Below are 57,671 nucleotides of genomic sequence, written 5' to 3' on the forward strand. Positions count from 1 at the left end.
GAATCTGGCGGTGAGGGAGGGATTCGAACCCTCGATACGGCTACAAACCGTATACTCCCTTAGCAGGGGAGCGCCTTCAGCCTCTCGGCCACCTCACCGCATGTGCAATCAATACTACTGTTCGCGCCTTGGAATGCAAGCTTTTTCTTCTTACTTACGACCAGAGACTTTTATAAAGGCTCCAAAGTTTGTCACCTTGCCGACGAACACATTTTCGATTGCTTAATCGAGATATTTTTTATAGATAAAAAAATACCCGGGCTGTTAGCCGGGTATTTTTTAACTGACTTCGGTGTTTAAACCAGATACTCAGTATGGCTCGGAGGTGGATGGAACCCCCCCGTGCTCTTTTTCTTTCTGAATTCTCTGGTAGATCTCTTCACGATGAACGGCAACTTCTTTTGGCGCATTGACTCCAATACGCACCTGGTTACCTTTAACGCCCAGCACAGTGACAGTGACCTCGTCCCCGACCATCAGGGTCTCTCCTACGCGGCGAGTCAGAATCAGCATTACAATCTCCTTATTTACATCTCTGTAAGTCAACGACCGTCAATCCTGAGCACGGCGATGCTTTGCTTGATTGACCTTTAGCCCCAAATACGGGAACACTTTCTCAGCAAGGCAGCTACTGCCAGATCACCGTTTCATGCTTGAGAAGCTCTCAGCCAACAGAGTCTAGCCACCGAACCCAACATTTCCATGCGTATTTTTACTAGCAGAGAAATGTAGTCATCAAAAAAATCACATTTTGTAAGTTTTTAACAGGCACAACCCATTCTAGTTGAAGAATCCATGCCTGACGGGAATGACGGTGTATTTGTCCGATATTCCTCCTGACTGTTGATCAAACCAGCCACAAAGCCACTCGGGTTTAGCACGTTGAAACTGCACCATACCCTTTTCAAGACACCCTACTCAACCTTAGACTTCGCTACTCTCCACAGGTTCCCTATCCAGCTCAAATACAGAGTGAAGAGCCCTTACGGCCAGCTCAAGATACTTCTCTGCAATAATAACGGAAACTTTGATTTCAGAAGTTGAGATGATCTGGATATTGATGCCTTCGGCAGCCAGAGCCTCAAACATCCGGGTGGCGACACCTGCGTGGGACCTCATACCCACACCGACGATAGAAACTTTAGCGATTTTTTCATCACCGTCATACTCGCGTGCGCCCAATTCTTTGCAGACTTTGGCACAAACATCAAGAGTGTTCTGATAATCATTACGGTGCACAGTAAAAGTAAAATCAGTGGTACGATCATCAGACACGTTCTGAACAATCATATCCACTTCAATGTTGGCCTGACTGACAGGGCCCAATATTCGGGATGCGACGCCTGGAATGTCAGGTACACCTTTAATAGTAACTTTCGCTTCATCCCTGTTAAAGGCAATACCAGATACCACCGGTGATTCCATAGCTACATCCTCATCGTCGATCGTAATTAGAGTTCCGGGGCCTTCCTGCATGGAATGCAGTACCCTCAATTTGACATTATATTTTCCAGCGAACTCAACCGCCCGAATCTGCAATACTTTTGAACCCAGACTGGCCATTTCCAGCATCTCTTCAAAAGTAATCTTGTCCAGTCTTCTTGCCCCCTCCACAACTCGTGGATCGGTTGTATAAACACCGTCGACGTCTGTATAAATCTGGCACTCATCTGCCTCAAGAGCAGCTGCCAAAGCAACAGCTGTGGTATCGGACCCCCCTCTTCCAAGGGTTGTAATATTGCCTTCAGCGTCACGGCCCTGAAAGCCAGCAACGATCACTACACGACCCTGATCAAGGTCAGTCCGCACCTTCTCTGTATCTATATGCTGTATACGAGCTTTTGTGTGAGCCTGATCCGTAACAATGGAAACCTGACTCCCGTTATAAGAGCGGGCAGGACAGTTACGCTCATTAAGAGCCATTGCCAGAAGGGCTATTGTAACCTGCTCACCGGTGGAAAGCAGAACATCCATCTCTCTGGGTGTGGGTTGTTTTTGAATACTGGATGCAAGATCAGTCAGTCGATTGGTCTCGCCACTCATTGCTGAGACAACGACAACGACATCATGCCCCTTATCCCTGAACCTCTTCACCTTGTCGGCTACTCCCTGGATACGATCCAGGTCCCCAACAGAGGTGCCGCCAAATTTTTGTACTAACAGCGCCATGTTTATATCGTTCTACGTCAATCAGCCAACGCCGGAATTTAACACGAATAGCTTTATTAAAAAAAGCTTACGATAAAAAAACGAGCCGTATAGCTCGTTTTTTTATGGGGGGGTATAACGATCACATTACAGACGCTCTTGTAACCATGGTACTATAGATTCAAGCGCTTCTTTGATTTTGGAAGCATCTGAACCACCACCCTGAGCAAAGTCGGGACGACCTCCACCACGACCATTAACCTGCCCGGCAACCATTTTCAACAAGTCACCCGCCTTCACCTTATCGGTAAGATCTTTGGTTACTCCCGCTACCAAAGGAAACTTAGAGTGGCCGGGCACAGCCAAAAATACGATACCCGTCTGGAGCTTACCTTTCAGCTGATCCACCATATCACGGAGAGACTTAGGGTCCACTCCCTCTAACTCAGTAGCCAGCACCTTCACACCATCGACATCAATTGCTTTACACAGAAGGTCGGCACTGCCGGCAGAAGCCAGCTTTTGTTGAAGTTTATGAAGCTCTTTCTCAAGTTCTTTATTCCGATCAAGAAGAGAAGAAACTTTATCTTGTACATTATCCTGGGAACCTTTCACCAGGCTTGCAACGGATTTCAGGGTATCTTCCAGTTTCTCCTGATAATCAACCGCAGCACCACCTGTCACAGCCTCAATGCGTCGCACACCCGCTGCAATACCGGACTCAGAAATAATTCTGAATGAACCAATATCACCCGTACGATTAACGTGAGTACCACCACAGAGCTCAACAGAGAAGCCTTCAGAACCCATAGAAAGCACGCGAACCTCTTCACCGTACTTTTCACCAAACAGGGCCATTGCGCCTTTAGCCTGAGCAGCTTCCATATCCAACAGCTCGGTTTCAACCTGACTATTATTACGGATCTGCTGATTAACCAGTCTCTCTATAGCCCGGAGCTCTTCAGGCTTAACCCCTTCAAAGTGGGAAAAATCAAAGCGAAGTTTGTCATAATCTACAAGAGAGCCTTTTTGAGTAACATGCTCACCCAGAACCTTGCGCAGTGCAGCATGTAGCAAATGGGTGGCAGAGTGATTCTGCTCCGTTGCCTTCCGGGCTTCAACATCAACATAGGCACTCACAATATCACCAACTTTTAATTTACCTTGGGATACTTCTGAGATATGAAGATGACTGTCGCCCTGTTTCTGAGTGTCCAGCACTTTAACCTTACCACCCTCAAACTTGAGCAAGCCGCTATCACCCACCTGACCACCAGACTCTGCATAAAATGGTGTTGACTGCAGAACGACCGTTGCCAGTTGACCTTCAGAAATAAAATCAACTGACTGTCCATTAACAAACAGAGCAGTAACTTCAGCTCCGTCTTGAAGATTTTCATAGCCCGTGAAATCAGTAGTTCCTTCTATGACCAACTGTTCACTGTAGTCCACACCAAATTTACTGGCTGCACGGGCCCTTTCTCGCTGAGCCTCAAGTAACTGCTCGAAACCTTCTTCATCCACCGCCAGCTCACGCTCTCTGGCAATGTCACAGGTCAGATCAACAGGGAAACCATAGGTATCGTAAAGCGTGAACACTACATCACCAGGAATAACACTACCCTCAAGCCCCTGGAGCTTATCTTCCAGCAGTTTCATTCCCTTATCGAGCGTTTTAGTAAACTGCTCTTCTTCCTGTAGCAATATTCTCTCTATCTGCGCCTGATTTTTTGCAAGATCAGGATAAGCATCACCCATCTCACGCACCAGAGAAGCTACCAGCCTATAGAAGAACGACTCAGTGGCTCCCAATTTGTGTCCGTGGCGACATGCGCGACGGATGATACGCCTGAGTGTGTATCCGCGACTTTCGTTAGACGGCACGACGCCATCGGAAATGATAAATGAGCTTGAACGGATATGATCGGCAATAACGCGCAGTGAAGCCTCTGTTGTTGGTACACCACCCAGAATTCCGGAAGCATCATTCAACAGGTTCTGGAATATATCAATATCATAGTTACTGTGCCCTCCCTGCATAATCGCAGAAATCCTTTCCAGCCCCATGCCTGTATCCACCGATGGCTTGGGCAAAGGTTCCATCAATCCATCCACCTGACGGTTGTATTGCATGAAGACGATGTTCCAGATTTCAATAAAACGATCGCCATCTTCGTCCGGGGTTCCGGGTCGACCACCCCAGATATGATCACCGTGATCATAGAAGACTTCTGTGCAAGGCCCGCAAGGACCGGTATCTCCCATCTGCCAGAAGTTGTCAGAAGCGTATGGAGCTCCTTTGTTGTCACCAATACGAATGATATTTTCAGCAGCAACACCGACCTCATTAAGCCAGATATTATAAGCCTCATCGTCTGACTCATAAACCGTAACACAGAGACGCTCAACGGGCAGTTGCAGTTTTTCAGTCAGGAAAGTCCAGGCAAAACGAATGGCGTCCTGCTTGAAATAGTCGCCAAAGCTGAAGTTACCCAGCATTTCAAAAAAGGTGTGATGACGGGCAGTGTAGCCCACATTTTCAAGATCATTGTGCTTACCACCAGCACGAACACACTTCTGGGACGAGGTTGCTCGTGTATATGCTCGCTGCTCCCTGCCAAGGAATGTTTCCTTAAACTGGTTCATACCTGCATTGGCAAACAGCAGGGTTGGATCGTCGTGAGGCACCAGAGAACTACTGGGTACGACTTCATGCCCATTTTCTCTGAAGTATTCAAGAAAAGCAGAGCGAATCTCAGCACTTTTCATATATTTCACACGAGTCATACAAGTCTTCCAAACGGGAGATTAAACAGCAATCTATAAAAAACGGACATTATATAGAAGGGAAAGAAAAACAGCCATGCAGGCTCTGTTTAAGTTAAATGTTGTTCATATGGGCTAAGTTGAAGAACACTGTATTAAACAATTTGAAATCTGAAGACTGGTAAAGCCTCTCTGTGCCAGAAACCGATACTGCTTACATCTTTCCCCGGCTTCAACAGGCAAGTTATTGCCAAATTTGCGACACCTCCGGGATCTTGCAATCTCCAGCCAGACATCATCGTCCTCAAACAGAAAAGATGAGATTACTTGATCAGTCAGGCCTTTCCTGCGCAAATCAGAGCGTATTCTGACAGGGCCGTATCCTTTTTCAGTTTTCGAACGAACATAACTTTCGATAAAGCGCTCATCACTTTGGAGACCTTCGTCTTGCAATCTCTCAAGTGCAGGAATCACATCAAAATCAGGGTAACGCCGACTGAGCTTTTCCTGAAGCTCCTGAAAACTGTGTTCACGACGCGCCAGCAAGCCCATGCCAGCACGTCGAATATCTTTTTCAGAGATTTCCAAAACTTATTCCGTCAGGAGTTCATCCTGAAGCTTTGCATCTGATTTTGCAGAGGCATCAGACTCAGGATCTGCAGAACCCAGCAATTCAGCTCGAATCTGTGTTTCTATCTCCTGAGCAATCTTTGGATTGTCGGTCAGATATTGAGCTGCATTGGCCTTACCCTGACCAATTTTCGTACCTTTGTAGGAGTACCAGGCACCGGATTTCTCGACCAGCTTCTGTTTAACGCCCAAGTCAATCACTTCACCCATGTGATAAATGCCCTGACCGTAAAGAATCTGGAATTCAGCCTGACGAAAAGGAGGAGAGACCTTGTTCTTGACCACCTTGACCCGGGTTTCATTACCAGTGATTTCATCACCCTGCTTCACTGCACCGGTTCTGCGAATATCCAGACGAACAGAAGAGTAAAACTTGAGAGCATTACCACCCGTGGTAGTCTCAGGGTTACCAAACATTACACCAATCTTCATACGAATCTGATTGATGAAAATAACCAAACAGTTTGCCTGTTTGATAGAACCCGTGATTTTTCGCAGAGCCTGAGACATCAAGCGTGCCTGAAGGCCGACATGAGAGTCACCCATATCCCCCTCGATTTCAGCTTTGGGAACCAGAGCCGCAACGGAGTCTACAACAATGACATCAACCGCACCGGAACGAACCAACATGTCCGTAATTTCCAGTGCCTGTTCTCCGGTATCAGGCTGCGAAACATAGAGATCATCAACATCCACACCCAGCTTGCCAGCGTACTGAGGATCCAGAGCGTGCTCAGCATCTACGAAAGCACAGGTAGCACCCTGCTTCTGAGCTTCTGCAATTACACTGAGCGTCAGTGTGGTCTTGCCAGAAGATTCAGGACCAAAAATCTCAACCACACGCCCCTTTGGTAATCCCCCTATACCCAACGCTATATCCAGTTGTAATGAGCCTGTAGAGATAGCTGGAATGGCTTCCTGCTTCTGATCACCCATGCGCATGACCGTTCCTTTACCAAACTGCCGGTCAATCTGGCCCAGAGCCGCCGTTAGTGCTTTCTTTCTGTTCTCATCCATTATTCAGATCCACCTTTTAGTGCAGGCCACTATTCTTTAAGTATTCAAATCTTTAGATACTGTATATTTAAACACTATCTGTATATTTGTCCAGCATTTATCTGGAAATTCTATCCGCCAGTTTAATCAGGCCGTCCAGAGCGACATCAACGGCCTGTCTTCTCACTTGCTCCCTATCACCGGAAAAGTGAAAGACCTCAGTCGTTACCTGATCATTAAAACACCAGCCAATCCATACTGTACCCACCGGCTTTTCATCAGTCCCACCTTCAGGGCCAGCAACGCCTGAAACGGAAACACTCAAGGGCACAGAAAGGTGCTTGACGGCACCCAATGCCATGCTTTCAACTACAGGCTGACTGACAGCACCGTAACGATCAATCAGTGCAACAGGCACACCCAGAAACTTGTGTTTCATGGCATTGGAGTAACTGACAATGGCACCTTCAAACCAGGATGAGCTACCGGCAAGAGAGGTAAAAACCTGACTGAGCCAGCCACCAGTACAGGATTCAGCAGCAGCCACTTTCAAGTTTCCAGCCTGAAGTTTTCCAGCCAGCAGCAGCAGCTTTTTGTCAAAATCTCCGGACATCAATTTAGCCTCAGGGTCAAACAGGAAGAGTTTGTTGGCTCGGGTCAGAGATACATTCAACTGCCCGCAGCCACCAATGGCTAAAGATAAACCATTGTTACCATGAAAACAGCCAGCTTTTCATAGTAAAATGACAGATTGTTTGTCAGCAACCTGAATTCAAGGCTTACCCTCATCTATGAGCCAGCGCAAAGACACCCAGAATCAGCATACACCAATGATGCAGCAATACCTGCGAATCAAACAGCAGCACCGGGAACACCTGGTATTCTACCGCATGGGAGATTTTTACGAGCTCTTCTATGACGATGCCCGTAGAGCCGCCGAGTTACTGGATATCACCCTGACAACCCGTGGACAGTCTGCCGGTGAGCCCATCCCCATGTCAGGCATCCCTCATCATGCTGTAGAGGGTTACCTGGCTCGCCTGGTCAGACTGCGCGTTTCTGTCGCCATTTGCGAGCAAGTTGGCGACCCGGCTTCATCAAAAGGCCCTGTTGAAAGAAAAGTAGTCCGGATCCTGACTCCTGGTACAGTGAGTGACGAAGCACTGCTGGACGAACAGCAGGACAATCTTCTGACCGCACTGACCCGATCAGAAAATCAATATGGAATAGCCTCTCTGGATATCAGCAGTGGTCAATTTACAGCCGTAGAAGTCGAAGGTGAAGAAGCGCTGATGGCAGAAGTTGAGCGTATTAACCCTGCCGAAATGCTCATCAATGACAGTTTTGAATGGCCTGTCCGGATTGTTGAACGCCCGGGAACAATCAAACGCCCCCCCTGGGACTTTGATCGTGACAGCGCCTACGAAGGATTAACCCGTCAGTTTCAGACCAAAAACTTGCAAGGATTCGACTGCGAATCATTAACAGTCGGTCTGGAGGCGGCAGGCTCTCTGTTGCAATACGCCAAGGAAACACAGAGAACTGCCCTGCCCCACATTCGAAGCATCCGGCAGGAAGTTCGCGAAGAAAGCGTAGTTCTTGACGCAGCCAGCCGAAAAAACCTGGAACTAACCCGGAACCTCAATGGCGGTCGGGATCACACACTCTTGTCAGTACTCGATAAAACAGCGACCGCCATGGGTAGTCGATTACTTTCAAGATGGCTGAATCGCCCCCTGAGAAATCTTAATAAGTTACAAAAACGCCAATCCATTCTCTCAACAATAAAATCTGGCTATTACTTCGAGCAGATTCAACCCTTGCTTCGAGGTATTGGCGATATTGAACGCATTCTTGCCAGAGTAGCATTAAAATCAGCTCGTCCAAGAGATTTGGCTCGTCTGAGAGATGCTCTAAATCAGCTGCCTGAGCTGCAATCCATTCTCAAAACGATCGACAGTGAGGACATTTATAAACTGGCTGAAGCCATCAGTGAACACCCTCAGGTTACAGACCTACTGAGCCGGGCCATTGTCGAAAATCCGCCCGTCATCATCAGAGACGGCGGCGTCATTGCGGAGGGCTTTGACACAGAACTGGATGAGTTTCGTGCTCTCAGTCAGAACGCAGGCGATTATCTTGTTGAACTGGAAAAAAGAGAGAAGGAGAAAACAGGACTACCTAGCCTGAAGGTCGGCTTTAACAGGGTTCATGGCTATTACATTGAGCTCAGCCGCAGAGAGTCTGAAGACGCTCCAGTAGACTACATACGTCGCCAGACACTGAAAAATACAGAACGTTTCATCACACCGGAATTAAAAGAGTTCGAAGATAAGGCTCTGTCCAGCAAAAGCAGAGCGCTTTCCAGGGAGAAAGCACTTTACGACGAATTACTGGATAATCTTTTGGAAGCACTGGGCCCTCTTCAGGAAACAGCCATGAACATCTCCGAGCTGGACGTTCTGAACAACCTGTCAGAAAGAGCTGAGACGCTGAACTTCTGCCAGCCAGAACTGAGCCCGGACCCTGGCATTCATATTGAAGATGGTCGCCACCCGGTTGTCGAACAGGTGTTGACTGAGCCCTTTGTCGCCAACAATGTTGACCTGCATACAGCAAAAAGAATGCTGGTTATCACTGGTCCAAACATGGGTGGTAAATCGACCTATATGAGGCAAACGGCACTGATCGTCTTATTAGCCCACGTGGGAAGTTTTGTTCCTGCCAATCACGCAAAAATTGGTCTGGTAGACAGAATATTCACCCGAATAGGCTCATCCGATGACCTGGCCGGGGGACGATCCACCTTTATGGTGGAAATGACTGAAACAGCCAATATTCTTCATAACGCCACAGCAAGCAGTCTGGTTTTGATGGATGAAGTGGGTCGGGGAACCAGCACATTCGATGGATTGTCACTGGCCTGGGCCTGCGCTCATCACCTGGCCGATACCGTTGAGGCATTCACACTATTTGCCACTCACTATTTTGAGCTAACTCAACTACCAGACGAGTGCAGCTCAGTTGCCAACGTTCATCTGAATGCTACAGAACACGACGATAAAATTGTATTTTTGCACTCGGTTCAGGATGGCCCTGCCAGTCAGAGTTACGGTTTACAAGTGGCTCAGCTAGCTGGCGTCCCGAGAAATGTAGTCTCTCAGGCGCGATCCAGGTTGCAACAATTGGAAGAAGGCTCGACTGATCAGACTATGCGACAACCCCCAAAACAGGCCAAAAAAGTTTGTAATGAGAACCCGGCTCAGGCAGATATGTTTGCAGCTTCACAGCCACATCCGGCCGTCGAAGCACTCAAAGATCTCAACCCTGACAACCTGTCACCCCGTCAGGCTCTCGGGTTGCTATACGATCTCAAGTCACTGATTGCGCAAAACTGACTATGCTCATAACTGGTTGAACTACTACCTTAGAAACAATACTGGTAGACTGGTCGCCTCGACTGGTTAGGCCTTGCATCAAACCAGTCAGGGATATGCGATTGGAAATGTCATTCCTGATGGTGACATTTCATGAATGTATTGTGACTGACTTATCATCAGCCTGAACAAACGGAGTGTAAACATCATGACTTTCGTAGTGGGTGAAAACTGCATAAAGTGCAAATACACCGATTGCGTGGAAGTTTGTCCCGTAGATTGTTTTTACGAAGGACCCAACTTTCTTGTCATCCACCCGGACGAATGTATCGACTGTGCCCTCTGTGAGCCCGAGTGTCCAGCCAATGCGATCTTCTCCGAGGATGAGGTACCAGAAGATCAGCAGGAGTTTATTGAACTCAACGCCGTACTTGCTGACGTCTGGGATAACATTACAGAAAAAACAGATGCACTCCCCGACGCGGAAAAATGGGATGGTGTTAAGGGTAAGCTTGAACATCTGGAACGATAGAGCCCAGAAGACCCCTATGGGAAAAGAGCTGTGCAGAACAGCCTTGATAACTGCTTTCAATGGTTCGGGCATTGAATCTTTCCCAAACAAAAAGCCATGACCCCAAGATCATGGCTTTTTTATTTTCAAGGCAATGCTATCAGCTGAAAAGAGACTCTCCGGACAAGCCCTGTTTCTCAAGAATCGAGCGCAAGCGCTTAAGAGCCTCAACCTGTATTTGCCTGACTCGCTCTCTTGTCAGGCCAATTTCCTTGCCCACTTCTTCAAGGGTACTGGTTTCGTAGCCCCTCAAACCAAACCTTCTGGCTACCACTTCACGCTGCTTTTCAGAAAGTTCTCCCAGCCACTTGTCCAAACTGTCATTAAGATCAAGATCCTGAAGCAACTCCGCTGGATCAGACTCCTTCTCATCAGAGATAGTATCAAGGATGGACTTATCAGAATCCGGACCCAATGGAGTGTCAACTGAAGTGACACGCTCATTAAGCCCCAACATCCTTTTAACATCATCGACTGGTTTATCCAGCAGTTGCGCAATTTCTTCCGGGGTAGGATCATGATCCAGCTTTTGAGTCAGCTCACGAGCCGCCCTGAGGTAAACATTGAGTTCCTTGACCACATGAATCGGCAGACGAATGGTACGCGTCTGATTCATAATGGCCCGCTCAATTGTCTGACGGATCCACCAGGTGGCGTATGTTGAAAAACGGAACCCACGCTCAGGATCAAATTTTTCAACCGCCCTGATGAGACCCAGATTTCCTTCTTCAATAAGATCCAGTAGTGTCAGTCCACGATTCACATACCGCCTTGAGATCTTTACAACCAGTCGCAGGTTACTTTCAATCATACGACGCCTGCCGGCTTCAACACCTCGACGGGCAAGACGTGCATAGTGCACCTCTTCCTCTGGCGTTAGCAGAGGCGAAAAGCCAATCTCGTTGAGGTAAAGCTGTGTGGCATCAATGGATTTATAGAAACCGTCATCATCACGACGGGCCCTACTGTAATCTGACGCGCTGGGTGTAAATGTCTGCGGCGCAGGCTCTTTCTCTTCAACTTCTTCATTTTCATTGAGATCAGAGTCCAACACGTTATCAATTTCACTCTTTCCCTGGGTAAAATCCTCAGCAAAATTATTTTGCTCTGAGTCTTCCCTCTTTGCTGCCATAAGAGTCAGTCCTATCCGAAAGCCCCACTGTCTGTCGAACAACCAACTGAGAGTTGAGTCGACACCCGTGAGATCCCTCTACCGACACCGCAGAATGAAATCAGCGTTCAGGCAGGAATCGCATCGGGTCGACCGGTTTGCCATTATGCCGAATTTCAAAATGCAGCTTAGGCTCTGTCGTTCCTGTAGAACCTATTTCGGCTATCTTTTGGCCTGCTTTAACTGAGTCTCCTTCACGCACAAGCAACTCCTTATTGTGAGCGTAAGCGCTCAGATAGCTGTTGTTATGTTTCATAATGATCAGCTTGCCATAGCCAGCGAGCTCACTACCCGCGTAAACCACCTCACCAGCGGCAGCTGCACTTACAGGCTCTCCCAATTTGCCTCTGATATCAATCCCTTTATTTAGCCCATTGCCGTTGTGGTATCCCTGTACCACTTTTCCATTGGCCGGCCAGTGCCAACTTGAAATACTGGATGATCGTTTTACTTTCACAGGCATTTTTGCTGTTGTTTTTTTAACCGCAGCAGACTTAGATGAGGTTGTTGTACTCTTTTTTACAGGACTTGAAGAATGAAATGCATAGCTTGAGGGAGTCAAATTAATATGCTGGCCCGGAAAGATCGTGTAAGGCGGGCGTATTCCATTGACATCAGCTAACTCTTTGTAATCTCTACTATAAAGCCAAGCTATGGAAAAAAGAGTTTCGCCGCCACGAACAATATGACTACCACTAACCACTTTGGGGGGTAGCCTGAGCTCTTTAACCTGAACTGAGGAAGGATCATGAGAACATCCTGACAGTAATAGAGTCAATACTATCCAACCGAATATTCTTGAGCAAACACTCAAATTAATTTCCTGCCCAAGACGATCACCTGCCATCAACTCTGCTCCATATTTAGCCTGTGAGGCACGTCCCACAATATAATAAATTAGGATATATTTAAATTTTCTTAATCTAAAAAAATATATCAAAACAAGTGATACCGCCTATATTCCAGCGCAGTTTACCTACAAAAGATCATGAGTACCGAAACATTCTTTTCATATCAGCCTCCTTCCGCGCTGTCAGGAATGTATTCAAGTTCGTGAGATCGGGACAACAACACAATGACGGAAAGGATCTATAGAACAGCCAGGAGCAGCAACGAACTCTTCATAACTATTAAGAATTAATTGCTCACCTGTACAGGAAGAGAGCCCAATAGTTAATCTTCAGTAAAACGATTACTGAATTTCTCAAGCAGAACAACCAGCAAAATACCTGACAACATCAAAGTAATGGATGGCAACAGGTAGGCCGACTGACCAGAAAGCGTTTCATACGTCCAGGGGGAAATATTTCTTTCCAGTAAAGGAACTTCCTGCCCCGAACTGTTTATTCTCGTTTCCAGGGTTTCTTTCCACGGCCATACTTTTCCCAAGGCACCGAGCATCAGCCCTGTCAGATATGACAGAGTCAGATCACGATACTGCTTTAACAGCCAGGAAAGGATATGAGAAAATGTCAGCAACCCGACAATGCATCCAAATCCAAAAATCATCAGTACCAGAATATCCAGATCTTTCACGGCAGCCAAAACAGCAGGATATAATCCCATCAATAACAGGATAAAACTGCCAGAAATGCCCGGCAAAATCATCGCAGAAATAGCGATGCAACCAGCAAAGAACAACATCAGGTAAGAAGGAGTCAGAGATATAGGCGTCAGTATCCCGATAAAATAGGAGACACCACAGCCAAGTACAAGAAGTATCATAGAAGCGACAGTCCAATGCTTTATCTGTTTGAGCATATGAACCCCTGAAATCAATATCAGGCCAAAGAGGAAAGACCATATGAGTTCCGGGTAACTTTCCAGCAGGTACGTAATAAGATGCGAAAAGCTCACTATGCTAATCAATATTCCGCCAAACAGCAGAACCAGAAAATTCCCATCTATATGCTTCCAGCATTCAGCAAGCCCTCCGGATTTGAGCTTGAACAGCAAACCGGGATTGATACTCTTCAAAGCGCTTAACAGGCGATCATAGACACCAGTTATAAAAGCAATAGTACCTCCTGAAACCCCGGGAACAACATCGGCAGCCCCCATCGCCATCCCCCTGAGCAGAATGCCCAGACTTTCTTTCATTTTTGACATAATCCAACCTGTCTTATTCTGTAATGCATAAATCAGCAAGAGACCCGTTTATCTTTTCAGAGTTACCCAACTGGTTTTCATTCTTGAGATACAAAGGAATGTATTACTTCTGAACCCCATCCAGCAATGGCACAAACCGCACAGCTTCAAGCATTTCTCTCTTGAAGGTATCTCCCTGGCGGGTGATCAGTAATAAATCCTGCACACTGCGACCTCCAACAGGAATGACGAGACGACCATTATCTTCGGACAACTGCTGCAATAGCTCTTCAGGTATCTGATCCGGGGCGGCTGTTACAATGATTCCATCAAAGGGACTCATGACTGACCAACCCATACCACCGTCGCTAAGTTTAAACTGAGCATTGTGAATAGAAAGTGCTCTAAGCAATTTCTTCGCTCGTTCATGAAGGGGTTTGATACGCTCAACAGAGTATATTTTTTTTACCAGCGCCGATAGGACCGCTGTCTGATAACCTGACCCTGTGCCTATTTCAAGCACTCTGTTGAGTGGACCTGCTGCCATGAGAGCCTCTGTCATTCTGGCGACAATATACGGCTGCGACAATGTCTGCCCGAAACCAATGGGCAAGGCAGTATCTTCATAAGCTCTGTGAGATAAAGCTTCATCCACAAACAGATGTCTCGGTGTATTCCGAATGACCTCCAGAACCTCGATAGAGTCAATCCCCTGGCCTGCGAGTCGATGGATAAGACGCTCCCGGGTTCTCCGGGAGGTCATTCCTATACCATGAATATCAACCTCTTTCATATCATCTGCCCAGCCATTCACTGAGCTGAGAAAGCGTTGCATGATGAGTCTGGTCGTACTGAAGGGGTGTTACCGAGACTAAACCTTCAGCAATGGCATGGAAATCAGTACCCTCACCCGCATCCTGCTCTTTACCAACTGGAGCAATCCAATAGACGTGCTTTCCCCTGGGATCCAATACTTTAACAGGCTTTTCTGGCCTTTCCCTGTGCCCCAAACGAGTCACTGCCAGCCCCTTGAGCTTTTCATAAGGCCTATCGGGCACATTAACATTTAAAATGGTTCCTTCTGGCAGAGATAATTGTTCAAGTTTGGAGATCAATTCTCTGATCACCCTTCCTGCTGTGATGAAGCCCTCTTCACCTTTACCACAGGCAGACACAGCAATGGCAGGTAAGTCCATGAAACGACCTTCCATAGCAGCACCTATTGTCCCTGAATAAAGAACATCATCACCCAGGTTGGGGCCATGATTGATGCCTGAAACGACAATATCCGGCTCTTGCTCCAACAGCGCATTGACCGCCAAATGAACACAATCAGCCGGAGTTCCATCGACACTGTTGAAACCATTGGAATGCTCAGTCACCCTCAGGGGACGACCCAGAGTCAATGAACTGCTCAAGCCCGAACTGTTCCTGTCAGGAGCAAAGACAATTCTCTCACCCACGCCATCGAGCGAACTGAAAAGGGTGGACAACCCAGCGGCTGCAACACCATCATCGTTACTGAGCAGTATTCTCATTAAAACGTCCTTCCATACACTCTAAAGCTTCCCTCAATACTGCTGTTGCAAAGCAGCCTTTTGGCAGAGAAAATTCAAGTTGAACACAATCATCTGATAACCATTTCCAGCTCATGGCTTCAGGCATCAGACGGATGGCCCTTCTTTCCTGCTTCAAACCTGCTTGCTCCAGACCTTCACACAACAACAGGTTGCGTCCAGAAATCTCTTCTTCCATCTTTCTGCAATCCGATCCGGAAAGCAACTCCCCTCGACCCCAAAGTGGAGCGGTCAACGAGACTTCTCCCGATTCAATTCTTGCCATCAGATTCTGGTCATGATCCCGCAGAATTAAGCTACCACTGTCCTGGAAACCGGGTACATCTCCTTCGAGGTAGCGGGTCCAGTTTTTCTGACTGACACGCTCAGAAACGATCTGATTAAATATCCAGGAACGTGCTGAAGACAAATACATTGAGCGTTTGTTTCTATGAGGCTTGTAACTGCCGGAAAACATCAGCAATGCCCGATCAACATTAGCACCCTCATGACCAAAGCGTTGCTCTCCGAAATAATTAGGCACACCTTGACTGGCGATCAACTTCAAGCGTTCTTCCAGCAGCGCCTGCGACACATTCACATGCCTTAAAGTGATGATAAAGCGGTTACCTTTCAATGCTCCGGTCTTGAGCTTTTTACCATGTCGGGTGGCGGCAATTATAAGCAAGGATTCACTATTCAGCTGCGACCATTCTGGAGAATCCTGCCCGGGCAGCCAGACACTAAACCACTGACGCGTAACACCATAGCGATCCTTTCGTCCTGCATAGCTGACTGCAGAGCGTTTAACGCCAGCGAATCTGGAAAGCTGCCCTGCTACCCAATCGGTATTTTCTCCGGTTTTCTGAACATTGACATAGGCATGCTCCCCTTCACCTTCCGGTAGAAAGGGCAGCTCTTCCTCAACGATGAAATCCTCAGGCAGGGACTTGAAAGCGCACTGCCCCAAAGCCCCCCCCCAGCAATAAGCCCAGGTTGGTGTATAAGAAACTTGATTCATTAAACAATAATCTTTCAGGTGTAGCGCAAACGGATCAAGACAAACGGCCTTTGCTGTGAGTCAAAAGCACCACCGCATGAACTGCAATACCTTCCTTTCGCCCGGTATAGCCCAACTTCTCAGTTGTCGTTGCTTTTACATTGACTGCTTCAGTTTCAACCTGAAGATCTCTGGAGAGATTTTCTTTCATGGCAGGAATATGAGCAGCCATTTTTGGTGTCTGGGCAACAATGGTGCTATCGACGTTGACCACCTGGTAGCCATTCTCATGAATCAGTGTCACCACGTGCCTGAGAAGCTGTCGGCTGTCAACTCCCTTATACCTTGGATCTGTATCCGGAAAATGCTGACCGATATCACCCAGAGCAGCCGCTCCCAGTAATGCATCACAAACGGCGTGAAGGAGAACATCGCCATCTGAATGGGCTAAAAGCTTGTGACTGTGTTCAATACCGACCCCGCCCAACACAATGTTGGCATCAGCCGCTGCTTCATCGGAAAAGCGGTGCACATCAAAACCGTGACCAATTCGCATCATACTGTCTCAATCAGTTTGTCTTGCTGTTGAATGTAAAGGGCTGCAAGTGTCAAATCAGCACTACGGGTCACCTTGATATTATCGCTGTGCCCTTCGACCATCAGCGGCTTGAATCCAGCGTATTCAATAGCACTGGCTTCATCCGTGACCGGCATTCCGTCATCCAGCGCTTTTTTGAGTGCATCGTAAAGCAGCTTCATCCGAAACATCTGTGGGGTCAGGGCGTGCCACAGCTCATCCCGATCCACGGTCTCAATCACTTCACCAGAAGAAGAAGTGCGTTTCATAGTATCTCTCACAGGCATTCCCAGCAAACCGCCGGTGGTATGGCCAGTTAACTGTTTCACAAGCCACTCCAGATCAGAGTGACGAATACAAGGTCTGGCCACATCATGCACCATCACCCAATCCTCGGCATCTGCCAACTCGGACAAAGCCTTCAGCCCATTCAAGACGGAATGGTAACGCTCATCCCCTCCCTGCACCAACATAATTCGCGAATCCCTCAACATCTCAATATCCTTGTAGTACTCATCTTCAGCACCAATCACAACAATCAGTTTCTCTAAGACAGAAAAACCCAGAAGACGTTCAACCGTGTGCTCTATTAAGGTGCGGCCATGAATCTCAAGATACTGTTTGGGGATTGCACTCTGCATTCGGCGCCCCACCCCGGCGGCAGGAACAACTGCCCAAAAACGGGGTTCATGAGGGATACTCGTACTCACATTGTCACCTACGAAAGGTCAGAAGGAACCTTTTGCAAACAGGGTATGTTTCAGTCTGTTATAAATCTGAAACGCCACTCAAGCACCTGATCAGGCACCTATCCCGATCTATAAAATAGCTGCAATGATCAGCGTTGTGGAATTTTTTGCCCGGTATTGAGCCAGTATTGAAGTAGCGAGGAGACTCAGTCATATATCAGATAAAACGTTTCATCTTTCTTGATCATCCCCAGATCAAGACGGGCTTGCTCTTCCAGGGTTTGCAAACCGTTCTGCAACTCAATAACTTCGGTAGCCAGCAAACGGTTTCGCCGATACAAGCGCTCGTTTTCTCGTTCCTGCTGCGCAATCTGTTTTTTGATCGCTACCATTTCGGCCACACTTCCCTCTCCCATCCAGAGTTGTATCTGAAGGACCACCAGCGCCAGAAGGAGTAATGTATGCACCAGCTTTAGCATCTGAATCTCTCATTGTTTTCAGCCATTGAGTCTATCAAAGACTGAAAAATGTGCCCACGGTGAAAACAGAAAAAACTGGAATACCCAAAATGTGAACCAGAGCAACAAAAGCAGAGGATCGTTACACAGAACAAAGGGAGACATTAAAAGCCTCCCTTTATTGACACGCTAATCAAACAACCTGTCAGGCACGCTTGAATTCAGCAAGACCACGATATGGAGCTTTAGTACCCAGCTCTTCTTCAATACGGAGCAGCTGGTTGTACTTGGAAACACGGTCAGAACGGCACAGAGAACCGGTCTTGATCTGTCCTGCAGCAGTACCCACAGCCAGATCTGCAATAGTAGCATCTTCTGTTTCACCAGAACGGTGAGAGATCACTGCAGTGTATCCAGCATCTTTGGCCATCTTGATGGCCTCCAGAGTTTCGGTCAGTGAACCAATCTGGTTGAACTTGATCAGGATAGAGTTAGCGATACCTTTCTCGATACCTTCCTTGAGAATCCTGGTGTTGGTTACAAACAGGTCATCACCAACAATCTGGATCTTGTCGCCCAGAATTTCAGTCTGATATTTGAAACCGTCCCAGTCAGACTCGTCCAGACCATCCTCGATAGAGATAATCGGGTACTCTTCACACAGATTGGCCAGATAGTCAGAAAACTCATTGGAAGAGAAAATCTTGCCTTCACCCTTCATGTTGTACTGACCGTCAACGTAGAATTCCGATGCCGCACAGTCCATCGCCAAAGTAATATCAGTACCCAGCTTGTAGCCAGCGGCTTCAACTGCTTCTTTGATGACAGCCAGCGCGTCAGCGTTAGAAGCCAGATTGGGCGCGAAACCACCTTCATCACCTACCGCAGTATTCAAGCCTTTGGCAGACAGTACTTTCTTCAGGGCATGAAATACCTCAGCCCCCATACGCAGACCTTCAGCAAAAGTTCCGGCAGCGACTGGCTGGACCATGAACTCCTGAATATCGACGTTGTTGTCAGCGTGCTCACCACCGTTGAGAATGTTCATCATAGGAACCGGCATTGTGAACTGGCCAGAAGTGCCGTTCAAATCAGCAATATGCTGGTAGAGAGGTATTTTCTTATCTGCAGCGGCGGCTTTCGCCGCAGCCAGGGATACTGCCAGAATGGCATTGGCGCCCAGAACACTCTTGTTCTCGGTACCATCCAGCTCGATCATGGCCAGATCCAGTCCACGTTGATCAGCGGCATCGCGCCCCAGCAGAGCTTCACGGATAGGTCCGTTTATGTTGCCCACTGCCTTCAGGACGCCCTTACCCAGGTAGCGAGACTTGTCTCCATCACGCAGCTCCAGAGCTTCACGGGAACCGGTAGAGGCTCCGGATGGTGCAGCAGCACGACCCATGGCACCCGATTCCAGAATGACATCGGCTTCTACGGTCGGGTTACCGCGAGAATCCATGATTTCGCGGCCTTTGATTTCAACAATTTTTGCCATAATAGCTTTCTCTCTACACAAATGCCGATAGACGATGAAAAGTACGTTGCTTCAGTCTCGTTGCACAGAAAGACAAAAATACTTTTCACAACACCCTGTCTACGAAGGGAAATATACCTGACTTGACCGGGCAGTGAGGAATCATCCTGAAGACTGTTGAACTCTGAGATTCACACCCTCCCAACCCAACCGTCTCAGCCTGATTAGATAATAGAACTGATTCAACCTCCCAGCGCCATTATCCAATGGGACTGTTTTTAGCTTCCCAGACGTTGCAGTGCGGACACTATACCAACTCCCTGCGGGTTATCAACTATTGCACATAGCAACACCGAAGGCGCAAGGATAAACATCTGAATTCAATGGAAGCCCTTGATATCACAGTGATGAAAAACGTATAACAATCAGACAATGAAGCTTGATAAAAAAACGAGCCCCAACCTCTTAAAGACAGAACCCTTTATCGCCATCAAACAGGTTATTTTTTCAAAAAAAAACCGCCGGAATTCGGCGGTTTTCTTATATCAAACGAAACACTCAATGGGTATCCAGCTCAGGCATGGACTTAACGAGATCGTCAATAGCCTTCACCTGTGTAAGAAAGCCTTCCAACTGAGTGAGGCGCAGCGCTGAGGGACCATCACAACGAGCTGCATCCGGATCAGGATGCGCTTCCAGGAAAAGACCTGCCAGACGGGTCGACATACCGGCCAGAGAAAGCTCTGCCACCTGATGACGACGGCCACCGGAAGCCGCTCCCATAGGGTCTCTGCACTGGAGTGCATGTGTTGCATCAAAAATAACGGGAGACTGGCCACTCACCTCTTTCATGGTACGAAAGCCCAGCATATCAACCACCAGGTTGTCATAACCATAAGAAGATCCACGTTCGCAGAGAATAACCTGCTCATTTCCCGCTTCAGCAAACTTGTCGACAATATTGCCCATCTGCGAAGGACTCAGGAACTGAGGCTTCTTGATGTTGATCACAGCACCGGTTTTGGCCATGGCAAACACGAGATCGGTTTGACGCGCCAGAAAAGCTGGCAACTGAATAACATCAACCACTTCGGCTACCGGTTGGCACTGATGAACTTCATGAACATCGGTGATCAGCGGCACTCCGAACGTCTCCTTCAGCTCCTGAAAGATCTTCAGACCTTCTTCCATGCCTGGCCCACGATAGGAGTAGATGGAAGAACGGTTCGCCTTGTCAAAGGAAGCCTTGAAAATATAAGGAATACCCAGCTTCTCTGTAACAGCGACATAGTGCTCTGCTATTTTCATGGCCATGTCACGAGACTCGAGCACATTCATGCCACCAAACAACACGAACGGCTTGTCGTTAGCTACCTGAATAGAGCCTACAGAGACTGATTTCTGTTCAGACATACGCGCCCTTAATCCTGTTTAGCCTGATAGTTTAAAGCCGCTTCAATGAATGACTTGAAGAGTGGATGCCCATCCCTTGGCGTAGAAGTAAATTCGGGATGAAACTGGCAGGCTACAAACCAGGGGTGCTCCTTGACTTCTACCATTTCAACCAGAGCATTGTCTTCAGAGCGCCCGGAAATAACCAGACCAGCATCCTGAAGAGTTTCGAGGTAATTGTTATTGACCTCATAACGATGACGGTGCCGCTCAGTAACAATGTCTTTACCGTAAGCAGAGTGAGCCTGAGTACCAGAGATAAGGTTACACTTTTGGGCACCCAATCTCATGGTCCCCCCCAGATCGGAAGCCTCGGTACGAGTCTCCAGAGCACCATCGGAAGACAGCCACTCAGTAATCAGACCTATCACCGGATGCTCGGAGTTTTGATCAAACTCGGAGCTGTTGGCCCCTTCCAGACCTGCTTTGTTACGAGCGTACTCAATAACAGCGACCTGCATGCCCAGACAGATACCCAAATAGGGAATCTTGTTCTCACGAGCATGACGAACCGCCTGAACCTTGCCTTCCACACCACGGTGACCAAATCCACCAGGTACCAGAATCGCACTGACGCCTTCCAGACGACTCAGTCCCTCCTGCTCAAGCAGTTCGGAATCAACATAACGGATATTAACCTTGGTACGGGTTTTCAATCCGGCATGGCGAACCGCTTCAATCAGGGATTTATAGGCATCGAGAAGTTCCATATATTTGCCCACCATGGCAATAGTCACTTCCTTTTCCGGGTGGGTGTCACGATCCACAACATCAGCCCACTCAGACAGATCTGCAGCCGGAGTATCCAGACTAAATTTGTCGACAACAATCTGATCCAGTCCCTGCTCATGGAGCATCTGGGGAATTCGGTATATGGTATCGGCATCTTCCAGAGAGATAACCGCACGCTCTTCAACGTTAGTAAACAGGGAAATCTTGCGACGGGCAGAGGCTTCAATAAACTGTTCGCTGCGGCAAACCAGAATGTCTGGCTGAAGACCAATGGATCGTAGCTCTTTAACAGAGTGTTGGGTAGGCTTGGTCTTGGTTTCGCCCGCAGTCTTGATATAGGGCACCAGGGTCAGGTGCATCAGCAAAGCGCGGGAAGAACCCAGCTCAACTTTCAACTGGCGAATCGCCTCCAGAAATGGCTGAGACTCAATATCACCCACAGTACCACCAATTTCAACCATAGCTATATCAGCATCGCCGGCTCCCTGAACAACGCGACGCTTGATTTCATCGGTAATGTGGGGAATAACCTGAACCGTACCGCCCAAATAATCGCCACGACGCTCTTTGCGAAGAACATCCTGATAGACTCGACCCGTGGTAAAGTTATTGCCCTGCTTCATAGTGGTGCGCACAAAACGCTCATAATGACCCAGGTCGAGGTCGGTCTCCGCACCATCTTCAGTAACAAACACTTCACCATGTTGGAACGGGCTCATGGTGCCCGGATCAACGTTGATATAAGGATCCAGTTTGAGCATCGTCACCTTAAGGCCGCGTGCCTCAAGGATAGCTGCGAGGGAAGCTGAAGCGATGCCTTTGCCCAATGAGGAAACAACACCACCCGTGACGAAAATATAACGCGTCATTGTTATCTGCTGACTCTTAAATGCGGGAAAAAAATGAATACTCAAGATGGGAGATCAGGATACCAAAATCGCTTCTAAACGTAAAACACATACTGAGAAAATGCGTAGAAAGTTTGGTTTAAGTCCTGCTACCCAGACTCAGACATCGGGACACCAAGACAAAGATATGCCAGCGCCCGGGTCACAGGCGTATGTGTCTGTGACAAAAAAACCTGGTAACGCCACCAGCTGATCCCCATGAAAAACAAATGGAACTGACTCCCTGACCCAAGGGGGGACTTTGTAGTCCTGCAACCAACGTTTGATCGTTTTACGGCCTTCACGACCTTTCACAGCAACTTTCAGCCCAGCAGGCAGCTCAGAACGAAACAATATGCGCAATGTCGTTTCCGGGAGCCGGACATCACCTCCCTCTTCCAGCGATAAACGCCCCCCTGAAAAAGGCAGTTTGATCACTCGATCCGCACGCCACTGCCAGTCAAAACCTTCTCTCTCAATAGGCTCAGGTTTACGAAGCAACACCAGCTTTCCGATAAAGCGGCGTAACTGAAAAGCACCTATAAGGACAACAGGCTCAGCATCCTCTACCGCTTCAATCAAATCTGTGAACAGAGCATTCAGTCGGACTCTGTCCGGCATTTGGACTTGATGTGAGGCCAGCCAATAGCGAACCAGTCTTCGGGCTGCAAGACCATTAATAAGCTTGAGCGCCTCCAGATCTAAAACGCTGCGCTCACCCCAAAGCCGGGAAGGCGGGGCTTGAATAATAGACCGGGCGTACTGCTCTGTTTGCTCAAGGAGCATCTGATTCACTTCAGAAACATCCTCGGAAAACTGCGCCAGTCGAACTGCAACACCCGGCCAGACAGCCTCAATCTGCGGCATCAGATTTTGCCTAAGGAAATTACGCCGAAACCTCTGATCCTGGTTGGATTCATCTTCAACAAAACCCAAACCATAATTTTCAGCATAGTTTTCAATGGTTTGTCTGGAAATATTAAGCAGAGGTCTTAGCAAGACTCCACCACCTAACCCTCTCGAAGCAGGCATACCGGCTACACCATCCAACCCGCTGCCTCGCAGCAATCGAAAAAGCACTGTTTCCGCCTGATCATCCTGATGATGCCCCATCAACAGACAACCATCTTCAGGCAGACGGTCTTCAAAAACGGCATAGCGTGCTTCACGGGCTTGTCGTTCAATATCTGAGGATGACTCAATAGCAACTCTGACCACCTCTAGAGGAACTTGCCATTGTTCACAGAGGGACAGGCAATGTTCTGCCCATGAATCAGCGTTCTCGCTGAGCCCATGATGAATATGAACCGCAGAGAGAGACTTGATCTTCCCCTGTTCACGCAGCCCCACCGATAAATGAAGAAGAACGGTAGAATCCACACCACCGCTAAACGCCACTAAAACAGGCTTCCCTGCAACGCTTCTGATTTGCTCAGAAAGATGCTCTATTAACGAGAAAAACCTTTCGTCCCTGGATGGAATGAAAGACTTTCTCAATCGTCGATTCTTTTCGAAGGGCCGATCCGTCATCAGACAGCGCCGTAATCCCTGATGCGCTGATAACGACTTTCTATCAATTCATCAGCATCCATTTTCTCCAGTTTCCGGAGTTCTTCCTCCAGGGCAACACCCAGTGCAGAAGCCATCACTTCTGGCTGACTGTGAGCACCACCCAGAGGCTCCATGACCAGACGATCTACGAGCCCCAACTCCATCAGCCGGGATGCAGTTACACCCATGGCTTGCGCAGCTGTGGAAGCATATTCAGATTTTTTCCAGAGAATCGATGCACAGCCTTCCGGAGAGATCACCGAGTAGATCGAGTTCTGCAACATCAGCAGCTGATCACAGACACCAATGGCCAGCGCGCCACCGGACCCTCCCTCTCCAATAACAGTAGAGATAATGGGTACTTTCAGGCGAGACATAACAGCCAGATTGTAGGCAATGGCCTCACTCTGCCCACGCTCTTCTGCACCAATTCCCGGATAAGCGCCCGGTGTATCGATAAAAGTCATGATGGGCATTTTGAAACGCTCGGCCATCTCCATGAGCCGACAGGCCTTCCGGTAGCCTTCGGGCTTGGGCATACCAAAATTACGAAGTACTTTATCCTTGATTTCACGGCCTTTCTGATGACCAATAACCATCACCGGACGACCATTGAATCGGGCAATACCACCGATAAGTGAAGGATCATCTGCAAAGTGTCGATCACCATGCAGCTCATCAAACTCGGTAAAGAGATGCTGAATATAATCCAGAGTGTAAGGACGACGCGGGTGTCTTGAAAGCTGAGCTACCTGCCAGGCAGACAGATCAGAAAAAATCTGCTCAGTCAGAGTCTTACACTTGTCTTGCAGGCGGCTGACTTCATCAGTAATGTTCAGTTCTGCATCGCTGCTGACCAGTCTTAGCTCTTCGATCTTGGCTTCCAACTCAGCAATCGGCTGTTCAAAATCCAGATAATTCGGGTTCATAGATTCCACTTCAAGAATTCAGCATCACCTGAAAAATACGTAAAAGCGATCAATATGTCGAGTTAATAAGAGTAAGCGTCTGTTACTGATACTCCACTTTGGCGGACTCTTTGCCCAGCCATTGCCTCAAGCCCATTACCAGATCATCACTTGGACTAACATTCCATTTTTCGCCCAGCTGGATACTGGCCGAAGCATCGTCACGGGTATAGTTGACCTGCACCGGGAGCTGACCCGGATGCTGTCCGAGCAAGCCGGACATTTTGGCGTGAAATGCACTGTCCACCTGCCCACTGCTCAAGTCCACCAGCAGCCTGCGGGCGTAGTAACTTCGGGCATCAATCAGGTTGAGAGCTTTCTTGGCTCTGACCTTAAGGCTACCGGAGTAATCATCAAAGCTGACCTCCCCTTCGAAGACAATCACCGTATCCATTTTGATAAGTGCCTGACACTGCTCATAAACATCGGCAAAGATAGATACTTCGATCCGGCCAGTACGATCATCCAATGTCACAAAACACATTTTGTCGCCGCGTTTATTTTTCATGGTCCTCATGGCCACCACCAGGCCAGCTATGTTTTGACTTTCGCCTCTGGCTGGCTGAAGATCCCGGATACGGTTGCGAATAAAGTGTTTAATCTCCTGCTCATATTCATCAATGGGATGACCGGTCAAGTAAAGACCCAGAGTGTCTTTTTCGCCACTCAGCCGAACTTTATCGGCCCACTCTTCAACATTACCGTACTTATCGTAGACATCCTCTTCACCGGCGGGCACCAGTGCACCGAACAGATCACCATGGCCAGAATCTAAACTCTTGGCGGCCTGATCTGCCGCTTTCATGGCTTCAGGTTGACTGGACTCCAATACCGCGCGGTTAAAATTGTATCGGGCCTTTTTACCCGGTGCAGGCCCCAGCAGATCCAGGGCACCGGAACGAATCAAAGCCTCAAGAACCCGCTTATTGATACTCCTGGCATCAACACGCTCACAGAAATCAAAGAGATCCTTGAATGGACCGCCTGACTTTCTGGCTTCAACAATGGATTCGATAGGCCCCTCACCAACGCCCTTGATGGCACCCAGACCATAAACAATATGCCCGTCGTCATTGACACCAAACATATAGTCACCACTGTTTACATCCGGTGGCAGCAGGGTAAGTTCCATCTCACGACATTCTTCAATAAACGTCACAACCTTGTCGGTATTCTGCATATCCGAACTCATGACCGCTGCCATAAATTCTGCCGGATAATGGGCTTTCAGCCATAGCGTCTGATAAGAGACAAGAGCATAGGCAGCCGAATGAGATTTGTTAAAACCGTAACCGGCAAATTTCTCCACAAGGTCGAAGATTTTCATCGCCAGCTCGCCGTCGATGCCCTGCTTGATAGCCCCCTCTTCAAAGACGGCTCTTTGCTTGGCCATCTCTTCGGGTTTTTTCTTACCCATGGCCCGACGAAGCATATCCGCACCACCCAGGGTATAACCTGCCAGCACCTGGGCGATCTGCATGACCTGCTCCTGATACAGGATGATGCCATAGGTAGGCTGCAGAATCGGCTGAAGCCACTCGTGTTGATATTGAGCATCCGGATAGGACAGCTCTTCCCGGCCATGCTTGCGATTAATAAAGTTATCAACCATGCCAGATTGCAGAGGCCCCGGTCGGAACAGGGCCACGAGAGCGATGATATCCTCAAAACAATCGGGCTGAAGACGCTTGATCAGATCCTTCATACCCCGGGATTCAAGCTGGAAAACCGCAGTGGTCTCAGCTCTCTTGAGCATGTCGTAAGAGAACTTGTCCTCCAGATCGATCATCATGATGTCAAGCTCATCCTCGCCACGATGCTGGCGGCGGGGATTGATCATTTTCAATGCCCAGTCAATGATGGTCAGAGTTCTCAGCCCCAGAAAGTCAAACTTCACCAGACCGGCTGACTCAACATCATTTTTATCAAACTGGGTAACAACACTGCCACCAGCTTCATCGCAATAAAGCGGTGCAAAATCGGTTAGTTTGGTCGGCGCTATGACGACACCACCAGCGTGCTTACCGACATTCCGGGTAACCCCTTCGAGCTTGAGCGCCATATCCCAGATTTCCTTGCCATCTTCATCGATATCAAGAAAATCCCTGATCGTGGCCTCCTGCTCATAAGCTTTGGCGAGGGTCATACCGATCTCGAAGGGAATCATTTTCGAGAGCCGGTCTGCAAGACCGTAGGATTTGCCCTGCACCCTGGCTACATCCCTGACCACCGCCTTAGCGGCCATGGTACCGAAAGTGATGATCTGGGAGACCGCATCTCGACCATAGGTTCTGGCGACATAGTCAATCACCCGGTCTCTGCCATCCATACAGAAGTCGACGTCAAAGTCAGGCATGGACACCCGTTCCGGATTCAGGAATCGCTCAAACAGCAGGTCATACTGAATAGGGTCAAGGTCGGTAATTTTTTGCGCATAGGCCACCAGTGAACCAGCACCGGAACCACGACCCGGCCCGACCGGTATATCGTTATTTTTAGACCACTGGATAAAGTCCATTACGATCAGGAAATAGCCAGGGAATCCCATCTGGAGAATAATATCCAGCTCGAAATCGAGACGATCCCGATACACTTTTTCTTTGCTGCCATAGTCAGGATCAGCAGGGTCCAGAATGGTTTGCAAACGTTCAGTCAAACCATCATGAGAAAACTTCCTGAAAAAGGCATCCATCGTCATCCCGTCAGGGATGGGAAATTCTGGCAGAAAGTACTCGCCCAGATGCACATAAACCGAGCAGCGTCGGGCAATTTCCACTGAATTTTCAAGTGCTTCAGGGATGTCGGAGAAAAGCTCACACATCTCTTCTTCCGTTTTCAGATACTGCTCTTCGCTGTATCTTTTGACCCTGCGCGGGTCGTCCAACGTTGAACTTTCACCAATACAAACCCGAGCTTCGTGGGCCTCGAAGTCTTCTCTATTGATGAACATAACATCGTTGGTGGCCACTACCGGGCAATCGTATTTTTCAGCCAGCGCAACGGATCCATGCAGGCACTCCTCATCACCTGCCCGGGATGTTCTGTGAAGCTCAAGATAGTAACGCCCCGGAAAAACTTCCATCCATTCAGTCAAAAGCTCACCCGCCAGCGCTTCATTGCCATTAAGAATGGCCTGACCAACATCCCCCTCTCTGGCACCTGATAGCGCTATCAGGCCTTCAGATTTCTCCTGAATCCATTCTCTTTTAACAATGGCTTTGCCATGCTGCTGATTCTCCAGAAAAGACCGGGAAATAAGCTCTGTGAGGTTTCTATAGCCCTTCTCATTCATAGAAAGCAATACAAGTCTCACAGGCTCAAGAGCCGGATCAGAATGCGTAACCCAAAGGTCAGCGCCGCTGATCGGTTTAATACCCGCCCCCTGGGCACTGTTATAATACTTTACCAGCGAGCAAAGGTTCGACTGATCAGTAACGGCTACTGCAGGAAAACCCTGCTCTGCGGCAGCCTTGATCAGGGGCTTGATACGAACCAGGCCATCGCTCAGGGAAAATTCTGTATGAAGTCTCAGATGTATGAAACGTGCAGGCATGAGAGAAGGTAAACCGACTGATGGTGATTTTTAATTCTAACAACGGAGCTATGTTAACTGCCAGCTCTGTTATAACCCCGATGCTTCCAATGCCTCACGGACGGGCTTGAACGAACGACGATGGATTGGCGTCGCCCCCAGCTTTTTCAGAGCATCCATATGAACCTTGGTTGGATAGCCTTTGTGACCGGCAATCCCGTAACCGGGATAGTGCTTTTCCAACTCAACCATTTCACGATCACGTGTTACTTTTGCGAGGATAGAAGCTGCCCCAATCTCCGGAACAGAACCATCACCTTTCACTACAGCCTCGGCAGGACAAGGCAGATCAGGACAACGATTACCATCGATCAGGGCCAGTTCCGGCTTCACTGAAAGGCCTGCAACCGCTCTCTGCATCGCTAGCATAGTGGCATGAAGAATGTTCAGTTCATCTATCTCATGAACTTCAGCCCTTCCGATGGACCAGGCCAGTGCTTTCTCTTTGATTTCTTCAAAGAGCGCATCACGTTTCTTTTCAGGCAGCTTCTTGGAATCATTAAGTCCGGCTATGGGATTATCAGGGTCCAGAATGACGGCAGCGGTCACCACCGGACCGCACAGCGGGCCCCGGCCCACTTCATCGACACCACAAACCTTTGTAACAGACTCGGGGACGGCAAAAAAACCCAACTCATTTTGTTGCATCATATTTTCCTACTACCGACATCACCGCCTCATAGGCCAGAGCACTGGCATCACGCTTGAGGGTTTTATGAATCGCTGTAAACTCCTGAACCAGATGACTTCGCCACTCCTGATCGTCTAATGCCCTGATCATGGCTTCATGAAGCTTTTCAGAGGTCGCATCGTCTTGCAGCAGCTCAGGTACACAGGGCCCGCTCGCCAACAAATTCGGCAGGCCAACATGTTCAACTTTTACTAACCGGCTGAGAATCGCAAAACTCAGTGACGCCATACGATAGCTGATCACCATAGGCCTCTTGTGTAAAGCGGCTTCCAGAGTAGCTGTTCCTGAAGCGATCAAAATAGCATTGGCTGCCGCCATCATCTCGGAAGTTTTACCGACAGCAACCGTGACATTCAGATCCGGAAAAGCTTCCAGTATGGGTAGCAGCTGCAACTTTCTCTTTTCATTAGCGCAGGGAATGACGAAGCGAATATCGGGATGGTCTTTATTTAACAGGCGTGCAGTGTTTAAAAAAAGTTTCCCCAAACGGGATACTTCAGCTTTTCGACTGCCTGGCAATAAGGCTACCACAAGCCCTTCTTCATCCATTCCCAGGGAGCGCCGAGCTGCAACCGTGTCCGGCTCCCAGGCCACTTGATCGGCCAGCGGATGACCAACAAAAGTGACCGGGACCCCATGCCCCTGATAGTAATCTGCCTCAAACGGGAGAAGCGCAAGCATATGATCAACGGCAAGCCTGATTTTTTTCAAACGGCCTTCTCGCCATGCCCATACCTGAGGACTTACATAATGAACGGTAGGTATCCCATTGGATTTAAGGAACTTTTCCAAAGCCAGGTTAAAGTCAGGCGCATCAATCCCGATAAAAACGTCTGGTTTTTCTGCTACGAAAGTTGCTTTCAGCTGCCTGCGAATACCTAATAGCTCTCTCAGCCGTCCCAGCACCTCAACAAGCCCCATCACTGAAAGCCTCTCCATGGGGAAAAGACTCTCAAACCCTTCAGCAATCATCATTGGGCCACCGATCCCGTAGCATCGGGCATCGGGGTGATGGCATTTGATCTTTCTGATCAGGGCTGCTCCCAGCAGATCACCCGAGGCCTCCCCGGCCACCAGAGCAAATGACAGTGTTCTGGACATTCCTATTTACCGTGAAAAAATATGTGGCTGGCAGGAAAGACTGATTCCGGGAATCAGCGTGTAATACCTCGGGTTGATGCTTTCAAAGAGTCAATCAGCAACTGGATTTGGGGTTGTCTTTTCATGGATTCAAGCCTGTCCAGTGCCTCATTAGTCCGCAGACCCTGCCGGTAGATCAGCTTGTAACATTGACGCAATTCACGAATCAGTTCTGGACTGTAACCACGACGCCTCATCCCCTCAAAGTTCATGCCATGAGCCTTGGCCGGGTTACCACTGACCATCACGAAGGCAGGAACATCCTTGAAGAGAGCGGTATGAGCAGCACTCATACTGAAATCACCAATAACACAAAACTGATGCACGGTGGTAAACCCTCCCAGGATTACCCCGTCACCAATCCTGACATGACCGGCCAGCGTAGCGTTATTGGCAAGGATAATGTTATTACCAACGATGCAGTCATGGGCTACATGAACATAGGCCATCAACAGGTTGTTGCTGCCAATCCGGGTAATCGAATTATCCTGGGTAGTCCCCCGATGAATAGTACAACCTTCACGGATCACATTATTGTCACCAATTTCCAGCCAGGTCGTCTCGCCTGCGTACTTCAGATCCTGACAATCTTCACCAACACTGGCGAACTGGAAAATGCGGTTATTTCTGCCAATTCTGGTATGCCCCTTGACGACAGCATGGGCATGAATTTCTGTTCCAGAGTCAATTTCAACGTTAGCACCAACAATGGCAAAGGGTCCGACTTTTACGTCCGGTGCCAGAACAGCACTCGAATCAATAATGGCAGTCGGATGGATCAATTCATCTAGAACAGTATTTGATTCTTGGCTGGAACGGGAATCAATCAAGACTATAGTTCCTTTCTTGCACAGGTTATTTCAGCAGAGCAGACCATCTTACCATTAACCTCCCCATGACAGGAGAACTTCCAGATATTTCTTTTCATGGCCACAAATTTGGCCCTGAGCAATACCTGATCACTGGGCACAACAGGATGACGAAAACGAACCTTATCAGCCCCTGCAAAATAGTAAATACTGCGATCTTCTTTCTCTCTGACTTTCATCTGGAATCCCAGAATACCGGCTGCCTGTGCCATGGACTCAATCAATAGCACGCCCGGCATAACAGGATGATCAGGAAAGTGGCCGGTAAATTGAGGTTCATTGACGGAAATATTTTTGAGGCATTCAATGACATTTCTCTCCAGATCCACAGAAATCACTCTATCGACCAAAAGAAAAGGATAGCGGTGAGCCAGTATGGACTGAACTTCCTGAACATTGATCATGCAATTGAACTCATCAGCTTTGTCAGCAAAGACTATGGAACGCCTGCCTCCAGCAGTCCAGATGATATTGAATACCCTACTCACTGCAACAAGAGGCTGGTAAACAAGACGCTTGGCAATAGATGGCGACCGCGTGGCAAATCAAACGGGTTTCACTCTTCGAGTCGTCGTTCACACCGTTTCAGACGTTTGGCCATATCATCTAGCCTCCGGAAGCGGACCGCGTTCTTTCTCCACTCCCCCGCATCCATGATGCCTGTCCCGGATGCATAGGCACCTGAACGGGATATGGACTTGGTGACCATCGCCATTCCAGACAGATGAACATGATCAGCAATAGTGATATGACCCGCAAGACCCGAAGCACCAGCAATGGTGCAATATTCACCAACCCTGGTGCTACCGGAAATGCCAACATTAGCAGCAATAGCAGTGTGCTTTCCTATCACTACGTTATGAGCGATCTGTACAAGATTGTCGATCCTGACTCCGTCATGTATTACCGTATCCCCCAGCGCGCCACGATCAATACAGGTGCAGGAACCAATCTCTACATCGTTACCGATAACCACCCCACCGATCTGGGCAATTTTATGCCACTGCCCGTCCAATCGGGCGTTGCCAAAGCCGTCAGCCCCGATAACCGCATTAGCATGAATAATACTGCGCTCACCAATAAAGACACCGTGACAGACTGAAACATTCCGACAGATATGACTGTTCTTACCGATTACAGTGTCATGACCAATCACAGCACCGGCATCAATGCGAACACCCTCAGAGATCTGAACTCCGGACTCAATTACTACTTTTGGGCCGATTGCGGCCGTTGGATGAATCCCGGCGTCTGAAGCAATAACTGCGGAGGGATGGATACCTTCAGGCAACCCCTTATCGGTATCAAACAGGTGAGAGAGAGAAGCATACCCCAGATAAGGATTATCCAGAATCAATGCATTCCCGGCCCAGGCTTCAGCCTGATCCGGAGCCAGAATAACGGCACTGGCCCCTGTAGTCTCAAGATAGCGAGCGTAGGCGGGGTTCGCTAAAAAGGCCAGCTCCCCAGCAACAGCATCCTGAAGCGTATTCAGGCCAGAGATACACCCCTCACGATCACCCTTGAGTTCAGCACCCAATCTGTCAGCCAACTCAGACAAGGTAAAGGAAAAAGACTGTTTCATGAATCACTTCAACTTATTCATACGCTCAATCACCTTACGGGTGATGTCAAAACCGGGCTTAACGAAACGTGCAGCACCACGCTCCAGAACCAGATCATAGTCCTGCTCTTTCGACACTTCCTCAATCGCTTTATCAAGCTTCGGTCTCAGCTTACCCAGTTCGGTCTGGTCAGAACGGGCTTTTTCGCTTCGCAGCTGCCGATCTTGCAGTTGCAGATCTTCAAACTTACGCTTGATCTGGACCTGACGATTCTCACGCTGGCCCTCGGTTAAAGTAGGACCGTCTTTCTGCAGTTTTTGCTCCATTACTCTGATTTCTTCCTGCAGTGCTTTGAGCTGCTTGATTTTAGGAGCAAACATCTTTTCAGCTTCTTTGGCATATTTTTTGGCAGCGTCTGACTCCAGAACAGCCATCTCAGAATCCACAACAGCGATTTTTTGTGCCTGAGCTAATGGAGATAGCAGCAGCAGAGCAACAAACGCCAATTTGATCGATTTCAAGTTCTTTCTCCTGAATAAAAACGCAAAGTCCAAAACAGAGTATACCTTTGTATACCAGAAACTCTCTAAAGCCTGAAACAATCGCCTGATAAATTCTGAAACAGCTTCAAAGCTTTCCTAAAGCGACGTGCGAGAACACTCTAATTATAATGAAATGGTATTATATCGCATCTATTTATACTGCTCTGCTTGTATAGAATCAGTAAAAACTAATTCTTTCTCTTGGCAAAAAAAGTGTGCATTAATGGTATATAAAATCTTCGTTCGATGTTATCGGCTCACAGGAATAAGCAGGTGGTAATTACAGCCGAAAACTGCTGAGGAAGCACTCGATCAACCTGTGTTTGTATTGGCTTTTGAAAACTATTGAGAGCTGCAAATGCCAAGAGCAGCCCTCAATAAAATCACGAACAGGCTTTTAGAAAGGCGTACCCAGAGAGAACGCAAATACCTGAGTCTCGTCCTCTCCCTCGGGATTAAGTGCTTTGGCCAGACTAAAGGTCAGCGGCCCAAGTGGGGTAATCCAGGTCAAGCCCACGCCCACACTGTAACGAAGTGAACCAAAATCTGGCTGCGAGCAATCCTTGATGTTACCGCTGGGACAATTGGTATCAAAGACATTACCGTAATCAAAGAACAGACTGGTTCTGAGCGAACGCTGATCTTTCACAAAAGGCAGAGGGAAGAGCACTTCGGCGGTACCCTCGAAGACAAAATCACCACCGATGGCGTTGTAATCATTGTCATTCTGCTCTTTCGCCTTAGGACCCAGGGAGTTATCTTTATAACCACGAACAGAGCCAAAGCCACCTGCATAGAAATGCTCGAAGAAAGGTATGTCGGTGGTATCACCATAGGCACCGATATAACCGATTCTGGTAGAGACGCGCCCTGTCAGTGAGTCGGTAAATGGATAGAAGTACTGGCCACGATAAACCAGCTTGTAAAAGCTGACATCCGACCCCGGAATAGTGACCTGAGCCGATGCACTTTGAGAGTAACCCCGTGTCGGCAACAAGCCCCGATTCAATTCATTTTCAGACCAGCTCAGCGTCGTCTTGATGTTTGTGAAACTATCACCATTCTCCTTCAGATAATTGAGAATGTAATCCGGCGTTTCTGAACCTGTTGTAATACTGGTGGCATCGACACCCAATCCCATACTGATCGTCTGAGTTTCAGAAATCGGGTAACCAAAATTAACATTTGCACCGGTTGTGTCTGCGGCGTAGTTAGAGATATCAGTATCACTGTAATCATAAGAACGGTGGTACAAGTTGAAACCACGACTGACACCATCAACGGTGAAATACGGATCAGTAAAACTGAAGTTATAGAGCTGACTGACATCACTTTTGTTCAGACCCACAGACACCTTGTTACCGGTTCCCAGGAAGTTGTTCTGGCTGATAGAGCCGCCCAACAGCAGACCATCAGACTGAGAGAAACCCACACTGGCTGATATGCTGCCTGAAGGCTGTTCTTCAACGGTGTAGTTCACATCAATCAGGTCACTGGTGCCGGGAACCGGAGGTGTTTCAACATTGACTGACTTGAAGAAGCCCAGTCGTTCCAGACGCACCTTGGATTGCTCAATCTTCTGAGTGTTCGCAGAAGCGCCCTCCATCTGACGCATCTCACGACGCAGAACTTCATCTTCGGTTTTGGTGTTTCCGGTGAAGTTGATCCTGCGAACATAAGCACGTTTACCGGGATCAACAAAAAATGTGAGGGAAACGGTTTTCTTTTCGTGATCCGGAGTCGGTATACCTGTCACATTGGCGAAGGTATAACCTTCATTACCCAGACGCCTGCTCAGAATCTCTTCTGTCGTGGTAATCACCCGACGGGAAAACACCTGCTCCGGCTTGGCCAACAACAGGCTTTTGGCTTCGTCTTCAGGGATAATCAAGTCACCCGCCAGCTTGACATCACTGATTGAGTATTTATCACCCTCATCAATATTAACTGTGATAAAGACACTCTGTTTGTCTGGACTGATCGACACCTGAGTAGAGCGAATATTAAAGTTGATGTAACCCCGGTCAAGGTAATACGAGCGCAGTCGCTCCAGATCACCCGAAAGTTTTTCCCGGGAATACTTGTCACTGGAGCCAAAGAATGAGAGCCAGTGTGACTCTCTGAGTTCAAATAAATCCAGCACATCTTCCTGGGGGAAAACCGTATTACCAACGACATTAATATGTCGAATGGTCGCCACCTTACCTTCTTTGACATTAATAGTCAGCTTGACCCGGTTACGGGGCTGAGCTTCAACATCAGCGGTAATACTGGCACCGTAGCGACCCTGAGCAACATATTGACGCTCCAGTTCAAGTCGAATAGCCTCCAGGGTAGCCTGCTGAAAAATCTCACCCTCAGCAAGACCTGACTTGCTCAGCCCCTGCTTGAGATCATCCGTTTTGATGGCTTTGTTACCCTTAATGACAATTTCACTGATTGAAGGTCGCTCAATAACCGAAATGACCAGAATATCACCGTCTCTGGCCATTTGAATATCTTTGAAATACCCCGTGCGGAACAGGGATTTAGCTGCACTGGAAATCTGCACAGATTCAATATCATCCCCAACTTCTATGGGCAATGCATTAAATACTGTACCGGCTGAAACCCTCTGAAGGCCATCAATCCGGATATCAGACACTACAAAAGCGTTAGCGCCTGACGCATAGGCCATTGAGCCAATCAGCAGAGACAACAGTGATCGCTTCATGGAATCCGTTCTTAGTCCGTGTTCATTTTTCACTCTGGGTAGTTGCATCAGAAAAGCCGACTTATGTCATTATAAAGAGCCAGCATCATTACACTGACCACCAGAGTCACCCCAATTTTCAACCCAACCATCTGAGTTTTTTCAGACAGGGGCTTCCCTCTGACCCACTCCACCAGATAAAACAACAGGTGTCCTCCATCCAGTACAGGAATAGGCAGTAAATTCAAAACCCCGAGACTGACACTCAACATGGACAAGAAATAGAGAAAATTCTCCAGTCCTGATTGCAGGGATGCGCCAGCCACTTTAGCAATGGTGATAGGGCCGCTCAAGTTTTTTACCGAAACCAGCCCGACAACCATCTTCCACAGCGACTCAAGAGTCATTCCTGTCAAAGCTGATGTTGCCTGAATGGCTTTAGGCACTGCAGAGAGCAGGTTAAACTGCAAGGTCCTGACCATATCGTCAGGCCAGGAGACCGACTGCACACCGGCACCGATATAACCCACACGTTGACCATCCACCTCTTTCTCACCAGGCACGATGGTAAGGCTCTGGAGACTGCCGTTACGCTCAATATCTAACTGCAGTGTTTTACCAGAGTGACTACGAATCAGGTTAACCCATGCCAACCAATCCTGTACAGGTTCACCATTGGTTTTAAGGATTTTATCTCCGGGCTGAAGGCCCGCTTGCTCGGCAGCACCGCCCGCAACAACCTGACCGATAACGGCAGGTATTTGTGGTGAGTAAGGTAGAATCCCCAGCGCCTTGACGGGATTAAGATCCTCTTGGCCCACCAGCCAGTTACTCAGGGGCACCTGCCTGATAACTTCACTGCCTTCAGGCTTTTGACCAAGAATTCCGGGCCTGACGACGACTTCAACAGAGCGATTGTCGCCAATAAACGACAAAAGCTCCATATTAACCTGTTGCCATCCGGGTGTATCTGTTGAGTCGATTCTTAAAATCTCATCACCGGGCTGAATGCCAGCTATCGCTGCAGGAGAATCAGGCAATACTTTTTCAACCTGCGGCAGCACAGTCTTTACACCCAAAACATACATTAACCAGAGTGCCGCTATTGCCAGCAGGAAATTAGCGATCGGACCCGCAGCCACAATCGCTATCCGAGACAGGACAGGCTTATTGTTAAAAGCGAAGGCTCTTTCTGATTCAGATACAGGCCCCTCCCGCTCATCCAGCATCTTGACATAACCGCCAAGGGGGATCGCTGCAATTACGTATTCAGTACCCTGGCGATCGGTTCGCTTCCAGAGCGGCTTACCAAAACCTACCGAAAAGCGAAGAACCTTGACACCACAACGACGGGCCACCCAGAAGTGGCCAAACTCATGGATACTGACAAGAATTCCTAACGTTATGACAAAAGCCAAAAACGTCTGCAAAGTTCCAAATATCATTTCGCGCTACCCAACCTCCGGTACGCCTGCCTGCCTGCTTTGACCTTGAACTCCCAGACAGCAGTGGTTGACAGAGTTTTATGATTCAATGTACGACTGTAAATAGAATATCGCCAGAAAGACAGTAAATATATGTATTTAAGCCATGACAGCATCAAGCTGTCTTGTGCCATTGTTCAATCTGGGTTCTGGCCTGCAACCTGGCCTTTCGGTCAGCATCCAGCACCTGTTCAATATCATCTGCGCTGAAAACCTGAAGCGCCTGAAGCGTAGCATCAATGACTTCCGGGATACGATCAAAACGCAGATGATCACCCAAAAAAGCTTCCACAGCCGTCTCATTGGCGGCATTCAACACAGCGGCTGCTGTCCCGCCGGTAGTTGCAGCATCCTGAGCCAGCTGCAAACACCTGAAACGCTGCATACAGGGTTTCTGAAAGTCCAGCCTGCCAATATCCGCCAAAGAAAGTGGCTCAACACCGGACTGGACGCGTTCAGGCCAGGCCATTGCATGAGCAATCGGTGTGCGCATATCCGGATTTCCCATTTGTGCCAGAACTGAGCCATCCTCATAATCCACCAGAGAATGAATAATACTTTGCGGATGAATCAACACCTCGACCTGGGAGGGACGGGCACCAAAGAGCCAGCAAGCTTCAATAAACTCCAACCCCTTGTTCATCATGGTGGCCGAGTCTACTGAAATCTTTCGCCCCATGTTCCAGTTCGGATGAGCACACGCCTGGGCTGGCGTAACAGCAGGCAGAGTGTCTACCGGTGCATCCCTGAAAGGCCCACCCGAAGCGGTCAATAGAATTCTGCGAACCCCAACCCTTTGAAGACCTTCACGATAGCCATGGGGAAGACACTGAAAGATAGCATTGTGCTCACTATCGATAGGCAACAGCTCGGCACCAGACTCTTTTACCGAATCCATAAAGAGCGACCCGGTCATTACCAGCGCCTCTTTGTTTGCCAGCAAGACTTTCTTACCTGCCTTGACAGCAGCCAGAGTGGGCAGCAGGCCTGCGGCTCCGACAATAGCAGCCATGACGATATCGATGTCTGAATCAGCCGCTGCCAGAGCGACTGACCGACTACCACCGAGAACCTCTGTCTTAATCCCTTCAGCTTTTACCGACGCTCGCAACTGATCGGCAACAGCAGGATCTGACATGACAGCAAAGTCCGGCTTAAACGCCCTCACCTGCTCCAACATCGCGTCATGACTTCGACATGCGACCAGCGACCTGACTCTGTAGCGATCATTGTTTCGAGCAATGACATCCAAGGTGCTTTTTCCGATAGACCCGGTTGAACCCAGGACACAAATCTGTTGCATGCTCAACCCCCTCCGACAATCAAAGCCAGAGTAAAGACCGGCACAGCCGCTGTCAGGCTGTCTATTCGATCCAGCACCCCACCATGACCTGGCAGTAAATTACTGCTGTCCTTTATACCGCGCTCACGTTTGAGCATGCTTTCAAAAAGATCACCCAATACGGAAACCAGAACAACAACAACTGAAAGCACCAAAAGACCCAGCCCACGAGCTATAGAAAGGTCAAAATACAAGCCCACACAGGCCGCCACCAGTAACGACATCAGCAGCCCACCGACCAAACCTTCAACCGTTTTCTTGGGGCTCACCCGCTCTGCCAGCTTGTGACGCCCAAGATTCTTACCGGCAAAGTAGGCACCTATATCGGCTGCCCAGACAAGCAAAAACACCAGAATAATGGTCCAGCCATGCTGATCATGGAGTTTGAGTTTTGAAAGTGCAAACCAGGCTGGAACCAACGTCAACACACCCATCACCAGCCTGAGCAATCGACTGTGACAGAAACGGGCAGAAGCCGGGTAACTCTTCACCAGGGCAAATGCCAGCAGCCACCAGATAACAGATACTGTCAGCAGTGCATGAGCTGACATATCGTTAACAAACCAGCAGACCCCACCGGTCAGCAACACATAACCCACCCGGGCAAAAATATCTTTAAAGCCGGACAAATTAGCCCATTCCCAGGCTCCCAGCATGATAACCAGAGCAATCAGAACTGAAAAAGCGGCGGGAGGAAGAAAAATGACACTGCTCAGGGCCAGTACTGCCAGAACCACGGCAGTGAGAATTCTCTGTTTTAACACGTAGCCTCAGCCTCCACCTGCTCACTGGTCTTGCCAAATCGTCTCTGGCGATTGACATAAGCCAGGAGCGCACGCTCAAACTCCCTGCGATCGAAATCCGGCCACAAGGTTTTGGTAAAATAAAATTCGCTGTAGGCACACTGCCATAAAAGAAAGTTACTGATACGCTGTTCACCACTGGTTCTGATGAGTAGATCAGGCTCGGGTATACCTACTGTACTCAAATGCTGACCAATCAACGATTCATCAACCTGGTCAGCGGTTATCTCCCCTTGCTCTACCATGTTAGCCACTTTGCGGGCAGACTGGGCAATATCCCACATTCCGCCGTAATTGGCAGCAATCACCAGAGTCACCTTCGCTTCGTCGGCAGTCAAAGCTTCTGCTTCAGCAATATGTTCCTGAATGTCGGGACTAAAGCGACTAACGTCGCCTATAATCTTCAGTCTGATATTATTTTTCTTGAGCTTGGCGGTTTCCTTGCGCAGCGTTCTCAGAAACAACTCCATCAAGCCATCCACTTCACTCTTCGGCCGGTTCCAGTTTTCACTGCTGAAAGCAAAAAGGGTCAGAACTTCAATACCTGCTTCACCGCAGACTTCAATCGCTTCTCTGACTGCTTTCAGACCCGCTCGATGGCCGGCAAGACTCGGAAGCAGTCGCCGTTTTGCCCAGCGGTTATTTCCATCAAGAATGATGGCCACATGGCGGGGCAACTTCTGAACCGGTATTTCCTCCAGGCTGCCGATTTCCTCTTGCGATTTCATGGCCATTCACTATTTTGTTGATCTGAAAATACAATTTATTTGCAGCACTTTGGAAGCGTTCACTATAAATTGAAAACGCCAGCAAAGTGCCACTCCTAACAACTCAGAACAGATACACAAATCCACCTGAGAGACATCATCCCTAACCAAATGAGACATTTAGCGGAGCAATCAAACAGCCATGTAAAAGAAACGCAACTATGCCCCCTGACACAGCGCTGACAGCAACATCACAATAACCACATTTACGATTAAAGCGAGACTGCTATATCCAGACTGACACAGATTGATTTTCTTCGCTCATGGCTGTCTATAACTAATCAATTGGAAGATGAAGCGTTCAAACTTCCATCAGGTCCTTTTCTTTGCTGGCCAACGCCGCATCAACTGCCGCAATGTATTTGTCAGTTACCTTCTGGATATCGTCCTGTGCACGACGTTCATCGTCTTCACTGATTTCTTTTTCCTTTTCCAGCTCCTTGATATCGGCCAGCGCATCACGACGAATATTGCGAATAGCAATTTTAGCGTTTTCAGCTTCCTGGCGTGCCTGACGGGTGTAGCCCTTCCGGGTTTCTTCAGTCAGCGGAGGCAGAGGGATACGAATCACCTCACCGGCAGTGGAAGGATTCAGACCCAGATCAGATTTCAGGATCGCTTTTTCTACATCAGGAACCATTTGCTTTTCCCAGACACGGACAGCCAGAGTCCTGGCATCTTCAGTAGAAATGTTAGACACCTGGCTCAATGGCGTCTCGGAGCCATAATAGGAGACCCTGACGCTATCGAGCAGACTTGGGTGAGCACGGCCAGTACGAATTTTGGCAAATGCACCATCCAGAGAGTCAACACTCTTGCTCATGCGCTCCTGCGCATCTTGCTTAATTTCTTCAATCATTTTCCACCCCACTCACCAGTGTTCCTTCTTCGCCACCTACCACTGCATTGAGCAGAGCACCGGATTTATTCATATTGAAAACCCGAACGGGCATCTGCTGATCACGGACCAGACAGATCGCAGTCAAATCCATTACGCCGAGTTTGCGCTCGAGCACATCATCATAGGTCAGGGATTCAAATTTTACTGCATCAGAATGTTTAACCGGATCCTTGTCATATATACCGTCAACCTTGGTTGCTTTCAGCACAACATCGGACTCAACCTCAATACCGCGAAGGCAGGCTGCAGAGTCTGTTGTAAAGAAAGGATTGCCGGTACCCGCTGAAAAAATCACCACATCACCACCATTGAGGTAGCGCATTGCACGACGATGGTCATAGTGCTCTACAACACCATCCATCGGAATGGAAGACATGACCCGGGTATTGATGTTTGAACGCTCAAGAGCATCACGCATGGCCAGAGCGTTCATGACCGTGGCAAGCATACCCATATGGTCACCAGTCACACGGTCAAGGCCAGCAGCACTCAACGCTGCACCACGAAAGAGGTTTCCACCACCGATAACGATACCGACCTGAACGCCGATACCCACCAGCTGGCCAATTTCCAGAGCCATTCTGTCAAGAACACTGGGATCAATGCCAAAGTCCCCCGCTCCCTGAAGGGCCTCGCCACTGAGCTTAAGCAGAATGCGCTTGTATTTCGGTTGTCGATCATTTGCCGGCATATTCAGCTTTCCAATTCAGAGTTAGGCGAAGGAGCGCCTGTCCCCGATAGCCTGCCGACTCACCCCACTTCCTGCCAAATGAGCTTTTTGCACTGTTAGCAACTCAAAAGCGGCCGGTCACATACAACCTTGCAGCAGTGCATCATTGCTCAGTCACCAGAACACGGGTAAACCTGCAGACCCGCTGAACAGGCTCAATCAAGCCTGTTCAGCTCACAGGTCAGGCACCATCCATTAACCAGTAATAACCAGTATCAGGATCAGAGTCCAGCCTGAGCGCGAACTTCAGCAGCGAAGTCCACTTCTTCTTTCTCGATACCCTCACCAACTTCGAAACGAACGAAGCCAGTGATGGTAGCACCAGCTTTCTTGGCCAGGGCACCCACCTTGACATCAGGGTCTTTAACAAAAGGTTGTTCAGTCAGACTGTTTTCAGCCAGGAACTTGTTGATACGACCAACAATCATCTTCTCGATGATTTCAGCTGGTTTGCCAGACTGCTCTGCCTGAGCTTTGAAGATTTCCTTCTCTTTTTCAACCAGGTCAGCTGGCATGTCGTCTTTGTTAACCACCTGAGGATTAACAGCAGCAACGTGCATAGCTACATCACGAGCCAGCTCGGAGCTGCCACCGTCCAGGCCAACCAGAACAGCAATACGCTTATTACCGTGAACGTATGCGTCAATCACGCCACCTTCAACGATTTCAATACGACGAACACCAATGTTTTCACCGATCTTCTGCACCAATGCCAGACGAGCTTCTTCCAGCTCACCTTCCATCAATTTGGCTACGTCAGTTTCCTTACGGTCAAAAGCAGCGTTTACCACTGTCTGAACGTAACCCAGGAAGTTGTCATCACGGGCAACAAAGTCGGTCTCGGAGTTAACTTCAACCATGACACCGAAGCTTCCATCTTCAGCAACCTTGGTAGCGACAATACCTTCAGCGGCGGTACGACCTGCTTTCTTGGCGGCTTTTGCCTGACCAGATTTACGCAGCTCTTCAATCGCCTTTTCAATATCACCTTCTGAAGCAACCAGAGCCTTTTTGCACTCCATCATGCCCAGGCCAGTGCGTTCACGCAGTTCCTTAACCAGTGCTGCAGTAATTGCTGCCATGGTGGGTTCCTCTCGCAAATATTCAATAAGGGATTAAGGGCAGCCTTGAGCTTATTTATTTAGCGCTTCAAGCTTATGACATACAAAATAGGCTTGTGCATACTGAAGCTCTTGTCAATGACCACCCCAAAGTGACAAACGCTCTTTTAAATCTGAAAAAGGGGGCCACGCCCCCTTTTCGCAACGACCAGAAGATTAAGCTTCCTTAGCGTCTTCCTGGCCGTCTTCAGCCTTGGCTTCAACTGCTTCTGCAGCTTCTACTTCAACTTCTACAAACTCGCTTTCAGCGCCGGTGTTGGCAGCAGCACGACCTTCAAGAACAACATCAGCAGCAGCTTTAATGTATAACTGAATGGCGCGAATCGCATCATCGTTACCAGGGATAACGTAGTCAACACCTTCAGGACTGGAGTTGGTGTCAACGATACCAATGACAGGAATGCCCAGCTTATTGGCTTCCTGGATAGCGATGCGCTCGTGCTCAACATCGATAACAAACAGTGCGTCTGGCAGACCACCCATTTCCTTGATACCACCCAGAGAGCGATCCAGCTTTTCCAGATCACGACGGCGCATCAGGGCTTCTTTTTTGGTCAGCTTTTCGAAAGTACCATCTTCAGCCTGAGCTTCCAGATCACGCAGACGACGTACAGACTGACGAATGGTCTTGTAGTTGGTCAGCATACCACCCAACCAGCGATGTGCCACGAAAGGCATACCGCAGCGAGCAGCTTCTTCACGGATGATCTTACCGGCAGCACGCTTGGTACCAACGAACAGAATCTTGTTCTTACCTTCGGCCAGCTTGCGAATGAAGCTCATCGCTTCATTAAAGGCAGGCATGGTGTGCTCAAGGTTGATGATATGAATCTTGTTACGAGCACCAAAGATGAATTTGTTCATCTTCGGGTTCCAGAAACGAGTCTGGTGACCGAAATGCACGCCCGCCTTGAGCATGTCACGCATGGTGACTTGAGCCATGAGAATTCTCCTGTTACAGGGTTAGGCCTCCACACACCCCATGAGTTCGACCCAACGATCAGCTCTCGCCGACAGCGCCCGGGCACCCTGAATCATGTGTCGGTGTATGTGAGTTCTGTTTTCAAAATCAAATAATAACCTCGCAAATCAGGTGACCCTGAACACGAGGACGCAGTTTTATACCACAATCTAATGATGATTCAAAGTCGACAGATTTCTTTGAAGGAGGATTCATTAAACAGTTGCGGCCGGTTCCGGTTTACAATAACCAACTCTCACTTCTTTTCTGTTAGAATTTCAGCAATGAATCCGTAAAGCCCCTGGGAAGCCACCGAAGTAAACCGTCATGAGTGATCAAAACGACCTTGTTACCCTGTCATCAGAGGTCACTCACTCTAGAGCACTCTCGGTGTTTCCCGCGCCTGACAAAGAATATTTGAAATGAACGTTACGATCAAAACCCCTGAAGATATTGAAAAAATGCGCATCGCCGGCAAGTTGGCTGCCGAAGTGCTGGAGATGATCACCCCCCACGTAAAACCTGGCATTACTACTGGCGAGCTTGATCGTATCTGTCACGAATACATCGTTAATGAACAGCAGGCTATTCCTGCCCCCCTGAACTATGGTGCTGCACCCGGTCGCCCCGGTTTTCCAAAATCCATTTGCACCTCTCTGAACCATGTTGTCTGTCACGGCATTCCCAATGACAAGAAAACCCTCAAGAACGGCGATATGCTCAACATCGACATAACTGTTATCAAAGACGGTTACCACGGTGACACCAGCAAGATGTTCCTGGTCGGCAACGTCCAGCCCTATGCAGAAAAGTTGGTAAATGTCACACAGGAATGTCTCTACAAGGGCATCGAAATCGTCAAGCCCGGTGTAAGGTTAAGTGATATTGGCCGGGTGATCGCCCAGCATGCTCATGCCAACCACTACTCTGTGGTTGAAGAGTTTTGCGGCCACGGTATCGGAAAGGTCTTCCATGAAGATCCCCAGGTACTTCATTACGATGGTTATAGCGATCATAACGATTATGTTCTGCAGGAAGGCATGACATTCACTATTGAACCTATGATCAATGCTGGCAAGAAGTTCACTAAACTCCTGGGGGATGGCTGGACTGCAGTCACCAAGGATCGTCGCCCTTCTGCTCAGTGGGAGCACACCATTCTTGTTACCGCTAATGGCGTCGAGGTACTGACTCTCAGAAGTGAAGAAACTCTTCCTTTTTGATCCCTGAATGGCTCGCACGTTTTATCTATGGAATCTGATCTGTAGAATTTCGCCCACAAAAAGTGCGAGCCGTTTTTTTAGCGACGGAGTGCCAGGAGAATAATCTATTATGAATCACGCAAGCCCAAATATTCCGGATCAGCTTAAAGTCCAGCTGTTTGATAAAGACTCGTTTGTTACCGCCCTGAGTAATCAGCCTCCCATCCCTCTTTATAAAAACACGATCCAGTCTGGCAGAGATACCCTCAACCAATGGTTCAGAAAAGAAGTCAATATTGATCAGCTGGTTTATAGTCATACTTGGCTTATTGATCAAATTCTCATCACAGTGTGGGAACAATCTGCCTGGGACGATTCTGAACACATCAGCCTGCTTGCAGTAGGAGGCTACGGTCGGGGCGAACTTCATCCCGGCTCCGATATCGACATTCTGATTCTTCTGGAGCATGACGAGTACCAGACCCACCAGACAGAAATCGAAACTTTTTTGACGACATTGTGGGACATCGGCCTGACAGTAGGCTCCAGCGTGCGGTCCATAAAAGAATGTGCCGAACAGGCCAGAGACGATCTGACCATCATCACTAACCTGATGGAAGCACGCCCCCTCTCCGATCCTGAAAACCTGAACAAACAACTTCAGGAAAAGATCAGCGTCCACCGTATGTGGCCCAGCAATCAGTACCTTCAGGCCAAATTTGACGAACAGAAAGCCCGACATAAAAAGTACGCTGACACCGCGTACAGTCTGGAGCCCAATATAAAAGGATCACCCGGCGGCATCCGTGATCTGCACATGCTGGGTTGGACAGCAAGACGTCATTTCGGCACCCAGGATCCGATCAAACTGATGGCTTTGAATTTTTTGACAGAAGCCGAATACGAACAACTCATCCGCTGCCGGGCATTCTTGTGGAAGATACGTTGGGCGCTGCATACACTGACCGGCCGGGGCGAAGACAGACTTCTGTTTGACCACCAGCGATCACTGGCTGAACAGTTTGGCTACCAGGACCAACCTGGCTCACTGGCGGTAGAACAGTTCATGCAAAGCTACTTCCGCACGGTTCTGATTGTTGGTCAGTTCAAAGACCTGATCCTCCAGAATTTTGATGACAAGATCCTGAATGCGGACAAACCGCAGACCGTAACGGCTATCAATGATCGATTCCAGATACGCAATCAGTATATTGAAGTCACTCATGACCGGGTATTCGCTGAGCACCCGCCAGCGATTCTGGAAATGTTTGTCCTCATGACCCGCGACCCCGATATTCTCGGCCCAAGGGCTGAAACCATCCGGTTGCTGCGTGATATTCGTCACACCGTTGACAGTCAGTTCAGAAAAGACCCAAGGTGCGCAAAATTATTCCTTCAGCTTTTGCAGGCACCCTATGGATTAACCATCAGCCTCAGAAGAATGGCTCGCTATGGTATCCTTGGCCGCTACTTGCCAGAATTTGGTCGCATAATCGGCCAGATGCAGTTTGACCTGTTCCACAGCTATACAGTCGACGCCCATACTCTGTTGCTGATCAAGCACCTGCGTAGCTTTCGCTACGAAGAAAACAAGCATCGCTACCCTATTGCCTCTCAAATCATACATGACATCAAAAAACCTGAGTTACTCTATGTCGCCGGTCTTTATCACGACATTGGTAAAGGGCGTGGAGGAGATCACTCTCAGCTGGGCGCAGTTGATGCCGAAGTATTCTGCCGTAGACACGGCCTGCGTCGTGTAGATACCAAACTCATTGTCTGGCTGGTACGCGAGCACCTCACCCTGTCGACAACGGCCCAGAAAAAAGACCTGTCGGACCCGGAAGTCATTCAGGATTTCGCTCGTAAAGTGGGCAATCTGAACAGCCTGAACCATCTCTACCTGCTCACTGTTGCCGACATTAATGCTACCAACCCTGAGTTGTGGAATGGCTGGCGCTCTTCTTTATTGCAACAACTTTATAGCCAGACCCGCCTGGTCCTGGAGTACGGCATAGAGAATATGCCTGACAGTGATGAAAGACTACAGGACATTCAACAAGAGACTCTCGAACTGCTGGCTGATGACAATCTGGACATACAATCGATTCATTCACTCTGGAACACTCTGGATGACGACTACTTTTCCCGTCATGACCCCCATGAAATCGCCTGGCATACGCAGGGAATTCTCGCTCACCAAGAGCAGCAGCCCCTGGTATTGACCCGGGAAACAGACACTGACAGGGAGCACGGTGGTTCTCAAATTTTTGTTTATGCCCCTGACCGACCCAATCTGTTTGCTGCAACGGTAGCCGGACTCGACTCCCTGCACATCAGTATCCAGGACGCAAGAATCATTACCTCCAGTGATCAGTTCAGTCTCGATACTTATACCGTATTAGAAGAAGACGGTTCAGCCATAGGTAACAATGAGTCTCGCATTTTGCAGATTCAGAGTTACCTGCAAGATATCCTCAGCGATCCGGGACATATGCCCGTTGCAGCCCAGAGACGCACCCCCAGACAACTGAGGCACTTCGCCAAAGAGCCTCTGATCACCATCAGCAACTTGCCCGGCATTAAAAAGACACTACTGGAGATCAAGGCAACCGACAGACCCGGACTTTTGGCCAGAGTCGTAAGGACTTTCGTGGAACTGGAGCTGCAAGTCCATAATGCCAAGGTTGCTACCTTTGGTGAAAAGCTCGAAGACAGCTTCTTTATCACGGATAAAAACCATCAGCCCATCAGTGATCCTGATGTTGCTGAGCATATCTGCCTGACTCTGAAGCAGATTCTGCAACAGGCCTCTGAACAGGATGTCATCCGCTTTCAGAAACCATAAGTTTTTAGTCAGACCGGTCAGGGCTTCAACCTGCTTATGACTCCAGTGTCCCGTTGTGCCTGTGCCAATGAACACCGGAGTCAAGAAAGCATTAACGACACCTGCAAAGTGTTGCATAGTCGGAAATATTCTAAATAATTAACATCTTTTTTCAGTGTCTTAACTATTTTTAAGCTTTTGATCAACAGGTGTGATGATGAAAAAACTATATCTTATCCAGGTATCGTTCAGTTTTGTCATTACTCTGTTGCTCCTGCTGGCCCCGGTAGCTTCAGTTGCCGAGAATTTCCTACTTGTTTTTAAGAGTCCGCAGACCTTCGTCAGAGTACACCTCTCTGTACCCCTTAATACAGAAACGAATCAAGCATCGGTAGAACAAGGATTGCAAGAACAACCCTCTGGATTGTTACCCAGTGATGATCGTGAAGATCAAAAATATACAACGGTAGGTGGCTTGCCAATCTCTGATCCGACGCCTTCTTCCCAGGCCCAGCTCTCTGATCTTGCATCAGGTGGTAACGATGAAAATCAGGAACCTGGTGCAGTGGGAGGTATGCCGGTATCTACCGAAAGTCAGTTCTATGATTTGACATACCTTATTAACGACGAAGGCCAGAACTTTGGGGGGCTTCCTTCACCCGTTTCACTGCATTTCATTGACCCTGATGACGGGACTGGACCCACTTTTTCCCTACCCTTAACAACTCAACCCGCTGCTACATCGAAAGAATATATCCGCCCAATGCCAACCAAAAGTTCAACCGTTTCCTCCTGGTTGGAAAGAGTGGAGGCTGACGGTGATGCATTTTTTTTTGAAGGCTCTCCAGATCAGCTGGATGAATTTGTCGTTCTGTTTGCCAGTCTGGTTGCTACGGAAGCTAAAGAAATGAATTCCTGTCAGCCTTTCACCCGGCTCGGCAGCTATATATGTGACTCGGACGTAAATCCGCGCTGGTATCGAGGAAGAATTGCGGTCCTCACTGAGTCAATCGCTATAGCGGCAGTTACCAGTGTTGGATTTAGTTTGGGCATCCCTGCCTTAGGAGGCACATGTCTGGGTACCGGGATCTGTGTTCCTCCCAGTATTTTACTGTTAAGCCGCGCCCGATTTCCAAACCGGTTTCAGGTGAGTTTCACATTTCGATCGAATAATTTACTCATGAGTGAGGAAATCAATCATTTGCAGCAGATAGTAAATTTACTGCAGTGCACAGGAGGCTTCAATCTGGTGTCATTTAATTTCAACGAGCGGACCTCCATCCAGACACTGAGGTTTATCGTCCAGGTGCCTGATTCAGTGAATGCTGGCAATCTCCGCGGCTTGCTTGAAAGGCACAATCAACAATTAACAAATCCGTTTCAAATAAAGGTATCTTCCATTAGCGAGCCATCAACACATCCTGTTGGTCTACTGGAAACCAGCCTCTAGAGCTCAGATTAACTTTATACCCGTTGTTTCGGACTGCAGCAGCCTGGTATCAAAACGCTGTAAGAGAAGAAATAACATACTCCCCCCCGCTGAATTAACAAACAGGTCGTTATGAGAAACATAGAAACAACCTGTTCAACTCAAACGTTCTTTATTGAAATAAACCCAACCCATTAAAAAAAGAGAATATCTGGAGTTTTTTTGAAAATTCTAATATCTTAGCATCAAAATCATACAGTAGAAACACAATAAAAAAGATCAAAACTTAAATCCGCCGACTAAAAAAGTGCGACTGAAAAAACTTAGTAATTGAACACTGAAGTATAAGCACAACATTATGCTCTGATAACGTAATAAGACGCACAATGATAAAAAAGCATTGCCCAGATAAAACATTCTGCTTTGGGCTAGAGTCTCAGCCCCCACCTGCTATGAACGTATAAAGCAGTTCAACAGATCAGTTAGTCAAATATATGAATACTTTTTCCTTCTCTATTTTTAAGTAATTTGGTCAAATAATTTCCCGATTTATTCTTTGTTTTTCTTTGTTTTTCTTTGTTTTCTTGTTAGTAAAATTTGTGGACACCCCTTTATTTTATATTTAATAGACAGAAATATTCTAAATAAAAAGCATCTTTTTCCAGCAGCTTAACTATTTTAAAAACGTCTGATAATCAGTTGTAATGATGTTTTAGTCTTTAAAGGACACATTATGGCGATTGTTTTATTACCCCTTTACAGTTTGCAGGTAACACCATCAACAATCATGGAAGAGTGTTTCCGGGTAAGCATTAATTGAATGCATTTTCTGTTTTTTTTTCGGGAAGGCGTAGTTGCTTGCCGGGTCTTTGTTCTGCCTTGGACCAGCTATCCCTTTCATTGTTATCTAATCCACCGAGCAGTTTGGAAATGCGTTTCCGGCTATTAAGCTGGAGGAGTAATTATGAAAAAACTTTGTAGTGTTAAGGTGATGTGCAGTTTTGTCGTTGCATTGACGTTTCTGCTGACCACCATGGTTTCAGTGGCCGATAATTACGTGCTTAACTTTAGAACCTCACAAACACTCGTCAAAGTATACCTGTCTATAGATCCAGAAACTAACACTGATGGAGAACCAGGAGAGCCAGCCACCGCCACCGGGATGTCCCCCGGTGATGTGAGTGAAAGCCATGAACATAACACAGTCGGCGGGTTACCCATTTCTGAGCCGCCACCTTCAGTCCAGAGTCAGCCTCGCGAATTGACATCGATAGGCACTGATGAAAACCTTGAACCCGAAACAGTAGATGGCATTATACAGGGACTGCTAACTGAGTTGACAACGGTTGGGAATGCTTTAGATGAGGAACTGGGAGCAGCGGGCGGCCCGCCCGTTTCTACCCAGAGTCAGCCCCTTGATTTCAGATCTACTGGTATTGATTTAGATCGGCAGCCCGGAGCAGTTCGGCGCTGGCCAGCTTCTTCGCCAGTTTCAGTGTCTTTTATTGACTCTATCGACGCAGCTGATTCCACCTCATCTGCCCAACCCTTAACCAATCAACCTGATGATGTGTCGGTGCATTCAGTCCACTATCTGAAAACAGGGAGCTCAATCGTCTACGCCTGGTTGGAAAGAGGAGAGGTAAGCGGCGGCAAACAGTTTCATTTTCCTGCAAATGAACTTAAAGCATTTGTCCGGATATTTGCCAGTCTGGTTGCTATGAAAGTCAACAAAATGCGTAGCTGCAAGCCCTTTCTGCGTTTCAGCACCTATGTATTTAGCTCCGAAGCAAATCCGACCTGGTCATGTGGAAAGTTTGCGGTACTCTCCACGTTTCTCGCCGCAGCAGCAGGTACCGGCACTGGATTTGCTACGGGAATCTCTGGATTGGCGTACGGATTTCTGGTCGCAGGGAGCATCGCTACTCCTCTGAGTACCTGTTTATTCAGCCATATGCGTTTTCCAAACCAGTTTCGGGTGAGCTTCACTTTCACTTCAAGCCATTTGCTCATCAGTCAGGAAGTCTATGATTTTCAGCAAATTGTGAATATTCTGCAGTGCTCGGGAGGTTATGAATTGGTATCATTCATTTTGGACGAGCAAAACACCAGCCAGACACTGACGTTCAATGTCCGCGCGCCAGATAACGTGGATGCCAACCAGTTTCAAAACTGGCTGGAAAGTAAGAATCAGCAATTATCTAATCCGTTTCAGATAAAAGTCTCTTCCATGGGCGAATCCGAAACCATGCTTTAGAGCCAAGATTGGAATTATCCGCAGCAGGCAGATCAATCCTCATCTAAACATCCCCCCACTGATTCAAAGAAATCAGCGGGGGATTCTCTTTGCAGCTACTTTTTCACGATTTCGCAGTGATTCCTGCTTCGTCACAGATTCCAATGAGCCTGCTCAAAAGGCCTACACGCCATGTCCTGACGCTAAGATATTCCTGGCAACAAGATGCTATCTTGCTGTAAATCCCGGTGATACTCCGCTTTCGCTGCTGCGACACCCTCGTTCGCTGGAGGTCTTACGCGAATTGAAGATAAAAAACACCTTTTTCCAGTGGCTTAACTATTTTAAGGCTTCTGATTAACAGGTGTGATTATGAAAAAACTTATGCTCATCAAAGTATTGTTCAATATTGTCACTGCAGCAGTGTTTCTGCTGGCTCCCAAGGTTTCAGCAGCCGATTACTACGTGCTTAATTTCAAAACTTCAAGGACTCTCATCAAAGTCTCTTTATTCATAGGCCCTGACAGAGTGATCGACAGAGTATCGCAAGCATGCCGACCACAAGGGCATTCCTTTGTGTTACCAGACGTTGATACCAGTGGGAATCGAAAATCCAGAAAGGCTGAAGGGCTGCCAATTTTTAAGTCATCATTTTCCAAGGTTCACCCCTCTGGACTGACACCGTTTTATAATGATGAGACCGAGGATCGAGGCGCCGTTGGAGGCTTGCCGATTGCAGTATCTTTATTCGAGCTTGAGTTTGAGTTTGATTCTGATGATGAAGGTGAACCCCCTTCTCCAGCGCAACCCATAACCACTCAACCCGAAGCGATAACGACCCATTCCATCCAAAATCTTAAAACCGGAAGAGCCTCTATTTCCGCCTGGCTGGAAAGAGCAGAGATGCTCGATGACGCCCCGTTGATTCATATTCCTTCAAACCAGCTGAATGCGTTTGTCAGCGCGTTCGCCAGGTTGGTTGCTGCGGAACCTAAAGAAATGAATACCTACCAGCCTTTCACCCGGTGTGGAAGCTTTGTATGTGACTCGGCCGCAAATCGGCTTTGGAAATATGGAAAGTTTGTGCCTTTCTCTGCGTTGTTTTTGACAGCAGCAAGTTCCACTGCTGCATTTGCTATGGGAGCTGCTGGTTTTGGTGCCGGATCCCTGGCTGCCGGGTCACTCTTCGCCTCTGTCTCTGGCTTATTTTATAGTCATACCCACTTTCCAAATCAGTTTCAGGTCAGCTTCACATTTAGCTCGAGCAATTTCGAAATCTGTATTTTGCAGCAAATAGCGATTATGCTGAAATACTCGGGCGGTTACGAATTGGTATCGTACAGTTCGGACGATCAACACGGTAGCCAAACGCTGAGATTTAATGTCAGGGTGTCGGACGCAGTAGATGCCAGCCAGCTAAAAGCCTGGCTCGAAAGTCATAATCATCAATGGGGCAGCCCTTTCCAGATAGAGGTCTCCGACCTCAGCGGACCCAACTATTATATGGGTGAGCGGGAATTCAGACTTTAGAATTCAGCTTGCGTTTATGGGCGGAAAACAGGACGTTTGTTGTCTCATCGCAACCGTCTTTTATCAATACAGGGCGGCCTACTGACAGAAAACAACTAAGACACCTCCTGCAAGAGGTGTTGAAAAACGCCCATAAAGTAACATCACAACCGATCTAAACAGCCTCGATATCTTTGTCAAAAAGTCTAATAAAATACTTTATTTACTATGGTCAAAGGGAATGACTGACTGATAGTTGTCATAGTCGGAAATGTTCTAAATAAAACCCCCTTTTTTCCATAGGCTTAACTATTTTAAAATTTCTGATTAACAGGTGTAATCATGAAAAAAATTTCGAGCTTCAAGATATTGTGTAGTTTTTTCACTGCACTCGTGTTCCTGCTGCCCCCCACAATTTCAGTCGCAGATAATTTCGTGCTTAATTTCAAATCCCCACGGGCACTCGTCAAAGTTTATCTGTCCATATACTCTGACACAAAAACCGAGGCTGATGAACCATCCGCAGCCCCCGGATTACAGGGAGACTACTCGGAATTGCCAACCGATGAAAATAGTGAAAGCCGGAGACCTGACATGGTTGGCTGGTTACCCGTTACCGGACCAATGCCTTCTGACCCTGGTCATTCGCCTAGTTTGACATTGCCTGCTCATGATATTAATCAGGAGCATGGAGCTGTTGGGGGCGAGCCGGTTTCTCCGGCAAATGATGCGGCTTTCTTACCAGTCTCAGTGTCTTTCTTTGATTCTGATAATAGAGCTGAATCCACCGCTCCCGTCCAGACTCTGACCACCCAACCTGCTGCTATGGCGAGACGATCCGTTGAATATCTACCCACAAGAAGTCCCTCGGTTTCCGCCTGGCTGGAAAGAGCAGACCGTGGCGATGGTAAGCAGTTTATAAACATTCATGAAAACCAGCTGATAACGTTTATCCGCCTATTCGCCAGACTGGTGGCTATGGAAGCCGACGAAATGTATTCCAACCGGCCTTTCTACCGGCCTAACTGTGTATCAGACCCGGAAGCGGTGGAGCCCAGCTCTCAGCTCAGCTGCTTATGTGGTAACCATATATGTAACTCGGAAGTAAATCCGTCATGGTCTTATATGAAATATGCGCTTGTGGGTACGCTTCTCGTGACAGGGGGTGTTTCAGGAGCTGGATTCGGTGTGGGGATTCCAGAGCTGGGAGGCGGATGCCTGGGTGCAGGACTGGTCGCTTTAGGTCTGGAAGCCCTATTCTTTAGTCATACCAACTTTCCAAAAGAGTTTCAGGTAAGCTTCACGTTCAGCTCGAGTAATCTGGAAATCGAGACTTTGCAGCATATGTTGCCCATACTGCAATACTCTGGAAGTTATGAGTTGCTCTCATTCAGTTTGAACGAGCAAAACGCCAGCAATACATTGAGTTTCAGGCTGCGGGTGACGAATGCTGTGAATGCCGACCAGCTAACTAACTGGCTCGAAACTCGAAATCAGCAATTAGCTAATCCTTTTGAGATAGAGGTCTCTTCTACCGGCGAGCCGACAGATAACGAGCAGGTAGATAACAAGCAAGCAGATAACAAACAGGCAGATGGCGAGCAGGTAGATGGCGAGCAGGTAGATAAGAAGCAGGCAGATAGCGAGCAGGCAGATAACAAGCAGGCAGATAGCGAGCAGGCAGATAACAAGCAGGCAGATAACAAGCAGGCAGATAGCGAGCAGGCAGATAACAAGCAAGCAGATAGCGAGCAGGTAGATAACAAGCAAGCAGATAGCGAGCAGGCAGATAACAAGCCAGCAGATAGCGAGCAGGCAGATAACAAGCCAGCAGATAGCAAGCAGGCAGATAACAAGCCAGCAGATAGCGAGCAGGCAGATAACAAGCAGCCAGATAATGAGCCGGCAAATAGCGCGCAGGCAGATAATGAGCCGAAAGATAACGAGCTGATGGATACAGCCGAACGCGAAACTGTACTTTAGAGCTCATATTAACTTTACAAAAGGCGGCAGGCCGGTTAGCTTTCCTATCGTAACAATTCATTATCGATAAAGCTGGCCTGCCGGAAGAAAATGAGTAAGGCACCTCTGATAGGTGATACTGAAAAATACCAGAAAGTAATATTACAGTATAATTTGAATCACTTCGTTTTTTTCTGGTAAAAAGTCTAAGCAACGTTTTTATTATTTTTGTGCTACTCCATTCTCTTCACCTGATAAAAAATTCGAAGAAATATTTTATATCTTTAGCCGTCTTTTTATTTTTCCTCCATCGTTAATTACTCAGCAGGAATGGCTGATTGAGAGTTGTTACGTTCAGATATCATCTAAATAAAAATCATCTTTTTACAGTGGCTTAACTATTCTGAAGCTTTTGATTAAAAAGCTGTGATTATGAAGAAAATTCGCAACATTAAGTTATTGTGCAACTTTGTCACTGTAGTAGTTTTCCCTCTGACTCCCGTGCTTTCAATAGCGGATTATTACGAGCTTAATTTTAAAACCTCACGGACATTGATTAAATGTCTACCTGATTGTAGTCCCTGACACAGAAACTGAATAAGCATCCAGAGTACAAGAACTACAAGATCAATCCTCCGGGTTGCTAAACGATGATAATAGTGAAAGCAGGGAATGGAAAGATGGCAATCTTGTCTACGCTTTGTTTAACAGCGGCAACTTCTGCTGCTGGATATGGTTTAGGATTTGGCCTGAGACTTGGATGTCTTTTCGCAGGGCTGGAACTCAGTCTACTTCCTACGTATTTATTTAGCATTACCCGGTTTCCAAACCCGTTTCAAGTGGACTTTACGATTAAACGATATAGCCATCCATCATAGAGCCTATAATTTTCAGCGTATAGTAAACATGCTGCAATGCTCAGGTGCTTATTATTTGATCGGATTTCGTTTTGACAGGGAGCGCAACAGCCAGACACTGAGGTTTGATATCCGAATGTCGAATGCCGTAGATGCCAACCAGCTAAAAGATTGGCTCAAAAGTCATAATCAGCAATCACCCAACCCCTTTCGGATAAGGGTCACCTCTATGATGAGGAGGTCTGCACATACAGGCGATCAAACAACCAGCCTATAGAGCCCGGGCTGAACTGTCTCGATATGCTGACAGGTAAAAAGCCTTATAAGGCATATCACCACACTCTGGTGAACCAGTGTCTTGCATTCACCAAAGCCAGATCACTGCTGGACTAAGGTGCATCGATCTGTACAATAGAGCGACCCTTCATAATGGAGCCTGATGGACTTAGACGATTTCAGCCATTTCCGGAAAGTCTAAGTCCAACAGGCGCCAAGTACCAGATTTGCTATCAGGGTCTGTATTTTATGATCAACGCCTATCACCGTGATACTGAGCAGTACTGCATCACCCGCATACAGACCGATGTGGCGCTTCCTGAAAATACGCTCTGGCTGGACCTTGTTGAACTGGACGAAAACGAGGATGACTGGCTGAAACAGGAGTGCCCGGGATTTATAGAAGACGAAGATGCACTGTACGAGATTGAAGCCTCATCACGATTTTTTGAAAGTGAGACAGGTTTTCATATTCGTTCCCTATTCCCTCATCAGGCAGGGCAGGAATTTCGCAGCATCAACGTTGCCTTCAACCTTCGTGACGATCAGCTGGTCACTCTTCAGGATGAGCCTACCGCCCTGTTCCGACTGATGAGAAATTACCTGAAACTGCAACACATCAAGGCACGAACACCGATCGATATCTTGATCGCATTGTTTGATACTAAAGTTCAGTTTCTGGCTGACACTCTGGAAGAAGTTTACGAGAATCTCGAAGCCACCAGTCAGCATGCTCTTTCTGACGACGACACTGACGTTGACGATCTGTTGAAAAATATTACCCTGCAGGAAGATATAAACGGCAAAGTTCGTCTTAATCTGCTGGACAGCCAGCGCTGCCTCAGATATATACTGAAAAACTGCCGTCACAAGCTGGATGACGGACAGGTGGACCAGGTGCGAGACATTCTTCGTGATATTGACTCTCTGACACCCCACACTGGCTTTCTCTTTGATAAAATCAACTTCCTGATGGACGCCACCATGGGTTTCATCAACCTGGAACAGAACAATATCATTAAGATATTCTCTGTAGCCGCCGTGATGTTTCTGCCACCGACCCTGATTGCCAGCATCTA

Annotated in this window: 45 protein-coding genes and 1 tRNA gene (1 of these 46 running past the window's edge); 9 read left to right on the forward strand and 37 right to left on the reverse strand. The window is 48.0% G+C overall.

Going from position 1 to position 57,671, the window contains the following annotated elements; all coding sequences use genetic code 11:
• Positions 1–5: 5 nt before the first annotated feature.
• From P6910_RS12675 to P6910_RS12705, 7 genes are all read right to left on the reverse strand, one after another.
• Positions 6–98 (reverse strand) — tRNA-Ser (locus P6910_RS12675).
• 211 nt (positions 99–309) lie between these two features.
• Positions 310–513 carry a carbon storage regulator CsrA gene (gene csrA / locus P6910_RS12680; RefSeq protein ID WP_317141659.1) on the reverse strand — a complete coding sequence of 68 codons (204 nt, stop codon included), beginning with the start codon at positions 511–513 and terminating at the stop codon, positions 310–312.
• Between the two features lie 411 nt (positions 514–924).
• The gene (locus P6910_RS12685; protein WP_317141660.1) at positions 925–2,169 is read right to left on the reverse strand and encodes an aspartate kinase; all 1,245 of its coding nucleotides are present in this window, start codon (positions 2,167–2,169) and stop codon (positions 925–927) included.
• A 126-nt stretch (positions 2,170–2,295) separates the two neighbouring features.
• The gene (gene alaS / locus P6910_RS12690; protein WP_317146544.1) at positions 2,296–4,917 is read right to left on the reverse strand and encodes an alanine--tRNA ligase; all 2,622 of its coding nucleotides are present in this window, start codon (positions 4,915–4,917) and stop codon (positions 2,296–2,298) included.
• 132 nt (positions 4,918–5,049) lie between these two features.
• Positions 5,050–5,502: a regulatory protein RecX gene (locus P6910_RS12695; RefSeq protein ID WP_317141661.1), complete on the reverse strand. Its 453-nt coding sequence runs from the start codon at positions 5,500–5,502 to the stop codon at positions 5,050–5,052.
• 3 nt (positions 5,503–5,505) lie between these two features.
• Positions 5,506–6,561: a recombinase RecA gene (gene recA / locus P6910_RS12700; protein WP_317141662.1), complete on the reverse strand. Its 1,056-nt coding sequence runs from the start codon at positions 6,559–6,561 to the stop codon at positions 5,506–5,508.
• Positions 6,562–6,658: 97 nt separating this feature from the next.
• Positions 6,659–7,213 carry a CinA family protein gene (locus tag P6910_RS12705; RefSeq protein ID WP_317141663.1) on the reverse strand — a complete coding sequence of 185 codons (555 nt, stop codon included), beginning with the start codon at positions 7,211–7,213 and terminating at the stop codon, positions 6,659–6,661.
• 118 nt (positions 7,214–7,331) lie between these two features.
• On the opposite strand from P6910_RS12705, the gene mutS reads away from it, so the two are divergent.
• Positions 7,332–9,938 carry a DNA mismatch repair protein MutS gene (gene mutS, locus P6910_RS12710; protein WP_317141664.1) on the forward strand — a complete coding sequence of 869 codons (2,607 nt, stop codon included), beginning with the start codon at positions 7,332–7,334 and terminating at the stop codon, positions 9,936–9,938.
• A 187-nt stretch (positions 9,939–10,125) separates the two neighbouring features.
• Complete coding sequence (fdxA, locus tag P6910_RS12715; protein WP_257281113.1) at positions 10,126–10,449, forward strand: ferredoxin FdxA; 324 nt, start codon at positions 10,126–10,128, stop codon at positions 10,447–10,449.
• A gap of 139 nt (positions 10,450–10,588) precedes the next feature.
• Here the strand turns inward: fdxA and rpoS are convergent, their stop codons facing one another.
• The 30 genes from rpoS to rpsB form a co-directional block, all read right to left on the reverse strand.
• Positions 10,589–11,620 carry an RNA polymerase sigma factor RpoS gene (rpoS, locus tag P6910_RS12720; RefSeq protein WP_317141665.1) on the reverse strand — a complete coding sequence of 344 codons (1,032 nt, stop codon included), beginning with the start codon at positions 11,618–11,620 and terminating at the stop codon, positions 10,589–10,591.
• A 100-nt stretch (positions 11,621–11,720) separates the two neighbouring features.
• Positions 11,721–12,506: a peptidoglycan DD-metalloendopeptidase family protein gene (locus P6910_RS12725; RefSeq protein WP_317141666.1), complete on the reverse strand. Its 786-nt coding sequence runs from the start codon at positions 12,504–12,506 to the stop codon at positions 11,721–11,723.
• A 326-nt stretch (positions 12,507–12,832) separates the two neighbouring features.
• The gene (locus P6910_RS12730) at positions 12,833–13,768 is read right to left on the reverse strand and encodes a DUF368 domain-containing protein (protein ID WP_317141667.1); all 936 of its coding nucleotides are present in this window, start codon (positions 13,766–13,768) and stop codon (positions 12,833–12,835) included.
• 103 nt (positions 13,769–13,871) lie between these two features.
• Entirely contained in the window at positions 13,872–14,540 is a 669-nt protein-coding gene (locus P6910_RS12735; protein ID WP_317141668.1) for a protein-L-isoaspartate(D-aspartate) O-methyltransferase, read from the reverse strand.
• Between the two features lies 1 nt (position 14,541).
• Positions 14,542–15,285, reverse strand: a complete 744-nt coding sequence (gene surE, locus P6910_RS12740; RefSeq protein ID WP_317141669.1) for a 5'/3'-nucleotidase SurE — start codon at positions 15,283–15,285, stop codon at positions 14,542–14,544.
• A complete protein-coding gene (gene truD / locus P6910_RS12745) occupies positions 15,266–16,324 on the reverse strand; it encodes a tRNA pseudouridine(13) synthase TruD (protein WP_317141670.1) in 1,059 nt (352 codons plus the stop codon). The genes surE and truD overlap by 20 nt, the downstream gene beginning before the upstream one ends.
• 34 nt (positions 16,325–16,358) lie before the next feature.
• Complete coding sequence (gene ispF / locus P6910_RS12750) at positions 16,359–16,859, reverse strand: 2-C-methyl-D-erythritol 2,4-cyclodiphosphate synthase (protein WP_317146545.1); 501 nt, start codon at positions 16,857–16,859, stop codon at positions 16,359–16,361.
• Positions 16,859–17,590 (reverse strand): 2-C-methyl-D-erythritol 4-phosphate cytidylyltransferase, encoded by a 732-nt coding sequence (gene ispD, locus P6910_RS12755; protein ID WP_317141671.1) that lies wholly within the window; start codon positions 17,588–17,590, stop codon positions 16,859–16,861. Before ispD ends, ispF begins: the two co-directional genes overlap by 1 nt.
• A gap of 185 nt (positions 17,591–17,775) precedes the next feature.
• On the reverse strand, positions 17,776–18,048 hold the full coding sequence (locus tag P6910_RS12760; RefSeq protein ID WP_317141672.1) for a septum formation initiator family protein: 273 nt from the start codon (positions 18,046–18,048) through the stop codon (positions 17,776–17,778).
• 184 nt (positions 18,049–18,232) lie between these two features.
• Positions 18,233–19,525: a phosphopyruvate hydratase gene (gene eno / locus P6910_RS12765; protein WP_317141673.1), complete on the reverse strand. Its 1,293-nt coding sequence runs from the start codon at positions 19,523–19,525 to the stop codon at positions 18,233–18,235.
• Positions 19,526–20,062: 537 nt separating this feature from the next.
• Complete coding sequence (gene kdsA, locus P6910_RS12770) at positions 20,063–20,917, reverse strand: 3-deoxy-8-phosphooctulonate synthase (RefSeq protein WP_317141674.1); 855 nt, start codon at positions 20,915–20,917, stop codon at positions 20,063–20,065.
• Positions 20,918–20,925: 8 nt separating this feature from the next.
• Positions 20,926–22,557, reverse strand: coding sequence for a CTP synthase (locus tag P6910_RS12775; protein ID WP_317141675.1), 1,632 nt, complete (start codon positions 22,555–22,557; stop codon positions 20,926–20,928).
• 138 nt (positions 22,558–22,695) lie between these two features.
• Entirely contained in the window at positions 22,696–24,105 is a 1,410-nt protein-coding gene (tilS, locus tag P6910_RS12780; protein WP_317141676.1) for a tRNA lysidine(34) synthetase TilS, read from the reverse strand.
• On the reverse strand, positions 24,105–25,055 hold the full coding sequence (locus tag P6910_RS12785) for an acetyl-CoA carboxylase carboxyltransferase subunit alpha (protein WP_317141677.1): 951 nt from the start codon (positions 25,053–25,055) through the stop codon (positions 24,105–24,107). Before P6910_RS12785 ends, tilS begins: the two co-directional genes overlap by 1 nt.
• A gap of 82 nt (positions 25,056–25,137) precedes the next feature.
• The gene (dnaE, locus tag P6910_RS12790) at positions 25,138–28,647 is read right to left on the reverse strand and encodes a DNA polymerase III subunit alpha (RefSeq protein WP_317141678.1); all 3,510 of its coding nucleotides are present in this window, start codon (positions 28,645–28,647) and stop codon (positions 25,138–25,140) included.
• A 69-nt stretch (positions 28,648–28,716) separates the two neighbouring features.
• Positions 28,717–29,334 carry a ribonuclease HII gene (gene rnhB, locus P6910_RS12795; RefSeq protein WP_317146546.1) on the reverse strand — a complete coding sequence of 206 codons (618 nt, stop codon included), beginning with the start codon at positions 29,332–29,334 and terminating at the stop codon, positions 28,717–28,719.
• A complete protein-coding gene (gene lpxB, locus P6910_RS12800) occupies positions 29,321–30,478 on the reverse strand; it encodes a lipid-A-disaccharide synthase (RefSeq protein WP_317141679.1) in 1,158 nt (385 codons plus the stop codon). Before lpxB ends, rnhB begins: the two co-directional genes overlap by 14 nt.
• 53 nt (positions 30,479–30,531) lie before the next feature.
• Positions 30,532–31,299, reverse strand: coding sequence for an acyl-ACP--UDP-N-acetylglucosamine O-acyltransferase (lpxA, locus tag P6910_RS12805; RefSeq protein ID WP_317146547.1), 768 nt, complete (start codon positions 31,297–31,299; stop codon positions 30,532–30,534).
• A 50-nt stretch (positions 31,300–31,349) separates the two neighbouring features.
• Positions 31,350–31,790 (reverse strand): 3-hydroxyacyl-ACP dehydratase FabZ, encoded by a 441-nt coding sequence (gene fabZ / locus P6910_RS12810; RefSeq protein ID WP_317141680.1) that lies wholly within the window; start codon positions 31,788–31,790, stop codon positions 31,350–31,352.
• Positions 31,791–31,942: 152 nt separating this feature from the next.
• Positions 31,943–32,971, reverse strand: coding sequence for a UDP-3-O-(3-hydroxymyristoyl)glucosamine N-acyltransferase (gene lpxD / locus P6910_RS12815; RefSeq protein ID WP_317141681.1), 1,029 nt, complete (start codon positions 32,969–32,971; stop codon positions 31,943–31,945).
• Between the two features lie 3 nt (positions 32,972–32,974).
• Complete coding sequence (locus P6910_RS12820; RefSeq protein WP_317141682.1) at positions 32,975–33,472, reverse strand: OmpH family outer membrane protein; 498 nt, start codon at positions 33,470–33,472, stop codon at positions 32,975–32,977.
• A gap of 418 nt (positions 33,473–33,890) precedes the next feature.
• Complete coding sequence (gene bamA / locus P6910_RS12825) at positions 33,891–36,206, reverse strand: outer membrane protein assembly factor BamA (RefSeq protein ID WP_410493933.1); 2,316 nt, start codon at positions 36,204–36,206, stop codon at positions 33,891–33,893.
• A 47-nt stretch (positions 36,207–36,253) separates the two neighbouring features.
• Positions 36,254–37,630: a sigma E protease regulator RseP gene (rseP, locus tag P6910_RS12830; protein WP_317141684.1), complete on the reverse strand. Its 1,377-nt coding sequence runs from the start codon at positions 37,628–37,630 to the stop codon at positions 36,254–36,256.
• A gap of 154 nt (positions 37,631–37,784) precedes the next feature.
• On the reverse strand, positions 37,785–38,972 hold the full coding sequence (gene ispC, locus P6910_RS12835; RefSeq protein ID WP_317141685.1) for a 1-deoxy-D-xylulose-5-phosphate reductoisomerase: 1,188 nt from the start codon (positions 38,970–38,972) through the stop codon (positions 37,785–37,787).
• 2 nt (positions 38,973–38,974) lie between these two features.
• The gene (locus P6910_RS12840; protein ID WP_317141686.1) at positions 38,975–39,775 is read right to left on the reverse strand and encodes a phosphatidate cytidylyltransferase; all 801 of its coding nucleotides are present in this window, start codon (positions 39,773–39,775) and stop codon (positions 38,975–38,977) included.
• The gene (gene uppS, locus P6910_RS12845; protein ID WP_317141687.1) at positions 39,769–40,542 is read right to left on the reverse strand and encodes a polyprenyl diphosphate synthase; all 774 of its coding nucleotides are present in this window, start codon (positions 40,540–40,542) and stop codon (positions 39,769–39,771) included. The genes P6910_RS12840 and uppS overlap by 7 nt, the downstream gene beginning before the upstream one ends.
• A gap of 340 nt (positions 40,543–40,882) precedes the next feature.
• Positions 40,883–41,440, reverse strand: coding sequence for a ribosome recycling factor (gene frr / locus P6910_RS12850; RefSeq protein WP_257255304.1), 558 nt, complete (start codon positions 41,438–41,440; stop codon positions 40,883–40,885).
• Positions 41,433–42,173, reverse strand: a complete 741-nt coding sequence (gene pyrH / locus P6910_RS12855) for a UMP kinase (RefSeq protein WP_317141688.1) — start codon at positions 42,171–42,173, stop codon at positions 41,433–41,435. The genes frr and pyrH overlap by 8 nt, the downstream gene beginning before the upstream one ends.
• 260 nt (positions 42,174–42,433) lie before the next feature.
• Positions 42,434–43,294: a translation elongation factor Ts gene (gene tsf / locus P6910_RS12860; RefSeq protein WP_317141689.1), complete on the reverse strand. Its 861-nt coding sequence runs from the start codon at positions 43,292–43,294 to the stop codon at positions 42,434–42,436.
• A 195-nt stretch (positions 43,295–43,489) separates the two neighbouring features.
• A complete protein-coding gene (rpsB, locus tag P6910_RS12865; protein ID WP_317141690.1) occupies positions 43,490–44,275 on the reverse strand; it encodes a 30S ribosomal protein S2 in 786 nt (261 codons plus the stop codon).
• 441 nt (positions 44,276–44,716) lie between these two features.
• Here rpsB and map point away from each other — a divergent pair, with 441 nt between their 5' ends.
• The 7 genes from map to corA all read left to right on the forward strand — a co-directional run.
• Complete coding sequence (gene map / locus P6910_RS12870) at positions 44,717–45,517, forward strand: type I methionyl aminopeptidase (protein WP_317141691.1); 801 nt, start codon at positions 44,717–44,719, stop codon at positions 45,515–45,517.
• Between the two features lie 109 nt (positions 45,518–45,626).
• Positions 45,627–48,344: a [protein-PII] uridylyltransferase gene (glnD, locus tag P6910_RS12875; RefSeq protein WP_317141692.1), complete on the forward strand. Its 2,718-nt coding sequence runs from the start codon at positions 45,627–45,629 to the stop codon at positions 48,342–48,344.
• Positions 48,345–48,537: 193 nt separating this feature from the next.
• The gene (locus P6910_RS12880) at positions 48,538–49,773 is read left to right on the forward strand and encodes a hypothetical protein (protein WP_317141693.1); all 1,236 of its coding nucleotides are present in this window, start codon (positions 48,538–48,540) and stop codon (positions 49,771–49,773) included.
• Positions 49,774–51,088: 1,315 nt separating this feature from the next.
• Positions 51,089–52,009 (forward strand): hypothetical protein, encoded by a 921-nt coding sequence (locus P6910_RS12885; RefSeq protein WP_317141694.1) that lies wholly within the window; start codon positions 51,089–51,091, stop codon positions 52,007–52,009.
• A 351-nt stretch (positions 52,010–52,360) separates the two neighbouring features.
• Positions 52,361–53,518, forward strand: a complete 1,158-nt coding sequence (locus P6910_RS12890; RefSeq protein WP_317141695.1) for a hypothetical protein — start codon at positions 52,361–52,363, stop codon at positions 53,516–53,518.
• Positions 53,519–54,475: 957 nt separating this feature from the next.
• A complete protein-coding gene (locus P6910_RS12895) occupies positions 54,476–55,480 on the forward strand; it encodes a hypothetical protein (RefSeq protein WP_317141696.1) in 1,005 nt (334 codons plus the stop codon).
• A 1,361-nt stretch (positions 55,481–56,841) separates the two neighbouring features.
• On the forward strand, positions 56,842–57,671 hold the 5' portion of the coding sequence (gene corA, locus P6910_RS12900) for a magnesium/cobalt transporter CorA (RefSeq protein ID WP_317141697.1). It continues 124 nt past the right edge of the window; 830 of the gene's 954 nt are visible here — the first part of the coding sequence; the start codon lies at positions 56,842–56,844; its stop codon lies off the right edge, out of view.

Source organism: Endozoicomonas sp. 8E (assembly GCF_032883915.1).
Lineage (GTDB): Bacteria > Pseudomonadota > Gammaproteobacteria > Pseudomonadales > Endozoicomonadaceae > Endozoicomonas_A.

What these genes read in the sequence shown, in the direction of transcription:
- P6910_RS12685 (WP_317141660.1), bottom strand. Translation starts at nt 2,169, where the DNA reads ATGGCGCTGTTAGTACAAAAATTTGGCGGCACCTCTGTTGGGGACCTG.
- P6910_RS12760 (WP_317141672.1), bottom strand. Translation starts at nt 18,048, where the DNA reads ATGCTAAAGCTGGTGCATACATTACTCCTTCTGGCGCTGGTGGTCCTT.
- P6910_RS12895 (WP_317141696.1), top strand. Translation starts at nt 54,476, where the DNA reads ATGGAAGCCGACGAAATGTATTCCAACCGGCCTTTCTACCGGCCTAAC.
- bamA (WP_410493933.1), bottom strand. Translation starts at nt 36,206, where the DNA reads ATGAAGCGATCACTGTTGTCTCTGCTGATTGGCTCAATGGCCTATGCG.
- P6910_RS12880 (WP_317141693.1), top strand. Translation starts at nt 48,538, where the DNA reads ATGATGAAAAAACTATATCTTATCCAGGTATCGTTCAGTTTTGTCATT.
- ispC (WP_317141685.1), bottom strand. Translation starts at nt 38,972, where the DNA reads ATGCAACAGATTTGTGTCCTGGGTTCAACCGGGTCTATCGGAAAAAGC.
- pyrH (WP_317141688.1), bottom strand. Translation starts at nt 42,173, where the DNA reads ATGCCGGCAAATGATCGACAACCGAAATACAAGCGCATTCTGCTTAAG.
- rpoS (WP_317141665.1), bottom strand. Translation starts at nt 11,620, where the DNA reads ATGGCAGCAAAGAGGGAAGACTCAGAGCAAAATAATTTTGCTGAGGAT.
- alaS (WP_317146544.1), bottom strand. Translation starts at nt 4,917, where the DNA reads ATGAAAAGTGCTGAGATTCGCTCTGCTTTTCTTGAATACTTCAGAGAA.
- uppS (WP_317141687.1), bottom strand. Translation starts at nt 40,542, where the DNA reads ATGAAATCGCAAGAGGAAATCGGCAGCCTGGAGGAAATACCGGTTCAG.
- rnhB (WP_317146546.1), bottom strand. Translation starts at nt 29,334, where the DNA reads ATGCAACAAAATGAGTTGGGTTTTTTTGCCGTCCCCGAGTCTGTTACA.
- tsf (WP_317141689.1), bottom strand. Translation starts at nt 43,294, where the DNA reads ATGGCAGCAATTACTGCAGCACTGGTTAAGGAACTGCGTGAACGCACT.
- rseP (WP_317141684.1), bottom strand. Translation starts at nt 37,630, where the DNA reads ATGATATTTGGAACTTTGCAGACGTTTTTGGCTTTTGTCATAACGTTA.
- tilS (WP_317141676.1), bottom strand. Translation starts at nt 24,105, where the DNA reads ATGACGGATCGGCCCTTCGAAAAGAATCGACGATTGAGAAAGTCTTTC.
- mutS (WP_317141664.1), top strand. Translation starts at nt 7,332, where the DNA reads ATGAGCCAGCGCAAAGACACCCAGAATCAGCATACACCAATGATGCAG.
- rpsB (WP_317141690.1), bottom strand. Translation starts at nt 44,275, where the DNA reads ATGGCTCAAGTCACCATGCGTGACATGCTCAAGGCGGGCGTGCATTTC.
- ispF (WP_317146545.1), bottom strand. Translation starts at nt 16,859, where the DNA reads ATGCGAATTGGTCACGGTTTTGATGTGCACCGCTTTTCCGATGAAGCA.
- P6910_RS12730 (WP_317141667.1), bottom strand. Translation starts at nt 13,768, where the DNA reads ATGTCAAAAATGAAAGAAAGTCTGGGCATTCTGCTCAGGGGGATGGCG.
- truD (WP_317141670.1), bottom strand. Translation starts at nt 16,324, where the DNA reads ATGAATCAAGTTTCTTATACACCAACCTGGGCTTATTGCTGGGGGGGG.
- frr (WP_257255304.1), bottom strand. Translation starts at nt 41,440, where the DNA reads ATGATTGAAGAAATTAAGCAAGATGCGCAGGAGCGCATGAGCAAGAGT.
- lpxB (WP_317141679.1), bottom strand. Translation starts at nt 30,478, where the DNA reads ATGTCCAGAACACTGTCATTTGCTCTGGTGGCCGGGGAGGCCTCGGGT.
- recA (WP_317141662.1), bottom strand. Translation starts at nt 6,561, where the DNA reads ATGGATGAGAACAGAAAGAAAGCACTAACGGCGGCTCTGGGCCAGATT.
- eno (WP_317141673.1), bottom strand. Translation starts at nt 19,525, where the DNA reads ATGGCAAAAATTGTTGAAATCAAAGGCCGCGAAATCATGGATTCTCGC.
- kdsA (WP_317141674.1), bottom strand. Translation starts at nt 20,917, where the DNA reads ATGTCTGAACAGAAATCAGTCTCTGTAGGCTCTATTCAGGTAGCTAAC.
- map (WP_317141691.1), top strand. Translation starts at nt 44,717, where the DNA reads ATGAACGTTACGATCAAAACCCCTGAAGATATTGAAAAAATGCGCATC.
- lpxD (WP_317141681.1), bottom strand. Translation starts at nt 32,971, where the DNA reads ATGAAACAGTCTTTTTCCTTTACCTTGTCTGAGTTGGCTGACAGATTG.
- csrA (WP_317141659.1), bottom strand. Translation starts at nt 513, where the DNA reads ATGCTGATTCTGACTCGCCGCGTAGGAGAGACCCTGATGGTCGGGGAC.
- P6910_RS12735 (WP_317141668.1), bottom strand. Translation starts at nt 14,540, where the DNA reads ATGAAAGAGGTTGATATTCATGGTATAGGAATGACCTCCCGGAGAACC.
- P6910_RS12775 (WP_317141675.1), bottom strand. Translation starts at nt 22,557, where the DNA reads ATGACGCGTTATATTTTCGTCACGGGTGGTGTTGTTTCCTCATTGGGC.
- surE (WP_317141669.1), bottom strand. Translation starts at nt 15,285, where the DNA reads ATGAGAATACTGCTCAGTAACGATGATGGTGTTGCAGCCGCTGGGTTG.
- P6910_RS12890 (WP_317141695.1), top strand. Translation starts at nt 52,361, where the DNA reads ATGAAAAAACTTATGCTCATCAAAGTATTGTTCAATATTGTCACTGCA.
- P6910_RS12725 (WP_317141666.1), bottom strand. Translation starts at nt 12,506, where the DNA reads ATGGCAGGTGATCGTCTTGGGCAGGAAATTAATTTGAGTGTTTGCTCA.
- fdxA (WP_257281113.1), top strand. Translation starts at nt 10,126, where the DNA reads ATGACTTTCGTAGTGGGTGAAAACTGCATAAAGTGCAAATACACCGAT.
- glnD (WP_317141692.1), top strand. Translation starts at nt 45,627, where the DNA reads ATGAATCACGCAAGCCCAAATATTCCGGATCAGCTTAAAGTCCAGCTG.
- fabZ (WP_317141680.1), bottom strand. Translation starts at nt 31,790, where the DNA reads ATGATCAATGTTCAGGAAGTTCAGTCCATACTGGCTCACCGCTATCCT.
- dnaE (WP_317141678.1), bottom strand. Translation starts at nt 28,647, where the DNA reads ATGCCTGCACGTTTCATACATCTGAGACTTCATACAGAATTTTCCCTG.
- P6910_RS12785 (WP_317141677.1), bottom strand. Translation starts at nt 25,055, where the DNA reads ATGAACCCGAATTATCTGGATTTTGAACAGCCGATTGCTGAGTTGGAA.